This window comes from Shewanella xiamenensis, assembly GCF_024971755.1.
Lineage (GTDB): Bacteria > Pseudomonadota > Gammaproteobacteria > Enterobacterales > Shewanellaceae > Shewanella > Shewanella xiamenensis.
Genome location: NZ_CP079718.1, coordinates 4,382,328 through 4,439,998, shown reverse-complemented (window position 1 = coordinate 4,439,998; position 57,671 = coordinate 4,382,328). Strand labels below are relative to the sequence as shown.

At 45.3% G+C, this 57,671-nt stretch carries 50 protein-coding genes (2 of these 50 cut by a window edge); 27 read left to right on the top strand and 23 right to left on the bottom strand.

The window, feature by feature from the left end; genetic code table 11:
- The 3 genes from KXJ80_RS20570 to KXJ80_RS20560 form a co-directional block, all read left to right on the top strand.
- Positions 1-164: the 3' portion of a peptidylprolyl isomerase gene (locus KXJ80_RS20570; RefSeq protein ID WP_011070961.1), read on the top strand. Its footprint begins 115 nt before the window's first position; 164 of the gene's 279 nt are visible here — the last part of the coding sequence; its start codon lies beyond the left edge, outside the window; the stop codon is at positions 162-164.
- Between the two features lie 170 nt (positions 165-334).
- On the top strand, positions 335-772 hold the full coding sequence (locus tag KXJ80_RS20565; RefSeq protein ID WP_037414133.1) for a hypothetical protein: 438 nt from the start codon (positions 335-337) through the stop codon (positions 770-772).
- Between the two features lie 529 nt (positions 773-1,301).
- Entirely contained in the window at positions 1,302-1,583 is a 282-nt protein-coding gene (locus KXJ80_RS20560) for a hypothetical protein (RefSeq protein ID WP_037427031.1), read from the top strand.
- Positions 1,584-1,940: 357 nt separating this feature from the next.
- Here the strand turns inward: KXJ80_RS20560 and KXJ80_RS20555 are convergent, their stop codons facing one another.
- Positions 1,941-5,033 (bottom strand): M9 family metallopeptidase, encoded by a 3,093-nt coding sequence (locus KXJ80_RS20555; protein WP_069453611.1) that lies wholly within the window; start codon positions 5,031-5,033, stop codon positions 1,941-1,943.
- A 448-nt stretch (positions 5,034-5,481) separates the two neighbouring features.
- Here KXJ80_RS20555 and KXJ80_RS20550 point away from each other — a divergent pair, with 448 nt between their 5' ends.
- Together KXJ80_RS20550 and KXJ80_RS20545 are read left to right on the top strand one after the other, a co-directional pair.
- Entirely contained in the window at positions 5,482-6,480 is a 999-nt protein-coding gene (locus KXJ80_RS20550) for an NAD(P)H-quinone oxidoreductase (RefSeq protein ID WP_218737479.1), read from the top strand.
- A 321-nt stretch (positions 6,481-6,801) separates the two neighbouring features.
- Positions 6,802-7,206 (top strand): hypothetical protein, encoded by a 405-nt coding sequence (locus tag KXJ80_RS20545; RefSeq protein WP_037414254.1) that lies wholly within the window; start codon positions 6,802-6,804, stop codon positions 7,204-7,206.
- Positions 7,207-7,307: 101 nt separating this feature from the next.
- On the opposite strand, the gene KXJ80_RS20540 is transcribed toward KXJ80_RS20545, so the two are convergent.
- From KXJ80_RS20540 to cutA, 5 genes are all read right to left on the bottom strand, one after another.
- Positions 7,308-8,339: an aldose epimerase family protein gene (locus KXJ80_RS20540; RefSeq protein ID WP_218677914.1), complete on the bottom strand. Its 1,032-nt coding sequence runs from the start codon at positions 8,337-8,339 to the stop codon at positions 7,308-7,310.
- A gap of 140 nt (positions 8,340-8,479) precedes the next feature.
- Positions 8,480-9,625 (bottom strand): galactokinase, encoded by a 1,146-nt coding sequence (gene galK, locus KXJ80_RS20535; RefSeq protein WP_218737478.1) that lies wholly within the window; start codon positions 9,623-9,625, stop codon positions 8,480-8,482.
- Between the two features lie 298 nt (positions 9,626-9,923).
- On the bottom strand, positions 9,924-11,564 hold the full coding sequence (locus KXJ80_RS20530; RefSeq protein WP_037414248.1) for a cation:proton antiporter domain-containing protein: 1,641 nt from the start codon (positions 11,562-11,564) through the stop codon (positions 9,924-9,926).
- A 151-nt stretch (positions 11,565-11,715) separates the two neighbouring features.
- Positions 11,716-13,557 (bottom strand): protein-disulfide reductase DsbD, encoded by a 1,842-nt coding sequence (locus KXJ80_RS20525; protein ID WP_037414246.1) that lies wholly within the window; start codon positions 13,555-13,557, stop codon positions 11,716-11,718.
- On the bottom strand, positions 13,554-13,877 hold the full coding sequence (gene cutA / locus KXJ80_RS20520; RefSeq protein ID WP_037414243.1) for a divalent-cation tolerance protein CutA: 324 nt from the start codon (positions 13,875-13,877) through the stop codon (positions 13,554-13,556). Before cutA ends, KXJ80_RS20525 begins: the two co-directional genes overlap by 4 nt.
- Before the next feature lie 222 nt (positions 13,878-14,099).
- Here cutA and KXJ80_RS20515 point away from each other — a divergent pair, with 222 nt between their 5' ends.
- Positions 14,100-14,690, top strand: a complete 591-nt coding sequence (locus KXJ80_RS20515; RefSeq protein ID WP_047539805.1) for an FxsA family protein — start codon at positions 14,100-14,102, stop codon at positions 14,688-14,690.
- Between the two features lie 154 nt (positions 14,691-14,844).
- Here KXJ80_RS20515 and KXJ80_RS20510 read toward each other — a convergent pair whose 3' ends face one another.
- Both KXJ80_RS20510 and KXJ80_RS20505 read right to left on the bottom strand, forming a co-directional pair.
- Complete coding sequence (locus KXJ80_RS20510) at positions 14,845-17,928, bottom strand: efflux RND transporter permease subunit (RefSeq protein WP_224021109.1); 3,084 nt, start codon at positions 17,926-17,928, stop codon at positions 14,845-14,847.
- Positions 17,929-17,931: 3 nt separating this feature from the next.
- The gene (locus KXJ80_RS20505) at positions 17,932-19,014 is read right to left on the bottom strand and encodes an efflux RND transporter periplasmic adaptor subunit (protein ID WP_088586155.1); all 1,083 of its coding nucleotides are present in this window, start codon (positions 19,012-19,014) and stop codon (positions 17,932-17,934) included.
- 128 nt (positions 19,015-19,142) lie between these two features.
- On the opposite strand from KXJ80_RS20505, the gene KXJ80_RS20500 reads away from it, so the two are divergent.
- The gene (locus tag KXJ80_RS20500) at positions 19,143-20,132 is read left to right on the top strand and encodes a LysR family transcriptional regulator (protein ID WP_218737476.1); all 990 of its coding nucleotides are present in this window, start codon (positions 19,143-19,145) and stop codon (positions 20,130-20,132) included.
- Here the strand turns inward: KXJ80_RS20500 and KXJ80_RS20495 are convergent.
- Positions 20,129-21,487 carry an MATE family efflux transporter gene (locus KXJ80_RS20495; RefSeq protein WP_037414232.1) on the bottom strand — a complete coding sequence of 453 codons (1,359 nt, stop codon included), beginning with the start codon at positions 21,485-21,487 and terminating at the stop codon, positions 20,129-20,131. The genes KXJ80_RS20500 and KXJ80_RS20495 overlap by 4 nt on opposite strands.
- Before the next feature lie 227 nt (positions 21,488-21,714).
- Between KXJ80_RS20495 and KXJ80_RS20490 the strand changes: the two genes are divergently transcribed.
- From KXJ80_RS20490 to hipA, 4 genes are all read left to right on the top strand, one after another.
- Complete coding sequence (locus KXJ80_RS20490; protein WP_011071021.1) at positions 21,715-22,005, top strand: co-chaperone GroES; 291 nt, start codon at positions 21,715-21,717, stop codon at positions 22,003-22,005.
- Between the two features lie 57 nt (positions 22,006-22,062).
- Positions 22,063-23,700, top strand: coding sequence for a chaperonin GroEL (gene groL / locus KXJ80_RS20485; protein ID WP_037414230.1), 1,638 nt, complete (start codon positions 22,063-22,065; stop codon positions 23,698-23,700).
- 437 nt (positions 23,701-24,137) lie between these two features.
- The gene (hipB, locus tag KXJ80_RS20480) at positions 24,138-24,374 is read left to right on the top strand and encodes a type II toxin-antitoxin system antitoxin HipB (RefSeq protein ID WP_105253052.1); all 237 of its coding nucleotides are present in this window, start codon (positions 24,138-24,140) and stop codon (positions 24,372-24,374) included.
- Positions 24,375-24,377: 3 nt separating this feature from the next.
- Positions 24,378-25,679: a type II toxin-antitoxin system toxin serine/threonine-protein kinase HipA gene (hipA, locus tag KXJ80_RS20475; RefSeq protein WP_218737475.1), complete on the top strand. Its 1,302-nt coding sequence runs from the start codon at positions 24,378-24,380 to the stop codon at positions 25,677-25,679.
- Between the two features lie 224 nt (positions 25,680-25,903).
- Here the strand turns inward: hipA and KXJ80_RS20470 are convergent, their stop codons facing one another.
- The 4 genes from KXJ80_RS20470 to KXJ80_RS20455 form a co-directional block, all read right to left on the bottom strand.
- Positions 25,904-26,203, bottom strand: coding sequence for a type II toxin-antitoxin system HicB family antitoxin (locus KXJ80_RS20470; RefSeq protein ID WP_109287664.1), 300 nt, complete (start codon positions 26,201-26,203; stop codon positions 25,904-25,906).
- A gap of 552 nt (positions 26,204-26,755) precedes the next feature.
- Positions 26,756-28,453 carry a hypothetical protein gene (locus KXJ80_RS20465; protein ID WP_218737474.1) on the bottom strand — a complete coding sequence of 566 codons (1,698 nt, stop codon included), beginning with the start codon at positions 28,451-28,453 and terminating at the stop codon, positions 26,756-26,758.
- A gap of 374 nt (positions 28,454-28,827) precedes the next feature.
- Positions 28,828-29,424, bottom strand: coding sequence for a S1 family peptidase (locus KXJ80_RS20460; RefSeq protein ID WP_218737473.1), 597 nt, complete (start codon positions 29,422-29,424; stop codon positions 28,828-28,830).
- Between the two features lie 4 nt (positions 29,425-29,428).
- Positions 29,429-29,722, bottom strand: coding sequence for a CU044_2847 family protein (locus KXJ80_RS20455; RefSeq protein ID WP_172591712.1), 294 nt, complete (start codon positions 29,720-29,722; stop codon positions 29,429-29,431).
- A 1,197-nt stretch (positions 29,723-30,919) separates the two neighbouring features.
- On the opposite strand from KXJ80_RS20455, the gene KXJ80_RS20450 reads away from it, so the two are divergent.
- The 5 genes from KXJ80_RS20450 to KXJ80_RS20430 all read left to right on the top strand — a co-directional run bounded on the left by KXJ80_RS20450 (position 30,920) and on the right by KXJ80_RS20430 (position 33,769).
- On the top strand, positions 30,920-31,222 hold the full coding sequence (locus KXJ80_RS20450) for a c-type cytochrome (protein ID WP_037429997.1): 303 nt from the start codon (positions 30,920-30,922) through the stop codon (positions 31,220-31,222).
- Position 31,223: 1 nt separating this feature from the next.
- Positions 31,224-32,450 carry a sulfite oxidase gene (locus KXJ80_RS20445; RefSeq protein WP_218737471.1) on the top strand — a complete coding sequence of 409 codons (1,227 nt, stop codon included), beginning with the start codon at positions 31,224-31,226 and terminating at the stop codon, positions 32,448-32,450.
- Positions 32,450-32,833: a cytochrome C gene (locus KXJ80_RS20440; protein WP_218737470.1), complete on the top strand. Its 384-nt coding sequence runs from the start codon at positions 32,450-32,452 to the stop codon at positions 32,831-32,833. The genes KXJ80_RS20445 and KXJ80_RS20440 overlap by 1 nt, the downstream gene beginning before the upstream one ends.
- Positions 32,830-33,165, top strand: coding sequence for a c-type cytochrome (locus tag KXJ80_RS20435; RefSeq protein ID WP_218737469.1), 336 nt, complete (start codon positions 32,830-32,832; stop codon positions 33,163-33,165). Before KXJ80_RS20440 ends, KXJ80_RS20435 begins: the two co-directional genes overlap by 4 nt.
- Before the next feature lie 100 nt (positions 33,166-33,265).
- Positions 33,266-33,769 (top strand): hypothetical protein, encoded by a 504-nt coding sequence (locus KXJ80_RS20430; protein WP_256930963.1) that lies wholly within the window; start codon positions 33,266-33,268, stop codon positions 33,767-33,769.
- A 140-nt stretch (positions 33,770-33,909) separates the two neighbouring features.
- On the opposite strand, the gene KXJ80_RS20425 is transcribed toward KXJ80_RS20430, so the two are convergent.
- A complete protein-coding gene (locus KXJ80_RS20425) occupies positions 33,910-36,153 on the bottom strand; it encodes a TonB-dependent hemoglobin/transferrin/lactoferrin family receptor (RefSeq protein ID WP_218737468.1) in 2,244 nt (747 codons plus the stop codon).
- A gap of 190 nt (positions 36,154-36,343) precedes the next feature.
- On the opposite strand from KXJ80_RS20425, the gene KXJ80_RS20420 reads away from it, so the two are divergent.
- On the top strand, positions 36,344-36,730 hold the full coding sequence (locus KXJ80_RS20420; protein ID WP_069453595.1) for a carboxymuconolactone decarboxylase family protein: 387 nt from the start codon (positions 36,344-36,346) through the stop codon (positions 36,728-36,730).
- Positions 36,731-36,797: 67 nt separating this feature from the next.
- Here the strand turns inward: KXJ80_RS20420 and KXJ80_RS20415 are convergent, their stop codons facing one another.
- Complete coding sequence (locus KXJ80_RS20415) at positions 36,798-37,301, bottom strand: hypothetical protein (protein WP_218737467.1); 504 nt, start codon at positions 37,299-37,301, stop codon at positions 36,798-36,800.
- Between the two features lie 186 nt (positions 37,302-37,487).
- Positions 37,488-37,739 carry a DUF2999 family protein gene (locus tag KXJ80_RS20410; RefSeq protein ID WP_007650566.1) on the bottom strand — a complete coding sequence of 84 codons (252 nt, stop codon included), beginning with the start codon at positions 37,737-37,739 and terminating at the stop codon, positions 37,488-37,490.
- A gap of 393 nt (positions 37,740-38,132) precedes the next feature.
- Here KXJ80_RS20410 and katG point away from each other — a divergent pair, with 393 nt between their 5' ends.
- The 4 genes from katG to KXJ80_RS20390 all read left to right on the top strand — a co-directional run bounded on the left by katG (position 38,133) and on the right by KXJ80_RS20390 (position 43,017).
- A complete protein-coding gene (gene katG / locus KXJ80_RS20405; protein ID WP_218737466.1) occupies positions 38,133-40,355 on the top strand; it encodes a catalase/peroxidase HPI in 2,223 nt (740 codons plus the stop codon).
- Positions 40,356-40,551: 196 nt separating this feature from the next.
- A complete protein-coding gene (locus KXJ80_RS20400; protein WP_218737465.1) occupies positions 40,552-42,045 on the top strand; it encodes an ATP-binding cassette domain-containing protein in 1,494 nt (497 codons plus the stop codon).
- A 175-nt stretch (positions 42,046-42,220) separates the two neighbouring features.
- Positions 42,221-42,517: a DUF134 domain-containing protein gene (locus tag KXJ80_RS20395; RefSeq protein WP_011071038.1), complete on the top strand. Its 297-nt coding sequence runs from the start codon at positions 42,221-42,223 to the stop codon at positions 42,515-42,517.
- On the top strand, positions 42,514-43,017 hold the full coding sequence (locus KXJ80_RS20390; protein ID WP_218737464.1) for a NifB/NifX family molybdenum-iron cluster-binding protein: 504 nt from the start codon (positions 42,514-42,516) through the stop codon (positions 43,015-43,017). The genes KXJ80_RS20395 and KXJ80_RS20390 overlap by 4 nt, the downstream gene beginning before the upstream one ends.
- Positions 43,018-43,524: 507 nt before the next feature.
- Here the strand turns inward: KXJ80_RS20390 and KXJ80_RS20385 are convergent.
- The 6 genes from KXJ80_RS20385 to KXJ80_RS20360 form a co-directional block, all read right to left on the bottom strand.
- The gene (locus tag KXJ80_RS20385; protein ID WP_218737463.1) at positions 43,525-44,559 is read right to left on the bottom strand and encodes a transposase; all 1,035 of its coding nucleotides are present in this window, start codon (positions 44,557-44,559) and stop codon (positions 43,525-43,527) included.
- Between the two features lie 148 nt (positions 44,560-44,707).
- Positions 44,708-45,292, bottom strand: a complete 585-nt coding sequence (locus tag KXJ80_RS20380; protein ID WP_218737462.1) for a hypothetical protein — start codon at positions 45,290-45,292, stop codon at positions 44,708-44,710.
- Positions 45,286-46,629 carry an RHS repeat domain-containing protein gene (locus KXJ80_RS22445; RefSeq protein ID WP_310795077.1) on the bottom strand — a complete coding sequence of 448 codons (1,344 nt, stop codon included), beginning with the start codon at positions 46,627-46,629 and terminating at the stop codon, positions 45,286-45,288. Before KXJ80_RS22445 ends, KXJ80_RS20380 begins: the two co-directional genes overlap by 7 nt.
- 260 nt (positions 46,630-46,889) lie before the next feature.
- Complete coding sequence (locus KXJ80_RS20370; protein WP_088586145.1) at positions 46,890-47,867, bottom strand: transposase; 978 nt, start codon at positions 47,865-47,867, stop codon at positions 46,890-46,892.
- 288 nt (positions 47,868-48,155) lie between these two features.
- Positions 48,156-48,503, bottom strand: a complete 348-nt coding sequence (locus KXJ80_RS20365; RefSeq protein WP_218737460.1) for a thioredoxin family protein — start codon at positions 48,501-48,503, stop codon at positions 48,156-48,158.
- A gap of 207 nt (positions 48,504-48,710) precedes the next feature.
- Positions 48,711-49,322 (bottom strand): excalibur calcium-binding domain-containing protein, encoded by a 612-nt coding sequence (locus KXJ80_RS20360; protein WP_218737459.1) that lies wholly within the window; start codon positions 49,320-49,322, stop codon positions 48,711-48,713.
- Positions 49,323-49,627: 305 nt separating this feature from the next.
- Between KXJ80_RS20360 and KXJ80_RS20355 the strand changes: the two genes are divergently transcribed.
- Together KXJ80_RS20355 and KXJ80_RS20350 are read left to right on the top strand one after the other, a co-directional pair.
- Complete coding sequence (locus KXJ80_RS20355) at positions 49,628-49,984, top strand: PadR family transcriptional regulator (RefSeq protein WP_039978743.1); 357 nt, start codon at positions 49,628-49,630, stop codon at positions 49,982-49,984.
- 1 nt (position 49,985) lies between these two features.
- The gene (locus tag KXJ80_RS20350; RefSeq protein ID WP_218737458.1) at positions 49,986-50,936 is read left to right on the top strand and encodes an HAAS signaling domain-containing protein; all 951 of its coding nucleotides are present in this window, start codon (positions 49,986-49,988) and stop codon (positions 50,934-50,936) included.
- Between the two features lie 34 nt (positions 50,937-50,970).
- On the opposite strand, the gene KXJ80_RS20345 is transcribed toward KXJ80_RS20350, so the two are convergent.
- Entirely contained in the window at positions 50,971-51,771 is an 801-nt protein-coding gene (locus tag KXJ80_RS20345; RefSeq protein ID WP_218737457.1) for a transporter substrate-binding domain-containing protein, read from the bottom strand.
- A gap of 454 nt (positions 51,772-52,225) precedes the next feature.
- Here KXJ80_RS20345 and KXJ80_RS20340 point away from each other — a divergent pair, with 454 nt between their 5' ends.
- The 4 genes from KXJ80_RS20340 to KXJ80_RS20325 all read left to right on the top strand — a co-directional run.
- Positions 52,226-54,307 (top strand): TonB-dependent receptor, encoded by a 2,082-nt coding sequence (locus KXJ80_RS20340; protein WP_218737456.1) that lies wholly within the window; start codon positions 52,226-52,228, stop codon positions 54,305-54,307.
- Positions 54,308-55,190: 883 nt separating this feature from the next.
- Entirely contained in the window at positions 55,191-56,021 is an 831-nt protein-coding gene (locus KXJ80_RS20335) for a helix-turn-helix transcriptional regulator (protein ID WP_218737455.1), read from the top strand.
- Between the two features lie 102 nt (positions 56,022-56,123).
- Complete coding sequence (locus KXJ80_RS20330) at positions 56,124-56,828, top strand: LysE family translocator (RefSeq protein ID WP_218737454.1); 705 nt, start codon at positions 56,124-56,126, stop codon at positions 56,826-56,828.
- 134 nt (positions 56,829-56,962) lie between these two features.
- Positions 56,963-57,671, top strand: the 5' portion of a protein-coding gene (locus KXJ80_RS20325; RefSeq protein WP_218737453.1) for a hypothetical protein. It continues 101 nt past the right edge of the window; only the first 709 of its 810 coding nucleotides appear in the window; its start codon is at positions 56,963-56,965; its stop codon lies beyond the right edge, outside the window.

The window sequence follows — 57,671 nt, the reverse complement described above, 5'->3', positions numbered from 1 at the left end:
CCTCATGTCCCTCAGCGAAAAAGGGCGGCGATCTCGGTGAGTTTAAGCGTGGGCAAATGGTGCCGCAGTTCGATAAAGTCGCTTTTTCCGGTGAGCTACTGGTGCCACATCTCGTTAAAACCAAGTTTGGCTGGCATGTGGTTAAGGTGCTGTATCGCACTTAATCAGGTTGCGTTGATTGAGTAAATAAGCTGACCTATCGACGCATTAAGCTGCATCTCAACACCAATCTAAACGCTTATTTTCAAAAATAGTTCACAGTGCGCGTTTCCTGTGTTCTCACGAGATAAACGCGCATATGCACGAATAAGGCGCTAGCTTCTGGTATGTATAAATGGATTTAAAACAAACAAATTTGCAGAGCATTCTCGACAGGCTCTATAAGACTGCGTTAACACTACTCCTCCCACAATTAGGGTTACTCACCATCGTTGGTTCAGACACAGATCGATATACTTTTTTGCTGATGTTTATTGTTTTTCTGGCTGTGAATATTCTCATTCCCCTATGGTTACTCCTCTTCAACACTGGGAATTCAAAAGTTGATTCATTTTCAATCACAATAGACGACCAGAACATTCTTGTTTCGACCTATGGTGAAGTCCAGAAGATAGATAAAGCCTCATATTGTGGCTATAAAGTTACCTCGCAGTATCCAAAGCAAATACAGCTATTAGAGGCTAACGGCGAACATATAGAGTTTAGTTACTACGCGTTAAATAAAGAGCAAAGGAAGCGCTTGTTTGATTATTTGGGACCAGCGAAAAGCTAATAATCCGATCTAGTCGCTCCCTTCGAACGCAGGGATAAAATATGGGGCGGCTTGGCGATTATGGCCCATATTCTTACCCCAAAGTGTGGGTGTTATCCATAAAAGTCTAAAGCTAAAGTCAACGACTTAGAGTAAATAGCTAACGCGTTTTTGCCCCAAAATCAGCCAATATCTCTGTCAGGATAACCATCCCCTCAAGACGATGCTGCGTAACCGACAGCAAAAAAGTAGCCTGCTTTCTGGGGTTAAACCTATGAAGGGATAAGGTGTGAGTGTCAGGTTGAATGTGGGCCCCAAATGCTGCCAACCAAGGTCAACAATCAGTCGAAATTGAGCGTGACAGAATAAAAAAGCTAAAGCGATATCAAGTGATTACTCATCAAACTGTATAAAAAACGCTACCGCAAAAAAATAAATTCCTATAGCATCATTTATACCAATTGACATGGATGTGGCAGAGGCCAAGTCCAACAAGCGATTTATGCCCCGCAAACAGCGCAGCGCATAAATACTAAGACGTTAGGCCTTCATGTATAGATTCATCTTAGCCTGTTATGGAGTTCCTAAATCTTCCGGCGCTGAGGCAGCTATTGATATCACCACAGAATTCGTGGAGCACCATCCGTGGCACAGCAATGTCACCTGCACTTGGGACGGAGAGCGGCTCATACTTCAAGCCGACAATGACTTTGACTCTGATGGCCTTGCTCTAATAGATGAGTTTTCAGACAGCATTTCAGCATATATTGCAGAGCTATTTGACGGAGATATCAAAATAGAATCAATAACAAATGTGCCAACGGAGGCCTAACAATGCGCTCAACTGTCGCTCACTTCATTTGCTGGACTCGCAAAAGCTACGCTTTTGCTCACCCGTTAGCTTAATCGTTATGAGTTTTGAGTGATCGACAGAGCAAATCTGGTCACCCATCCTTAATCGTGCTGCTGAGACTATTCATCATTCTGTGTCAGATTAATTTCTACTTTTAATCGCGGTTTACAATGGCTGGTTTACTAAGCAATCGACCACGCAGAGTGTGAGTTTGAGGCAAGGCTAAAGCTAGAGCTAAAGCTAAAGCTGCCTTAGTGTGCTAACCGATTGAAATAATAAAAATCCCTGCCTAGCAGGGATTTTTGCTTTTAGCTTATACCGCAATAGCACGGCTGATTAACGTAAATCTACTTGAAGGGCCACACCTGTACTTTGGCCTTCACTTTGGAGCGTAATGTAATACCAGCCAGCACTGGGATTATTGACCTTGATTTGCTCCGTAGTGCTGCCAGCATTTGTTGAAGCGGCTTCATATTGCTGGGCATTGGCCCAGCTGCGACCCGAGTAAAGGCTGACATCTCCAGTTCCGTGGGCCGAGCGTACTTCTAGTTGGCTTGTCCCTTCAGGAATCCAAAGGTAATAGTCATTACGGCCATTGGCGCTGCAGACGGCATCACCCGGCGTGAGTTGGGTATAGCTCACTGGGGATTTAGTCGCACAGGCATTGGCAATTTGATTAGGAACGCTACTGCCACCACCGGCTTTAAGGTTGAAGCTCACGCCACTAAATTCACTCGTGGTATCAACAGTGATATATCGCCAGCCACGGTTTGCCGTAAAGCTAAAGGACTCTTTGTTGCCTTGATTTACACTGCTGGCTTGGGCATTGCTCGCACTTGCCCAAGTATTGGCATTAAAGTAAATATTGGCATCGCCTGTTCCCCCGGTTGTGCTGACACTAAATTGGCTGTTGTCAGCATCGACCCAGAAATAAAAGCTATTACGGCCACCGCTAAGGCATTCATCTTTTCCGAGGGTTAGCTTGCCGTAATTGATGGTTGCGGCGCCGCAATTGCTGGGTACTTCACCACCAGTATCGCCGCCATCACCTAAATCGGGATCGGTATCGGCAACTAACTCAGTGGTACTCACTAGCATATCAACACCACCAAAATCGCCTTCTAGGGTGATATAGTGCCAAAGTTCATTGGGGTTTAGGCTCACTTTGATCACTTGGTAATTACCGTTGCCGATGCCATAGCCCTGATTTTTTTCAGCACTTGCCCATCCCCTTGAATCGTAATAAATATCGGCATCACCCCAACCACCGCCAATTTTGATCCAAATATCCTGAGCCGAGCGGTCAGTGTTGGCAAAGCTAAAGCTGGCTCGGCCTTGTTTGGCGTCAATACACTCCATAGGTACCTCAAGACTGAGGCTGGCTGACTCGCTATAGCGGTATGCTTCGTTACTGACTTGGCAGGGCGAGTAATCCTTGCTGATGGTGCCCGCGGGGCCTGCCCAGTTGCCTTCGCGACCACTGGCATTAGCCTGTTCATCACTTGGGCCTTTATCGACAATACCATTGTTGGTAGTGCTTAAACCGCTGGTGAGCCAGCCGCGCCATTCGTTGTCATAACGGGTGCCAATGGAATCCATAAATGCTTGATATTCAGCATATTGGTTATTGCGTAGGAAGGTTAGGATCTGGCGAACATCATCGCGGTGGTTTTCAAACATAAAGCGTACGGCGAGGTAACCCCAACGGTAGATGCGGTCTTGGCCGGAGTCATAGGTGTTTTTAAAGATGGTTGAGAGCATATACTCGCCCGTTTCCCCCATTGCGATGGCAGCGGGGTTGGCATCTCGGTATGAAATATATTCCGCTAATCCTTCAATCCACCAAATTGTGTTGGCGGATACGCTGCGGCTGAAGTCGCCAAACAGGTTGTAGCGACCATCAAGGTAATGCACGTATTCATGCTGTAAGTTCCACACATGAAAATCTGGGCGACGCCATTCGGCCTCATAGGCTATAAAGCGCGCTTGGTTTTTAAGTCCTGCGGGAGAGCCTTCTAAATACATGCCGCCATTGTTGGTATTGATCCCAAAAATGCTGTTGGCAAGGGATTGATATTCTGACGAGCTGCCAAAAATTACCAGCTCTAAATCATCATTGTTATCCTGTGCGACCGCCTGCATTCCCGTTTCGAGTATCGTGTGGAAATGGCTTTCTTGCTGACTTAATACTCCGCATGCCCATTTGGCTTGATCTTGGTAAAGATCTTGGGCGCGGATCTTGAGGCTGTCGGAGCATTTCCAATTGAACGGTAAGCTATCGGCGGCTAATTGCGCCTTGAAACCACAGATCTGATAAGCATTGCAGTTGCTGCGATCGTAGTAATCTGCCATCTCGGCAGCTGCAAACCACAGCACTTTACTGGGATCATTTTTGCTGGTGCTATTTAAGATATTTTTGACCAATTGGGTGACTTTAGGGCGCATGGCATCAATGTAGTAAAGTCTAGATAACTCTCTAACAGCATTGACTAAAACATATTCAGCATTGGTGCCGAGTAAGTCCCTATGGTTAAGTTGGAACTGGTTGAGCGCATCCAAAATGGCATGATCTCGGGCAAACAGTGCCTGCATGTCAGGATTCCACTGGGCGCGGAATAAGGTGGTAAACACTGTATTGGCGGCCGCATTCAGTGCAAAGCTGGCTTGCCATGTGCTGTTGTAGTCATTAAGCACTTTGAGGGTGACAAAGTTAAAATCTGCCCCCAGTTCAGCCGAATCAATCAGGATCAGTGCTTCTTTGAGCACGCTGGCATTGGCATCGGAGAGTGTCCAAATGGCGTTATTGGTAAAGAGAGCATTAAGCGCTGATTTTAAATTGTTTTTCACCGCACTGCTGTAGGCGGGTACGTCGCTAGGATTGTAAAACTGCACATAAAGCGCGGCGCGCACAAAGTAAATATGTGACTCAATGCCTTGGTTATCCACGCCAGTGTATTGGGGCGCCTTGGCCGCAATCGCATTAGCAACTGTGGATACATTCGCTTCACTAAATACGCTGCTTGCGTCACTTCCCTTGAGATTAAATAGCTTACCGACACACTGTGGCGTGGACTGCGTTAGCTCATCTAACAGGGCTTGGCCCGATTTACCAACAAAGTTACTACAGTCGGCATTGGCGGCAAAGCGGCTGACTTTTGATCTCGGAGAGTTCTCGATCAACGCCTGCTGTTGTGCAGAATGTGCATCGAGGTACTCAGAGTGTGTCGGCTCGTTAGGGGAGGCTATCAAGCTGTTACTGGGTAATAACGGCCGATGGCTGGCATCAAAATTGAGTGGCGCTGACGGCGAAGCTATTGGTGCTAACTTACTGGGGATTGCAGCGTGTTGGTCTGATACTAAATGGTTATGGGCGAACGAAGGTGTTGTAATGGCTAAGCTAATAGCCGCGAAAAGTAGCGTCTGTTTCATGGTGTTTCCATCGTTATTTTATCTGCAAAGCAGATCTTCCTTGGGCGTTATCCGATGTATTACAGCAATTAACCTCGGACCTCATTGGTCCAACTGAATTTAATGCTTGTCTAATTCAGTTAGCGCCGAAATATCATGAAATAAATTGCATAAAATATCCAATATAAATCGATAAAAATTTACAAGTTTTTCACATTGTTTTTATCGTTATGTTTTTATTGTGTTTTTTATTGAATTATCGTGCGGTTAATAAAGATTGGTAATGTAGACGGCAATTGTTTTAATGTGGCATCGTTTCATTCAAGTTGCTGGGGTCCTTTTGTTACCTCGCTAACGGTCAACAAGGTTCATTCCAACATTGTTTGGGTTAATATGTTTTAACCTGAGTATGATGCCGCTATGTTTGCAGCGATAAGCCGAAATCCCAAAGTTGTACAAGGAGTTAGCTATGTCAGATTTACCAAAAGATTATGTCCATATACATATTGAACAGCCCGGTGCACCTGAGGTAATGCAACTTTCCCGTTCACCCTTACCGGTTGTCGGGGCCGGACAAGTTCTTATTCGAGTAAGTGCGGCTGGGGTGAATGGGCCGGATCTCAAGCAAAGGGCTGGAGCCTATCCGCCGCCACCCGGAGCATCGTTAATTTTAGGGCTTGAAGTGGCTGGTGAAATTTGCGCCATAGGTGAAGGCGTGACTCAATGGCAACTGGGGGATAAGGTTTGTGCTTTAGTCCCTGGTGGCGGTTATGGCGAATACACCTTGACCTATGCAGCTCATTGTTTGCCGATTCCAAAGGGATTTTCGATGGTGCAAGCGGCCGCGTTACCTGAAACCTTTTTTACCGTTTGGGGTAACTTGTTTATGCGCGCCGGACTAAAGGCTGGCGAAACCGTTTTGATACACGGTGGCTCTGGTGGCATTGGCAGTACGGCGATTGCGCTGGCGAATCGTCTTGGTGCGCAAGTGATTGCGACTACAGGGCAGGATGAAAAGCGCGACTATTGCTCAGGATTAGGTGCCCATCTTGTCGTCAATTACAACACTCAGAATTTTGTCGAAGAAATCATGAGCTTTACGCAGGGTAAAGGCGTTAATGTGGTATTTGATATCGCGGGTGGCGATTTTATTAACCTCAATTTGCAAGCACTCGCGTTGGATGGACGTATGGTGTCGGTTTCAACTCAACGTAGTCCTAAAGCTGAGGTTAATATTCTCCAGCTGATGGCTAAGCGAATTGTCTGGACAGGTTCAACCCTAAGACCACAAACGGTTGAAGCCAAAGCTGAAATCGCAAGGCAATTACACGAACGTGTTTGGCCATTACTTGATAGCCAGCAAATCGTGCCACATATTTTTGCAACGTACCCATTGAACGATGCGCCAAAGGCCCATAGATTAATGCAGTCGGGCGAACATAGGGGCAAAGTGGTATTAACATTTTGAATTAACTCAGCTACAAGCTGTAACCTCTTATCGCTTCAATAATTTAATGGTTATAGGTGCATAATTAAAACTTGATGTGATGTTTTTTTAGACTAAAGTCGTTAGTGACAAATTTTTTTAGAGACTTTGGCCGAAATTAATGCGTAATAAGTGAAAATTTCATGGTTTGAGGCATTGATTATCGAAAATATTCTGTAAAAATACCCAGTTGAAAACGTCAGAGACTTTCCGGCGCTATTCGTGGATCAAAGCAAGCGTCGCTTCGCTTATTCAGACTAAAAAACTCATAGTGTATGTGTTGATTTAAGGGTATTGGCATATATGTATAACACAGCAAAGAAACAGGTTTGGTATGGTGAGCTGAGAACATCGAAGGGCAATGCGATTGTCGTCCACGACAACCAGCTGCCAGAGGCTTCCCCTGGACGAATTTACCTCTACAATACCGACCGTGATGCCATTGTTGAGTATGTAGAAGACATAGTAAAAGTGAACCTATACGACTTAGATGAGGCCGCATTAAAAGCTGCTGAGGCTAAGTTTAGTGGTGCATGGAAAGCGGCTCGCGCTCAATTTATGAGCAAGCATCAAGCTCGTATTGATCTGAACAACGTTAAGGATTCTGGCCCAGTACGTAAGGCTAAACCTGAGGTTGAGCCTGAAATCGAAACCGATGCAATTGGTGCTGATTTCGATGAAGATTGGGGCGATGATTTCGACGATTAATATCCAATTTGCTTCGGCAACATTGGATAAAGGTAAGGAATGAAACGACTTTATTCCTTACCAGCCTTTCTTTTTAATTCCTACAGATGCTCATTTCAACTTTAGTCAACAATATCAAATTGATATCGACTAATATGATGATAGATTTTCCCTGGTACTAACCAGGCATCATCACCCAATTGCGGTTGATTGGGCGAGTCAGGCAGCTTTTGCGGTTCAATACACACGCCCTGATATTGGTGCAAACTTTGTTGGTTTCGTCCCACGGTTCCCGCTAAAAAGTTAGCGCAGTAGAGTTGTACGCCAGGCTGATTGGTAAATACCGTCATGGCGCGGCCGCTGACAGGACTGCTTAAACAACCAAAGCGGCGTAGTGAACCATCGGGGTTATCCATCAGATAGCAATGATCATAACCTTGGGTGCTTGTTAGTTCGGGAGCGTGAAGTTTTTCGCCAAGGGTAACACTTTGAGTTAAATCGAAAATACTATCTTTAACCTCAGCAATTCCTGTCGGGATGCCGACTTCATTCATCGTCAAATAGCGTGTCGCATCGATTTGCATCTGGTGCTGATAATTATTGCTCGTACCATCCAGATTAAAATAGCTGTGCTGCGTCAGGCTCACCGGACAAGATTTATCCACGGAGGCCAGCATTTCTACATAGAGATTATTGGCGGCAAGGCGATAGTCTAATTGCACCGTGCAATTACCGGGGAAGCCCATATCGCCATCTGGACTCACTAAGGTTAATCTTACTCCATCGGGAAGCGGGCCTAAGTGCCAGTTCTTTCTGTTAAAACCTTCGCGGCCACCATGTAAGCAGTTGCTAGCCTGATTGATATCCAGTTGATAGGTTTGCCCCTGATATTGCAGCTTGCCAAGGGCGATACGATTGGCAAAGCGGCCTGCAATGGCGCCAAGGTGGGCATTTTGAGTCAGGTAATCTTCGGCACTGTCGCAGCCTAGAACGATATTGGCGCGCTCGCCCTGTTTATCGGGTGTCCAAAGCGCGCGAATAATGCCGCCTAAACTGAGCACTTCCAAGGCGATGATGCCATTGTCTATCCGCACGCGTTCAATTTCGCCGCCGCGGGGATCGGTCCAAGGATCTAATACACTGAAACGCACCATTTAGTTTCCCTCAATGTCAAAACGCCTACCGTAGATTATTTAACCGTTTGATTTTTCTTCTTAAAAATGACAAATACCACACAATTCATGGTTGAATTCGTATGGTATTAGTGGCGGAGTTAGCTGGTGCGATTAAGTGTTTAGCTGTCTATTCGCCCTGCGCCAGCACTCGCTGAACAGAGATAAACGGTTGCATCTATCCCTGTTTGCTCGAAAAATGTCTGTTCGACCGCAGAAACTACCGCATCGGTAAGCTCATGGTCGACGAGCGCGACCACGCAGCCATCGGTCATGCGTATGCCACCGCGTTCGCCAATCACTTGGCTAACAATATCCACCAAAGTGTCAAATTCAGGCAGTGTTACCTCAAAATCATCTCGCAGTGATTGATGAGACTGAGCCATTAATAGGCTGAATTTAGAAATATTATTTTGCTCTAGTGCCCGAGCAGCACTCTGAGTGCGTTTATTCTCGGTGACTACGTGTTTGGCGCGGCGATAAAGGGTTTCATCCAATTTATCCTTGGCACTTTCAAGCTGACGCAGTTCAAGATGGCGCAGAGCGTCTAAACCAAAAAATTCGGCAGCTTGAGCGCATTCCTCACGTCGCTGCTGGCTAATCGCCGCTAATCGTTGTTTCTCAATATGGGCATCAATGATAATGAGGCTGAGGTTTTCAGGGATTGCAATCGCTTCGCTATCAAGGTCAAGGCAGTCGATGAGCAGGGCATGATCCGGCTCGCCCATCGCGCAAACCATGTGATCCATAATGCTGCAAGCCGATGCGACGTACCGATATTCGCCACGTTGCGCTAATTGTGCCACTGCCATCGGTGAGAGATGCAATTGGCTGCTGTCACTAATCGCTGTACCAAAGGCGACGACCAAGGCGCCAGAGGAAGATAATCCAGCTGCGAGCGGTACATCGCCTACCACGGCTAAATCTAAGCCCTTGGCAATGAGCCCTGTGTTGGCCATCGCCGCGGTGAGCCCTTTTAAATAATTTACCCAACCGTCCTCGGGATGGATTTCGGTTTCTTTGCCGAAGGTCCATTCTTTAATTTGCCCAGGAAAGGCATCAGCAACGGCGCGAAACTTGTTGTCTTCACGGCGTTTAACGGCAATCACCGTATGAAAATTAATGGCGGCAGGCAAAACAAAGCCGTCGTTGTAATCCGTGTATTCGCCGATCAGATTTACTCGACCTGGGGCTTGATATAAATCATCGGCTTTAGTGCCAAAGGTTTGGACAAATAACTTGGTGGCGCGCTGCGCAGGGTTCGACATGCTGAGAAGACTTCCAAAAAAGCTGGGCTAATTTCGTTCTTGTCTTCGATTTATATCACGACTAAGTCGGCGATGTAACTGAGATTTTCTATGGCATTGACGATAAGCTTGTCAGAGAAAACCGATAGTCAAAAACGCCGCAATGTTTGAGCGTGTGTAAGTGAGTTAAGGTGATTGATTTTTAGTGGTTTTGATAGGTTTTATCGGGTGAGGTAATGACTCAGGTTAATCCCTTTCCTGAGTCATTTTTAGCCTAAATAGGATGAGTTTTATTCATGATAACAAACGTAAACACGCCTTAAACTGCGGCAGAATGTTGTTTGGTGTCATCGTCTAGCTCGGCAACTGCCTTCGTTTCAGAGTCTGGTAATAACTCATGAACTACATGGTCGACAAAACCCGCACCCGCCGCTTCGTATAGGTTGTAAACGCTATGCACACCAGAACTTCTGAGTGATGCAGCATCCTCACCATATTGTACGATTGCACTTAGTTTACCTTGATAATTCAGCTTTTTAAGTTGCTCAACGGCGAAGAGATTTCCCGCATGATGCGGCATTGCTAGCAGCACTAATTCAAGATTGGGCGCTTTATCAAGCTTCTCCCAAAAGTCGGTATCGGAAGCGTCCCCTTGCACAACATTACGGCCTTTAGCGCGGTGTAAATCGACCAAGTCTTGCTTATGCTCAATCCCGAGGATCTCACCGTCGAACCGGGCACGCAGTTCATCGTAGGCTCCACTACCAATACGCCCCATCCCTAGGATTAAAAAGCGTGGATTACCAATGGCAATGGGGCGATCTTCTGGGTGCAATGGGCGTTTTTCTAACCTAACGAGTCGCTGTTGGAAGCGTTGATAAATATTTCCGACTGTAGCATTGAGCGGCGCTGCTAATAAAAAGCTAAAGCTTAAGGCCACGGCAATAATCACCAACCATTGTGACGGTAGCCAGCCTTTGCTGGTGGCAACCGCAGCGACGATCAGACCAAACTCGGAGAAGTTACCTAGGTTAAAGGAACCTAACATCGAGGTGCGCGAACGTAATTTAAAGCGAGTAAGAATATAGACAAACAATAGGATTTTTAGCGGTACTAACAGTACTAATAATGTAGCCAGCACGATATCCGAAATCGTGGGTAAGCCATTGAGACCAATGGTTAAGAAGAAGGCGACAAGAAAGAGTTCTTTAAAATAAAACAATGATTTAGCCAGCTCAGAGGCTTTTTTATGTCCCGCGAGCAAAATACCAATAACTAATGCGCCGAGATCCGGTTTTAAGCCAACGGATTCAAATAACCAAGCGCCGACAACCAGTGCCATTACTAATCCAAAAAGCACTAATAATTCACCGTGGCCAACACGGTCAAAGGCTTTATAAATCAGTGGTTTTGCCAGAGGTAATAACAATAACGCAAATGCCCACACCGAAGGCACATCGCCCTTAGAAATGGTTAAAAAGAGTACGGCAAAAATATCCTGCATAATCAGAATACCAATAGCAACACGGCCATACAGGGATTGCATATCCCCTTTATCTTCTAAGACCTTTACCGCAAAAACAGTACTGGAGAAGCTTAACGCAAATGCCAGTAAGGTTAACTGCTCAATCCCTAAACTGGTAAGTTGAGATAATCCTAATAACCCTAATATTTTGAGAATAGGGACGAATACTAGGATCGATAGCATCAAATGCACACTCGACCCCGCCCACACTTCAGCCTTAAATAGGCTACGAATATCGAGTTTTAAACCAATCGCAAACAGCAGTAGCGTAACCCCTAAATTGGCGAGTTCTTGCAGCAGTGGCAGGCTTTCTTTTTCAATACCTAATACAAAGAGTACAAAGCCCGCCACTAAGTAGCCGATGAGTGGGGGCAGTCCTATACGGCTAACGAGCATGCCGCAAATAAGGGTGATAATGAGGATAGCTGGTTCCATAATGCTCCAATCTAAAAAGTCCACGATAAACAAGGATTGTATAAGAAATCGATGACAGCGCGATAAAAAAGCGGACTTTTAATGAAAAAAGTCCGCTTTTTGTTGATTTTACGCTAAAACGCCGCAGAGGAGTGTTAGCGTTTAGTCGAGATTATTTCACCAAGTGATCTAAATGAGCTGCAAACTCCTTGGGACCCATAAAGCCGGTTACCCTTAAATCTTCTCGCTGTTCACCTTGCTCGTTAAACATCAATAATGTCGGTAAACCGAGGACATTGTATTTTTCAAGCAGAGCGACATCCACAGCATCACTCTTAGTCACATCCGCTTGCAGCAGCACGATTTTGTTCATTCGCGCTAATACTTCGGCGTCTTTAAAGGTAATGGCTTCAAACTCTTTACAAGCCACACACCAGTCAGCGTAGAGATCCAGCATCACAGGCTTACCAACTGCCGTGGCAGCGGCAATTTCGCGGTCCAAATCTTCAATGGATTTTATCCGTTTAAAGCCATGGGCTTGCTCAGTCGTTGTCGCAGTCGCAACCGGACTGTGGCTAAAGCCAAAGTGACCCATCACGGCTTGGAAGCCATAGGAGAAGCTTGCCAGCAGGGTTAAGGTGAGTAGCACTGAGCGTACGGTTTGTTTCCAGTTAAAGGCGCTGAGCTTATTTTGGTGCATCAGGTAACCGGTGAAGCTAATGCCCCAAAGCGACCAAAGCACATCGGAAACCACGCCCGTCCAAATACGGCCAAGCATCACAATCGATACCGCAATCAGCAGGAAGCCAAACACGGTTTTAATGATATTCATCCAAGCGCCCGCGCGAGGCAGTAACTTACCACCCGAGGTGCCGATGATAAGTAGTGGTACGCCCATGCCCATACTCAGCACATACAGCGCGAGGAAGCCTTGTAATAAATCCCCGGTTTGCGCCACATAGACTAAGGCGCCAGAAAGTGGAGCCGTGGTGCAAGGTGAGGCGACCAATCCTGAGATTACCCCCATCAAAAACACGCCAATCAGATTGCCGCCCTTTTGATTATTTGAAATGGAGTTCATCTTCTCCTGCCAGCTTGAAGGCAGTTTGAGATCGTACAAGCCAAACATGGATAAACTGAGTACAAAGAACAGGATGGCTAATACCACGAGCACCGCGGGATGTTGCAGCGCCGCTTGGTATTTCATCCCCGCCGACGCGACGACTAAACCTAAAATCGAGTAGGTGATTGCCATACCTTGCACATAGGCCATCGACAGGGTGAAGGCTTTGGCGGTCGACAGTTTTTGCCCTTGACCAACAATAATGCCCGATAAAATCGGATACATGGGGAATACGCAAGGGGTGAGCGCTAAGCCAATCCCTAAGCCGAAGAAGATCACTAAGGTCCAGAGTAAACTGTCGTTAGACAACATCTGGCTTAGGCTATCCTGCTGAGTAATCGGCTTAGCAGGGGCGCTGCTTGCTTTGGCATCTGTGTCAGTGGCGGCAGGCTTGGTATTTTCGCCGCTGTCTGCGCTAGAGGCGATTTGCCCATCATTAGCTGCTACCGCTTTTAAGCTGACATCGCGCTTGGTTGGTGGATAACAGAGTTTACCCTCGGCGCAGCCCATAAAGGTGACGCTTAAGGTGCTGTTTTCATCCGCTTGCTTTAGGCCAACGGGAATGTCGATATAGGTGTAGTAAACCTCTTGTTCACCAAAATACTCATCGTTATGAGGTTTGCCTTTTGGTAGGTCAATGGTGCCTAATTCAGCGCCATTGACACTAAATTTGAGTTTATCGCGGTACATGTAGTAGCCGTCGGCAATCACCCAATTAAGGGTAACCTTATTGCCTTCCTGCTTAAAATCAAAGGCAAAGGCTTGATCAACAGGCATTAACTCAGGTTCGCTTTTTAGAAAACCAAAGTTATTCGCAAAAGCATTGCCACTTAGAGTGAGAGGCGCGAGAAGCAATAATGCAGTAAAGGTAAGGCTAAGTAGTTTTTTCATGGCTGAGTGTTATCTTTTATCCAATCTAAGTAGGCTGGTAGCCCGTGAGTCACGGGTACGGCAATAATTTCAGGCACTTGATAAGGGTGAAGTTTAAGCACAAGCTGTTCTAACTCTGGATAGCGTGTTTGTAAACATTTAATGTGTAAGCTAATTTCTTGCTCTTCACAGATTTTTCCTTCCCACGTATAGACCGAGCGGATGGGTGCTGAAATATGCACACAAGCCGCGATACGCGCTTCCACTAACGCATGGGCGATGCGATTGGCATGAACGTCGTCTGGACAGCTAGTGCTGACCATTAAATACTGAGGTTGCATAGTGTGGGTATCGTCCCCTAACAATCTTAAACTTCGCTTAAGCCTATTAGGCTAAGCTACTTTACGTGTTTTTATGGTCTCATACATTAACGGCTTAACGAAAGAGTGAGCTAACTATCAGAAGTTTCACCGCTTTAGCGCAGTCTGCGCCCTAATGACTTGAATTAAGACCGGATTGCCCCCATTTAGTTTTCAAACGAGCAAGATAAATCTGAGGTCGGTATGTTTTTAATCCTATTTTTATTATTTGTGCTGATCCCAGTTGTTGAGCTATCAGTGTTAATCCGTGTGGGTGAAGTGCTGGGTACTTGGACCACTATTGGCCTTGTATTATTTACCGCTGTATTGGGCGTATCTTTAGTACGCAGTCAAGGATTAAGTACTCTAATGCAAGTGCAGCAAAAACTCGCGCGAGGTGAGGCGCCAGGGCAAGAAATTGTCGAAGGTATGATGCTAGCCATGGCAGGGGTATTGTTGGTTATTCCTGGATTTGTGACTGATTTTATTGGTTTATTGTTGCTCACTCCTTTAACCCGTCGTCCGATAGCAGCCTTAGTGTTTAAACGTATGCAACTGCGAGTGGTGTCGGGTTTACAAGGCGGTATGCACGGCGGTTTTGGTGCGGGTCCCTTTGGCTCTCATTCTGGCTCACAAACAAATCCTTTCGAGCAACCTCCCTTTGAGCAAAATAAACATGCCGATGGCAATGTGTACGAAGGCGACTTTGAACATAAGGCCGACCCTAGCGATAAACGTCCTGAAAGCCATCAATTGGTGGATAAAGACGAGCAACCCAAAGATCCAAAGGCGTAATCCGCTTTTCAGCTCGACTTTCTTTCCTCTGTGTAAAGCCTCAAGTTATCGGGGTTAGCCGCTATTCTTCGACATCCCAATATGAAAAGGCCAATCGATGCTGATAAGCAGCATCGATCGGCCACGCCGGGAAGCGTTTAGGGGGAGTGGCGGGCTAGTGTTTCTCGCTCGCCACTGCATTCGGTTTGATGTTAAAGGCCAAGCTGTACATCACTGGCAGCACGATAAGGGTCAGCAGCGACGCAAAACCTAAACCAAAGATGATAGTGATCGCCATGGAGCCGAAAAAGGCGTCGGGGATCAGAGGTATCATCCCGAGCATGGTCGTGATCGCCGCCATCATCACAGGGCGAACGCGGCTGACACAGGAATCGATTAAAGCTAAATAGGCGGCTTTGCCTTCACTGAGTTCGAGGTTTATCTGGTCAACCAATACAATACCGTTTTTAATCACCATGCCCGATAGACTCAGTAGTCCCAGCAGCGCCATAAAGCTAAAGGGCGCGTCGAAAATCAATAATCCCGCCGATACCCCAATCAAGGCCAATGGCACGGTAAACCAAATCACTAACGGCTGGCGTACCGAGTTAAACAGGAACACTGTGATTAAAAACATCGCTAAGTAACCCAGTGGAATTGAACTAAATACCGCAGTTTGGGCTTCGCCCGCCGTTTCATACTCGCCACCCCATTCTAAGTGGTAACCCGCAGGCAAGCTGATAGCTTCGACCTTAGCTTTGACTTTACGTAATACTGAGTCGGCGGTTTCATCGCTACCCAGTTTAGGGTCGGCTAAAACGGCTAACATCCGCATCCGATCGCGACGTTTTACTAAGGGGTTTTCCCATTGAGTATCGAAGCTGCTTACAACTTGCGTTGCTGGCACAAAGGTGCTGTGCTCGCTACTCCAAATTTGCAGTTTCCACAGGCTGTCCGCCTGTAAACGCTCCTCGGCGGGTGCGCGAGCAACGATGGGGAGTAAATGGCTGGTTTCACGGTACAGGCCAATCTGTTTGCCGCTAAAGTTAACTAACAGTGCGTTATCCAGATCCTGTTTACTGATCCCCGTTTCCCTTGCTTGAGCATTTTCTAATTGCGGACGAATTAAAGTCACTTGGTTGCGCCAGTCATGGCGAATACCGTCCATACTCGGCTCCGCATGGAAGATGGCTTCGGCTTGAGCGCCTAGAGCACGCAGTACTTCGGGATCATCACCGTAGAAGCGAGCCTCAATCTTCGCGGCGGGAGAAGGGCCGTTTTCCATATTTTTTAATCTGAACTGTGCCTGAGGGAATCTCTGATTTAAAAAGGTTTCTAGCTCTGGCATATAGACTTTTAAGGAGGCTAAATCTGCCATTTCAATAATGAGCTGCGCATAGGCGGGATAGCCCTTTTCGGGTTGATAGGGCAACACAAACCGCTGCGCACCTTGGCCAATGACCGTTGTTAAGTGTTTTAAGCCACTATGTTGTTCCTCGGCTTGCTTGAGTAACTGCTGCTCAATATCGGCGGTAAAGCGTTCAGTGCCTTTAATATCTGTACCTTCTGGCATCCAAATATCGACAAAAAAGATAGGCGTATTAGATGCTGGGAAGAACACATTCTTGATATGACCAAAGCCAATCACTGCGCTAACGAGCATGGCACCGACTAATAAAATGCTGGCGATTCTAAAACGTAGGGCAAAGGTTAAGCTCGCGCGGTATATGCTAAAAAACCAGCCTTTGTATGGGTCCTGCTCTTCCTCATCTGCGGGGGCATCTTTAAACAGCAAATGGCAGAAGAAAGGCGTCAGGGTGATCGCGGTAATCCAACTGATAAATAAGGAAATCATCAACACTTGGAACAGTGAGCGACAAAACTCCCCCGCGGCATTTTGCGATAAGCCAATCGGTGCAAACGCGATAATCGCAATAACGGTGGCGCCAAGCAGTGGCCACTGAGTTTGCGACACAATTTGTTTGGCGGCTTCAAGGCGAGTCTTGCCACGACGCAGACCAATCAAAATGCCTTCGGTAACGACAATGGCGTTATCGACCAACATGCCCAAAGCAATAATCAGCGCGCCGAGGGAGATCAGTTGCAGCTCAATGCCCAGCACTTTCATCACGATAAAAGTACCGAGAATGGTCAACAGTAAGATGACCCCCATCAATAAGCCTGAGCGTAAACCCATAAACAGCAAGAGTACGGCAATAACGATGGCAATCGATTCTAATAGATTGATCAAAAAGCCATTTACTGTGTCATCCACCGCCAAACTTTGGTTATAAACCGTGTCTAAGCTCATCCCTATTGGGCGCTGTGACTCCAGTTCGGCAAGGCGCTCGCTAACGCTTTTACCCACTTCAACCACGTTAACGCCACTTGAAAAGGAAATCCCAAGGGAGAGGGCGGCTTCGCCACGGTTGTGATAGAGCACGTCAGGGGTTTCATCATAATCTTTTTCTATATGGGCAATATCGCCAAGATAGATAAGCTCAGTGCTGCCGGGCGGGCTGACGATCAGACGCGCGAGATCCTGCACACTGCTAAATTCTCCGGTGGGATGGATGCGAATACGATTATCGCCCACCACTAAACTGCCCGCGTTGGAGACCACGTTTTGATTGTTAATCAGGCCGTGGATATAGCTTTGATCTAACCCCAGTGCCGAGAGTTTTTGTTGTGATATTTCAATCACAACCTGCTCAGTTACGCTGCCCGCAACTGAAACCTTTTTGACCCCAGGCACCAGTACCAGTTCGCGGCGCAAATAATCGGCATAATTGCTTAATTCGCGGTTGCTATAGTCAGGCCCTGAGAGATTAAACAAAATGCCGTACACATCGCCAAAGTCGTCATAGACTTTGGGCGTGCTAGTACCGGGAGGCAGTTGTCCTGCGGTGTCGTTGACCTTACGACGTACTTCATCCCACACCTGCGGCAGGCTCGTTTTGTCATAGGTTTCTTTGACCTCAATTTGGATCTGCGACAAACCCGCACTGTTAATGGAGGTTACGTGCTTAACCGCATCGAGCTGCTGTAAGGCATCTTCGAGGGGAAGGGTGACTTCTTCTTCCACTTGCTCTGGCGATGCACCCGGATAGGCGGTGATCACTAGGGCTTCTTTAATGGTAAATTCGGGAAACTCTAACTGCCCAAGACCGGTAAAGCTCACACTACCGCCCACGAGTAGCAGTAATACAAACATCCAACTGATGACTTTGTGGCGGATTGAATACTCAGCAATATTCATGGATTAAACTCCGCGCTGCCAGCGTAGTGGTTTGACTTTCATCCCGTCGGATAATTGGGATACACCTGCACTGACAATTAAATCGCCATTATTAATACCGCCAAGCACTTCAACCCCTTCACTGGTGACTCGGCCTAAGGTGACAGCAGCGGGTTTCACTTCGCCCGATTGCGTTTGATAGACCCACACTTGGACTCGGCCATCCTGATCGCGTTTATCGATAGCGGTGACTGGCACTATGGCCGATGCTGCTTGGTCTGGGCTTTTCATTAAGGCCAGGGTTAATTCAGCACTCATCCCTGGAAGTAATTGAATATCCTTGGGTTGTGGTAGGGAAAACACCACTTCATAGGCCTGAGTGCCGGGCGTGACTTGGGTGGAGTACTCCTTGAATTTCGCATCAAACTCCATGCCTGCTAATGCACTAAAACGCACTTTAGCGACAAACTTTTGCTGCTGGATATAAGTGTTTAAACCCGCGGCCATCGACTCGGGTACTTGGATACTTACATCGAGCAAATGGTTGTTTTGTAGGGTTAATATTCCTTGATTAGCCTGCACAATTTGGTGGTTATCCACTAAACGTTTGGCCACAGTGCCACTAAAAGGGGCGATAAGCTTGGTATAACTTAACTGGTCACGGGCGGCAGCTAAGGCGGCTTTGGCCGATTTAAGCTGTGCTTGGGCGCTATCAAACTCGGCTTGGGAGATTAATTTACGCTTTAGGAGTTCAGTTTTACGCTGAAAATCCGCCGCTAACAGTTCATGGTCTGCTTCGCGGGTCATTAAATTGTTATAGGCATCCCTGTCGTCCAGTTTAGCCAATAGGCTACCTTGGTTAACACTTTGCCCCTCTACCAGCGCCAACTCTGTAAGTTGCCCAGAAATGCGAAAGGACAATTCTGCACGACTATTGGCGCTCACCCGCGCGGGGAAGGTTCTAAAATCTCCGCCCTCGAGTTTGGCAACCTCAAACAGTTTTACGGGTCTGATGACACTCGCCTGTACCGAGCTTTCCGCTGGCGTGCAGGCTGTAAGCAGGGCTGGCAATAACGCCGCCAAGGGAATAAGTCGATAAGCTTTCATGGTGGAGAGTCCTCAATAACAATTTATCAGCATTTCAGGGGCGCGAAGATATCAGCTAAAGTTGTTGCAATAAACGGGATACTTTGGGATTATCAATCCCACATAATGAGATTGATATTAAGTTAAAAATGAAGACAGAGGACCTCGCGTTATTTCACCGAATCGCTGAAACCGGCAGTTTGATTGAAGCGGCGGATTTGCTTAACTTACCAAAATCGACCGTGAGTCGGCGTTTACAGGCATTGGAAGATGAGCTGAATATCAAGCTATTCCACCGACAGAGCCGCTCGATGACGCTGACCTCGGCTGGAAGCCATTTTTACCAACGTTCACAGAATATCTTGGCGCAGCTCGATGAAACTCTGTTTGAGATGATTAACGAAGATGCTGAGATCAGTGGCCATCTCCGCATTCAAATGTTTCCTATCCACAGTATGAATGTGTTGATGCAAGCCATTTTTCGTTTTATGGATCTGCATCCCAAGCTCACGGTTGAAGTGATTAGTAGCGCAGAATCTGTTGATATGGTGAAGAATAATCTCGATGTAGCCTTTGTGGTCGAACCCGCATTAGATACCTTAGATTTAGTGGTGCGGCCGATATTCACCACGGATTTGCGTTTTTATGCCAGTCCCCAATACCTAGTGCAACATGGTATGCCGCAGACTCCACAGGAGATTGAGTCCCATAATGTGGCTTTATTTAGGCTCTCAAATGGCAAGATCTTTAATGAGTTATGGATTGGTGCAGAACAGGAAGTTCGGGTTCGGGGGAATTTCTGCTCCAACAGTGTCGAGGTCGCGGTAGAGTTTGCTCTGCAAGGGCGCGGCATTGTGTATGCGCCTGCGGAAGTTGTGGCTGATTTTGTGGCTTCAGGGCAGCTAATTACCCTGTTACCTGAGATAGAGTCCCATCCTGGCGAATACTATTTGGCCTACCCATCAAGGCGTTATGTAAGCTTGGCCAGCAGACGCTTTATCGACTTTATTATTAAAGAACTGGCGCCGAAAGGTGTACCAACTAATCTCAGCACGCAAAGTGTGCGCCGAGTTTGTAAGGCATCGGAGGAGCCCTTCCCACCCAATGATGTGCGTTTTAGCCTAAAAAGCACAGCCTAAATAGCGTCGGCGGTCGTGACCTTGGTCGGCTCGCAAATCCGCTGCGCTAAGTAATAACAGGCAATCCCCATCAAGAGGTTGGTGATGGGGAGCGCGAGTAATAAGCCTTTTACGCCATCAATATAAGATCCCAGCGCCGCCAGTGGCAGCATCAATAGCACTAAGCGGCACAGGTTAATCACTAACGAACTCATCGGCCTATGGTACGCATTAAGCGCCGTGGCAAAGATAATCACAATTCCCAGCGGGCCGTAGGCGCAGGGTAGCACCAGAATATAAAAACTTAACCACTCTAGCACCTGCGGATCGGTACTAAATAAATTCGCGAGTGGCTGGGCCAAAAACGCCAGCGGAATATAAAGTAAGGTTTGGAATACAAAGATAAATTTAAGCGATAGCAGCAAAGCCTGCTTCGCCCTTTGGGGTTGGCCAGCACCGAGATTTTGCGCAATAAACGGCATGAGACTCGATGATAATGCCATCACCACAATCAACAGCACCGATTCTAAGCGTGTGCCCGCACCAAACGCTGCCACCGCGCTGTGATCGATATGGGCCAGCATCGCCATAATCACCGCATTGGCGAGCGGATTGATTAAATTCATCAAGGCCGCAGGCTGGGCAATATGGGCAAGTTTACTCCAGTTGGCACGCATTCTATCGATATCAAATACCGCCCGCTCAAGCATTCGCCGCTTGATGATCAGCAAATACCCCGAGAGCGACAACGCGACAAGCCATGAGAACAGGGTTGCAATCGCTGCGCCTTGGATCTCTAAACGGGGAAAAGGCCCAATACCGAAGATAAGCAAAGGATCGAGGATTAAGTTAATCAGCGCCGCCAGCATCATAATCATCGCTGGTGAGCGAGTGTCGCCCGTGGAGCGTAAGCCTTGGTTGCCCACCATCAATAACACCAACAGCGGCGCGCCCACATACCAATACATCATATAGTCATGAATGAGTGGCAAGCTGGTTTCATTGGCGCCAAGTAAACTAAACAGTGGCTCGATAAAAATACTGCCAAGGGCGGATAAACTGGCGATAAGGATAAAGGTCAGCAGCAGCGCATCGTGCAAAAACACCTTGGCACGTGGCGCATTACCCGAGCCAATCAGCCTGCCAAGGTTAGTAGAAACGCCTGCACCAATCCCAATAGCAATGCTGGAAATAATTAACGTTACCGGAAAGGTAAAACTGATTGCAGCTAAAGGCTCTGTCCCTAATTGGCTGATAAAAAAAGTGTCAGCGAGGCTAAAACCTAGAATGGTCATAATGCCAATCAAGTTAGGGAGGCTCATGTTGAGCAGTACACGACCAATTGGCGCGCTAAGCAGCCCGTGTCTGTCTTTCATGGGGAAAATAGTGCCTTGTTTGCGAGCGGAGGCGAGATTCTAGCAGGATTGTGCCCGCTTGAAAAAACCGACATCAAAAATTTGAATTTTTTTTTGTAAAGGCACTTGGATCTGGCAGGGGTTAACCCCATATCACACACATCAAAGGGGAAGGCGGAAATGCCTCCTCTTTTTCATCACAAAATCGCCTCGATTGTTGGGCATTAAATCATTAGGAGAGTTCATAGATGAATATTCGTCCATTACATGACCGCGTAATCGTTAAGCGTTTAGAAGTTGAATCAACTTCTGCGGGTGGCATTGTATTAACAGGCAGCGCCGCCGAAAAATCGACTCGCGGGGAAGTCCTTGCAGTAGGTAATGGCCGTATTTTAGAAAACGGCACTGTAAGACCTCTGGATGTGAAAGTGGGTGATGTAGTGATCTTCAATGAAGGTTACGGTGTTAAGAAAGAAAAAATCGACGGTCAAGAAGTCTTGATCCTGTCGGAAGCTGACCTGATGGCCATCGTAGGTTAATCCACGACATCAATTCGACATTCCAATTAATCATTAAAAATGTAAAGGATATTCAATATGGCAGCTAAAGAAGTTGTATTTGGTAACGACGCACGCGTAAAAATGCTGGCTGGTGTAAACATTCTCGCGAACGCAGTTAAAGTGACCTTAGGCCCTAAAGGCCGTAACGTGGTATTAGACAAGAGCTTTGGCTCACCACTGATCACTAAAGACGGTGTGTCTGTTGCAAAAGAAATCGAATTAGAAGACAAATTCGAAAACATGGGCGCGCAAATGGTGAAAGAAGTTGCTTCTAAAGCCAACGACGCCGCCGGTGATGGTACCACTACTGCAACTGTTCTGGCACAAGCCATTGTCACTGAAGGCTTAAAAGCCGTTGCAGCGGGTATGAACCCAATGGACTTAAAGCGCGGTATCGATAAAGCCGTGATTGCCGCCGTTGCTGAACTGAAAAACCTTTCTCAAGATTGCGCTGACTCAAAAGCGATCGCTCAAGTTGGTACTATCTCTGCAAACTCTGACGAGTCAATCGGCCAAATCATTGCCACAGCAATGGAAAAAGTCGGTAAAGAAGGCGTGATCACCGTTGAAGAAGGTCAAGCACTGGAAAACGAACTGGACGTAGTAGAAGGTATGCAGTTCGACCGTGGTTACCTGTCTCCATACTTCATCAACAAGCCAGAAACCGGCAGCGTTGAATTAGATCACCCATTCGTACTGTTAGTAGACAAGAAAATCTCTAACATCCGCGAACTGTTACCTATCCTTGAAGGTCTGGCAAAAACCGGTAAGCCATTACTGATCGTTGCCGAAGACGTTGAAGGTGAAGCCTTAGCTACGCTAGTTGTCAACAACATGCGCGGTATCGTGAAAGTGGCAGCGGTTAAAGCCCCAGGCTTTGGTGACCGTCGTAAAGCCATGCTGCAAGACGTAGCGATTTTAACTGGCGGTACTGTTATCGCTGAAGAAATCGGCCTAGAGCTTGAAAAAGCAACCCTAGAAGATTTAGGTACTGCTAAGCGTGTTGTGATCACTAAAGACAACACCACCATCATCGATGGTAACGGTGAACAAGCGCAAATCGAAGCGCGCGTAAGCCAAATCAAGCAACAAATCGAAGAATCAACTTCAGACTACGACAAAGAAAAACTGCAAGAGCGTATGGCTAAATTAGCTGGCGGTGTTGCGGTAATTAAAGTCGGTGCAGCGACCGAAGTTGAAATGAAAGAGAAAAAAGCTCGCGTAGAAGACGCACTGCACGCAACTCGTGCTGCGGTTGAAGAAGGTGTGGTACCTGGCGGCGGTGTTGCTCTGGTACGTGTAGCTTCTAAGATTGCTGACGTTGAAGTAGCTAACGAAGACCAAAAACACGGTGTGGTTATTGCCCTACGTGCAATGGAAGCGCCACTACGTCAAATCGCGACCAACGCAGGTGAAGAAGCCTCAGTTGTGGCGAACAACGTTAAAAACGGCAGCGGTAACTACGGTTACAACGCGGGCAACGACACCTACGGTGACATGTTAGAAATGGGTATTCTTGACCCAACTAAAGTAACCCGTAGCGCACTGCAATTCGCAGCGTCTATCGCAGGCCTAATGATCACCACCGAAGCAATGGTAGCTGAACTGCCAAAAGCTGATGCGCCAGATATGGGCGGCATGGGTGGTATGGGCGGTATGGGCGGCATGATGTGATCCTAGCTGGTTAAAATCGTTTATAGCTGCGTTACTTTGTTACTCGTGTAGAAAAACACTACACGTCGCAACAAAAAGCCTTGCTCTAAAACGATTTTTCCTGCGCTAGATTAGCAAAAGCATCTGCGGTCTTTAGCTTAATCGCTTAAAACCCAACTTCTCGTAAGAGAAAAATGAAAACCCCGACTCGAGTAACTGAGTCGGGGTTTTGTTTTTTTGCTCTGGTAACTTGGGGAAGCGGCGTTTTTCAAGCTAGGTGTACTTACCTACACTTTTTGGGGTTTAAGCACTAAAAATTGCTTTTAAAGTGTAACATTGTACACTTTTGGTTGGCTTGTCATTATCAACAATCAAAAAGTGTACTTATATACACTTTTTGATTGAATGAGACTGTTATTAAGGCTAAGGTGTATGAAGTTACACTTTTGGAGACGATAATGGCATCACCGCTAAATCAACAATCCCTCGGCTTGTTAATTAAAGAACGAAGGAAAAGTGCTGCTCTTACCCAAGATGTGGCGGCCATGCTGTGCGGCGTAACCAAAAAAACGCTGATCCGAGTTGAAAAGGGTGAGGATGTTTATATCTCAACCGTATTCAAAATCCTTGATGGTCTGGGGATTGATATCGTTTCGGTTCAAACCAGCGACACCGAAACTAACGGCTGGTATTAACCCATGAGTACAGCTAAAACGCTTACGCTAGAGATGCACCTCGGTGATTCAATTATCGGGGAATTATCCTTTGATGCGACGACCGACACCTTTGCCGTGCATTACACCAAAGACTGGCAGCAAAGTGGATTTCCACTATCCCCAACGATTCCTTTAGATGGCACAGGAACGAGCAATCAAATATCAATGTTTTTGGTCAACTTATTGCCAGAAAACAAAGGATTAGATTATCTGATTGAATCGCTTGGCGTCTCTAAGGGGAATACCTTTGCCTTGATCCGCGCCATTGGTCTCGATACCGCAGGTGCCATCGCTTTCGTTCCTAAAGGGGCTTTACTGCCTGAAACACAATTGCGGCCAATTAAGGCTGAAGAAGTTATTCAACGCATTGAAGATCCCACAATGTGGCCGATGGAAATTTGGGACGGCAAACCTCGACTATCGGTAGCGGGTGTTCAACCTAAATTAAACCTGTTTTATAACGGGAAAGAATTTGCCTTTGCCGAAGGTACGCTGTCATCGACCCACATAGTTAAATTCGAAAAATATCATCATTTAGTGATCAATGAATTTATAACGATGCGTTTAGCCAAAGTGATTGGAATGAATGTGGCGAATGTCGATATTGTTCATTTTGGCAGTTACAAAGCCCTTTGTGTTGAACGCTTTGACAGACGTTATATACCAAGCGAGCAAAGAGTGTTAAGAAGGCATATTGTCGATAGCTGCCAAGCACTTGGTTTTAGTGTAAGCAAAAAATATGAACGTAATTTCGGTACGGGGCGCGATGTTAAAGATATTCGTGAAGGGGTAAGTTTTAACAGGCTATTTAGTCTTGCTGAAAAATGCGGTAATCCCGTGGCTGCTAAGCAAGACATGTTGCAATGGACGCTATTCAATTTACTGACCGGCAATGCCGATGCACACGGTAAAAACTACTCATTTTTTATGACGCCAAGCGGAATGGAGCCAACGCCTTGGTACGATTTGGTCAACGTGGCTATGTATGAGGATTTTGAACAACAGCTTGCGATGGCTATTGATGACGAATTTGAGCCAAATAGCATTTACGCCTATCAATTAGCCGCGTTTATGGATGGCTTGGGTTTACCAAGAAACTTATTAATCAGTAACTTAACGAGAATGGCGCGAAGAATACCGCAGGCAATAGCGGAGGTGATTTTAATGCTCCCGCCCCTTGATGAAGATGAAGCATCATTTGTGGCGCATTACAAAACCCAGTTACTAGCGAGATGTGAACGTTACCTTGGTTTTGTTGACGAGGTCAGGGATGTGGAAGTGTAGCTCTAGCTACAGCTTATGACACAGCGGTAATTTCGTTGGAGGGAGAACTTCTTTAGCCTTGGCGTCGGCTGTTAAACTCAAAAGAGTTATGGATGTCCTATCTTTGGCAACTCCGAGGGGAGGGTGAACTTCTGTAGCCTTGGCGTTGGCTGTTAAACCCAAAAGAGTTATGGATGTCCCATCTTTCGGTTAGACTGTCCCATCTTTCGTTAAACCCAAAAGAGTTATGCCTGTCCTTTTTTTCTGACGGCCTTGCCTAAGTAGGGCTCCAAGTCAACGTCGATGATCGCCCAAGCCCAGCCTTGGTATTCTTTATTCTTTTGCAAGGTAGCCAGATCACTAGCCTTTGGTGGTAACTCCTCACGCTCGGCCAATTCTTCTAAGTACATTTCAACGGCTTCCTTTGCGTTTGATAACGCCTCTTCTAAAGTATCGCCTGCCGAAAAACAGTTAGGTATATCTGGAAACACCACTCCGTAAGCGTGTTTACTGTCGCCAGTCTCAATTGCAATTGGATATAACATTCTTATCACCTTCATTGTGGGTAAGTGATTGTAAAAAGAGTTATAGATGTCCCATCTTTTCTTTGATGTCCCATCTTTTCTTTTTGAATTTTGTGCTGCGCTTTAGATTGGTTAATCCAAGCAGAAATAAAAGTTAAATCAAAGTCGTGGGGCTTCACCCCACACCCGACCAAAAGGGGAAAAGCGCCTGTTCCCCTTTTGGAAATCCCTCGGCGTCCCTAGCGGAGTTGAAAACCCCTTGGGTATTAAGCGTTCTTATGCTATCGCGTCAGACGCTCGTCCCTGATTCGACTGACGCTATCTCGGCATCCATGCCTTGCTCACGCAACGAACACAAATGCCCTGCGGCAACTCCGAGGGGAGGGTGAACTCCTGTAGCCTTGGCGTTGGCTGTTAAACCCAAAAGAGTTATGGATGTCCCATCTTTCGGTTAGACTGTCCCATCTTTCGTTAAACTCAAAAGAGTTATGCCTGTCCTTTTTTTCGAATTTGAACAAAATAGGACATTGACCTTGCTAACCCCGAGGTGACCATATATGTCCCATCTTTGCGCTATATATGCCTCTCAGGTAATATATTGTCTGGGATCTGATTAAGTCTTTTTACTGTTGGTTTTTTAATTCCTAGTTGATGTTTTGCTATTGCCATTTTTATGAATGTTGCTAATAAATTAACATTTTTTTGAGAGGTAAAGCCATATTTATATTCTGACTTTAAACATCTAAGTATATTCAGTAAGTAGTATGAATTCTTATCTTCACTGATTATGCTTTGTTCTATTATTGTTTCCCAGTCTTTTGGTCTTTTTGATATTAAAATTAGATTTAAATAGTGTCTAACTAGATTGTTTGTTTCTATTTCTAATCTATTTTTAATTAATGGCCCCATCTTTTGAGAAAATAACTTATCAACATACCATCCATGTACGTTTGATGGTAATGCATGAACAATTTGATTAAGTTTTTTTTCTGGCTCACCTTTAAAATCATCACTTAAAGTAAAAAATGCTCCTTCAACATCAGCATATCCATGCTGAGCTAATATAGGTGCTAAAGCAACAAGAACATTCGTGAGTAATTTCCAGCTGTTTAAAACTTCATCTAGAAGTTTTTGTCGTAATTCTAAACAAGAATAATCGCTATTTCTTAATGCGACAGCAGCAGCTGATGCGCCTTGCATCAAACGCAGTAACGAATACTCTTCTAGAATAGTATGAAAACTTTGCTTCAAAGGTTTAGATCTATCATAAGTTCTGTCGGCATATTCATCTTTTACTGTGTCAGGCAGGTTTGATCCTACAACATTGTTTGAAACTTCATCCTGCATTAACTTTAATTGTTCATTAGTCGGTTGCCATTTTGCAAAGTCATAAATATTGAAGCCTTCAGGTAAATTGCATTTGTTTTCTACAATTATTCTAATTTTGTGAATGTCATTAATAATTACTTTAAGTGCATCATCTCTTCTTCTATCGATTCCTGTGTAAAACTCAATCAGTTCTGGATAGTGAACATAATTAAAGTTTTCCAATATATACTCTGAAAACTCAGGGTTTTGAAGCATTCGATGTGATGCAAAATAAAATATCCAGTAAGTAAACTTGAAACAAAATTCATTCCCTCTCATTACAATAATGTTATTGGCATACAATACGTCGAAAATTATATGAACATCTAACTCTATTTGATTTTTTTCGCAAAAACTATTTAGATCACGGATAAATCCATCTCTAGTAAAGTAAACTTGTTTGTTTCTAATTATTTGTTCGCAAAAGTAACCTAGTGTAAATTCGGTGTCTTTTAAGTCTGGTCTAGTTTTGTAGTGAGGTATATCGTCAATATTAAATAAAAGATAAAGAACACGTCGGATCATTTCAGTCCGATTAACAGGGCTATCATCAAAACCAATTTCAGAAATTTTCAAAATAGTTAAACAGTTTTGTGGTGTTCTTGGGATGTTTAAAGCATCTAAGTCAGAGACAACTTTGTTGAGAACTCTATTTTCTTCATCAAAGTATATTTCTTTATTGTAGCTATTTACTAGCTGTCTTATTCCTTTACGATCTAGAGCCCAAAGATGAAATTCTTCAAATGATCTAGGTAGATTTATTGATTCAGATAAAAGAGGATTATCAATTTCTGAATACATAACTAGAAGTGCTTTATCATAAAATAAAGAACTAATCTCATCAAGAATACTACTTGCGCATTTTAGTGAAGTAGAAAATTCATCTAATACAATACATTCCACATCATCAATATTTAATCCATATAGTGTTAGTGATTTCTCTACAATTCTATGAATTTCTTTTCGATGAGGTTTTAATTTGCTTGAATCAAGATAAAGCCAATATGACGGGGTTTCTTGATCCCATGCAGATTTAATTAGATAGTGAGCTAGAGATGTTGCTCCATATTGCTGTCTGGCCTTAATAATAACTGATCTAGGTCTTTTTATAATATCTAGAATATCAACTCTAGTGCTACATTGACCTGCAGTATTATCCTCCGGTTCAGTATGTAAGATTGGTGTTACCCAAATATTTTTTAATGTAGTAAAAGAGCTTAATGCATTTTCAAGGTTATTTTTTAATTGTTGATTAATTAAAGCTTTTTGTAAATCAGTTAGATTTGATTTAATGCTGATTTTTTTTGAATATTTTTTTCATCATTAATAACAATAGGGGTGTCAAACAATTCTTGTAAATGGCTAGAGCTTATAGCATAGTTTTCATCTTCGCCAACCTGTAAGTTAATTATTCCTACAACACCATTACTTTCTTCGCAAATAACTGGAGAACCACTGTATCCTTCGCATATACTTTCATTTGGGTACAGTTTAATTGATCTTATAATTTTTGATTCTTGTGTGGTAATTTCAATATCATGTTTAGTTATTATATTGTTTATAGTTTCTTTTTTGCAATCGTCTAGTAGCCTTGAATAACCGATAACTTTAACAAGCTTTGGTTTTTTTAATGAAATTTCAAATGCTTTTCTATTTAACCCTTCTACGAATAGAATCGCTAAATCTAATCCTTCTGAATATGTGTTTGATATTATTCTTGGTTTTAAACCATCAACTAAGATTGATTCTCCACAGTTTTTTATGACATGCCCGCAAGTGGCAATGTAAGAGCCAGAGTCATTTGTTTTTATGACAAATCCAGTGCCTAATGTATTTTCACTCTGATTTGAAATTCTTAATACGGAATTCTGCATCTGACTACCTCAACGTTATTTCTATTTGTAAATGCGCTTCAGTTGAGCTTTTTGCAATAAAGAAATTACCTTCAATACCCAACTTTACACCTAAAGTAACTTTTGTCTCGCTTATATTGACTTCTTTGTTCAATTCCTTATATGTGTTGGATATAGGTTTTATTACTCTTGACAAAATTTCTTGGATCTCTTGAATAGAACTGTCAACTATTTTAGTTGAGGATATTTCTCTTGCTTGTTTTTCATTTATCTCAATTTCCACTTCCAAACCGTCATTCAACTTTACTATTTTTAACATGGTATATTCCATCAAGTTATTTGTTATATAATTTAATAAGTGTTTTGAGAAAAAAATATTTAATTTTTGTAGAAGTCGTCATATCTAATATCCGTGCGAGATTTATTGAATTTTTTTCCTAAAGTAGAGTAGGTATATTTATAATGTTAAAAAGGTCTAATTAGCGACCCGTTATTAAATTTTCTCATCTTGGTAGGCGCATTATCGGCATCAATAAACACCGCAATTTTTTCTTTATTCTGCATGTGGGTTCCAACGAATGTGGTTGTTTTACTCATTCATAAGCACGCTACCGCCCATGGCACTTGCTACCAGAAAGCACATAGATGATAAATTTTAATAAAAACAATAATAAAGCTATCAGCTTGTGGTTGGTGAAACCTTAAACTGAATCACAATTGGTACTGAGGGGGAGCATCTTTAAGGAGAGGTGTAGAATGCTTGTCCTTGCCTTGTTCGCTTTGTCGCGCGGATCTTCCCTGACTCATTTTATCGCCATTTTAGTCAACGAATTTATCGTTAACACTAAATAGGCATTGATTAAGTAACATCTTAAGCATTGTTTATTAATCAAAATTTAACTTAGCGTACAGCATATGATGAACAGCGGCAATAGTGACCTGTTGCCAAGGAAAAGTTATCTCTTGGATTTTAAACGAACCCCGATTGTTAATTTTCTAAAGATATAGAAGGAATCACTCTGCTAGTTTTGCATTAGCCCAAAATGGAACATTCATTTGTTTTTCAGTAAATCGCAGACAACACCAAAGTGACAGAAGTTCACGAGTGTCTGACGCGATAGCATAAGAACGCTTACTCCGTTAGGGGCGTTTTGGAGCATCCAAGGGCGAAGGCCAACGGCCGTTTTGAGCGCGAGATAGGGATATCGAGCTGGTAGTTTAACATGGACGTTTTTGATAGGACGAGCAGTCCTCCTTGGTCGACTCTTTATTAAAAAATCAGGGGTTGAAGCCCCACGACGTTAACTCCCCTTGGCCATAAGGCCACAAACCATCTCCCTTTTCTAATCAATGGCTTGAAATTTTACTGCTTGCTAATACAAGTCACTTCTCTTGAGCTTTTGACTCAATTGTATTGAATGTAAACCTCGATAAGCATTGATGTAACTTAATGTTATCTGAATGGCTAAGTTCAATGACAGTCGTCGTGATGAACACTAACTGAAGAGAATAACGGATGTTGCTGCGAGTGATTTATTCGGCGGGTGTGCTGATGCTTTTGTTGCCGGCGGTCACCCACGCCGATGAGAGCAATAAATTATTGAATATGTGCAAGGCCTGCCATGGCGAGTCTGGCATGAGCCGTTTTGAACATATTCCGAATATCGGATGGCAAAACTCGGATTATCTGTTGAAGCAGCTTCGAGCCTTTAAGGCTGGCACGCGCCAAGATCCCACTATGACTAAAGTCGCTCAGTTATTGAGTGAGGCGGATATGCAGCAGATGGCGGAATACTTTTACCTCGGAAAGGATAAATAACATGGATCTTAATCGTCGAGTTTTTATAAAAGGTGCGGTAGCGACGTCGGTGTTATCCGCGCTGCCGGTTAAGTGGGTATTTGCCGATAAGCTGCCTGCTGGGGTGAGTGCTTTGGATATTTCGGCATTAACCTGGACTAAGGCTGAGGACTTACCGAGTTATTTCAAAGTATTAAACACTAATCCGCTAAATGCGTATCCGCCAGAGCATATGCTTGCGCCTGCGGTGACGCCTGCCGATGTTTCGTTTATCCGCTGGAATGGCATAGTGCCTGACTTTAAAACGCTGGATGCTAAAACCTGGACTTTTAACGTGGATGGCGAGTCGGTCATCACCCCTAAAAGCTACACCATTGATGAGTTAAAGCGCCGCTTTAAACATCACACCTTACAGCTATTGATTGAATGTGGCGGTAATAGTCGCGCTGGCTTTTTCCCGAGCACTAAGGGCAATCAGTGGAATAACTCGGCGGTATTTTGTTCTGAGTGGACAGGGGTGTTGGTGAGCGATGTGCTTAAGGATTGTGGTGTTAAAGCCGATGCGGTTTACACCGGCCACCACGGGGCTGATTTGCATTTGAGCGGAAAAGGTGAGGCGATTTCCCGCGGTGTTCCTATCAAGGCGGCGCTCGAAGAGCTTGGGCTAATCGCATGGTCGATGAATGGTGAGGATATTCCTTACCTGCATGGTTATCCCCTACGTATCGTATTTGGTGGCCGGCCAGGCTCGGTTTCGCAAAAAGCGGCAACGGGGATCAGTGTGCGTAATAAAGTCCACGACGGACATAAAATGGAAGCGCCAGCGTATCAAGTGCCAAAATATCCCATTGCACCCGGCGAGACGGTTGCTGAAAAAGACTATCGAATTATTGAAGAAATGATCGTGAAGTCTTTGATCACTCAACCGCAATCCGGCACTGAACTCGCTCAAGGGCAAAAACTGACGGTTGCGGGCCATGCGTGGGCGGGCGTGCGCGAAGTGGTGAAGGTGGAAGTGAGTTACGATTATGGCACCCGTTGGTTTGTCGCGGAGCTACAAAAACCGAAAAACGCCACCGCATGGCAGCAATGGAGCATTGAGTTGCAGCTGCCAACACAGGGCTATTACGAAATCTGGGCCAAAGCGACCGATAGCGAAGGTGATAGCCAACCGGTTGTACAGCCACAATGGAACCCAAAGGGATATATGTTTAATGGTTGCCACCGTATTGCCGTCAGGGTGGTGTGATGAGAGCGCATGTCAATAAGCTGATCATGTGTGGGCTGCTTTTCACTGGGGCGTCGTTTGCCACCGAGTATCCCGTGGACCCTCAATCGGGCCTTATTATGGCGCCCGGTTGGGAGTTGGTTAATTATCAATGTAATGCCTGTCACACCAGTATGATTGTTACCCAAAATCGCGGTGATAAAGCCTTTTGGAAAGAAACCTTGCAGTGGATGGTGGATACTCAAGGCTTATGGGATTTGTCGGATACGTGGGAGCCGACGTTGAGCTACCTCAGTAGCTATTATGGTCAGGCTGAAATGGATATGACCCTCTTTAGGCGTTTGCCCCTTGACGCAAGCCAGTTACCACCGCCAGCTAAACCTGCCGCTAAGGGATCTCAATGAAAACGTTTATCGTCAGTTTGCTTGTCCTGTGCGGCTTATCCACAGCGGTTTATGCCGAAGGTTATCAAGCCGATATCGAGCGAGGTAAGGCACTGGCCACGGCTCAATGTGAGTCATGCCATGGGCTGGCGATGATCGCCATGGCTAAGCAATTCCCCAATTTAAGGTGGCAAAAACCGGCTTACCTGAATAAGCAGTTAGTCGATTTCAAAGCGGGCTTACGCCTCGATCCGTTAATGCAATCACAGGTCAGTGCGTTGACTGCCGAGCAATTACAGGATGTGGCGCTGTTTTATAGTCAGCAAGAGATCCCCAACCTCAGTGCAAAATAGTGCGGCTAGCCGTTTGCTTGCTGACAAGAGTAAGTTAAGCGGTTAGCATCATGGTCATCGGCTTATAGCGACTACATTGCTGGGAATAGCGTTGATAGTAATGGCTTTGATTGGAGTGGCGTTGATGGTAATGGCATTGATAAATCGCAGAAAAATAGCATCTCTTATTGGCGTTCTGGTGTTATTGCCAGCATGGGGATATGCCCAGCAAGCGCCAGAGGTGAGCGAAGCTAATCACTGTCAGCCTGTCAGCGGCTCTGAACAACATTCAGGACAGTGTGAGCACCGCGCGAATAATACCGTCTACGATAAATTTGATGGCGTGGTATACCGTGGCGTCATCGATGCTAAGCCCGTCACGCTGGAAATAATTGGTCAAGGCAACCGCTATCGTATGACCGTTGATGGCCTTGTAACATTTGGTGAATTGAATACCGAGCGCGGCTTTGAGCAGGATGAAAACGCTTCGCTCTTTATCCTTAACTGGCAACAACCGGAAGCAGAACAGATAAAGTTTGTTAAATTATCCAAAGACCATTCAGTACTGGTGCGGGTTGATGCCAATGGCCAGCTCGATAACACCGCAATCCTGCATACGCGATAAAATGAGTCATTGTTGTTGCGAGCGCTTGATTACAAATCAGGGGATGAAGCAGCGATTTTGATTGAGTGTATGGCTCAGAGAGATTGCTAAACATTCCCCGGTAAACACCGGGGAATGTTTAGCAAGTACAACAGCTTGAATTAAAACTGATAATTCACACTCAGGTTGAAATAACGCCCAGGTTGGGTGAAATCGTCCTTTTGTAAGTTCATGGTGCTATTGAGTAAGAACACGGATTGGCCAGCCACATCGGCGTAGTCAACATATTCCTTATCAAACAGGTTATACACCCCAGCACGCAGATGCAGATTGTCGGTAACGTGCAGGCCCATGGTTAAGTCAAACACGGCGTAACCGGCGGTGTTGTAGACTTCGTTAAAGCTTTCTTTAGGAATACATTGGCCCATCACGCAAATATCATCGATGGTCAGGTTGATATCGTGGGTGCGATCCATCTTATCTGCCCAGCGGATCACTGCGCCAATATCGGTTTCCATTCCACCAATATCGCTATACCAATTCACCCCTAGGTTGCCTTTTAGCGGGCTAACGCTGTTAAGGTATTGACCGTTTTCATCGGTTCCATGGGTATAAGCGATATTGCCCCATAGCTCGATAGAATCTGTCAGCCAATGGTTGGCTTGGGCCTCTGCGCCGTAGAGGGTCACTTGATCGCGGTTGAAGTACTGGTATTTGAACTCCATGGGCTGCATCACCGGACCAAACACTGGCGGTTTAAAGCTGACATATTGCCAGTCAATAAAGTCGACCGCGTGGGTGTAGAAGGTGGTGAGTTCATATTGAGTATCTGCATGATTGCCGCGGATACCCAGTTCCCAGGTGTGGGATTGCTCAGACTTTAAGTCATAGTTGGCTTGAATGATCACATCGGTCATCGAGCCACCATCGACTTCTAACTCACCCCATTTTTGATCGGGCGTAGGCATTTTATAGCCATAGGCATATTGGGCGTAGGCACTCACTTTGTCGGTAAGTTTATAAACGAGGCCTAGTTTAGGCGACCAAAAGGTGTCGCTCATTACCGCAAAGTCGGCGGGATCTTTACCAGCTTCCATCGCTTGTTGTTGGTCGGGGCTGTTACGGAAATAGTCATAACGTAGGCCGCCAATCAGGTTTAAATCACCATTTAACAGGGTGATATCGTCCTGCAAAAATAGCCCTAAACGGTTGCTATCGGTATCGGCAAAGGTAAAGGGGGTTTCGGTTTGCCAATCACCGCCGCTGCTAGCGATATTGTTGTTGCGATGGCGCATCATTTTGGACCATTCATAGTCCATACCGTAGGTGAGCTGATGGCCGTATCCCTCTGCGCCTAGGTATTTACTAAAGGTACTGGTTAATCCAAGCCGTTGATCTTTAAATTTATAGTCGCGATATTCGGTAAGTGGGCGATCTAGTTTGAGTAAATCAAAGTAATCGCGATGTTCGAGTTGCTCCGTTTGGCCAAAATAGGCGGTAACGGTCAAATCATCGTGTAAATACGTGGCTTTATCGGAGCGCAATTGCAGGGCGCCGTTGATCACTTGGGTATCGCGATCGGTATCAATCCGTTGCTGCGGCACTTGGGCACGATTAAGTTTATCTTCCCAGCGTTCTAGCGTTTGCTCTAGATAGTCGAGGGTGAGCTGCACCGTGGTGTGCTCATTAAAGCGGTATTTGCTCTTGAAGAGCAGGCTGTCCTGTAACAGATCGCTTTCAGGCTGAGTATCAAAGTAGTTAGGTAACTCTTCGCCTTTGCGATGCTGATAGGTGAGCAAATTCTCAAAATCGCTATAGGCCGCTGCGCTGGTAAAACCGCCGGAGTATTCGTTATTGATACCTGTGTAACCCGCATTGAGCGACACATAATAATCTTCGCCCCGCAGGTAGTCGCTGGCATCTTTGGTGCGCATCACGACTACGCCACCGAGGGCGTCTGAGCCGTACATAGTGGATGCTGCGGCTTTAACTACTTCAATTTGCTTAAGACTTTGCACTTCGGTTAAACCACGGCCTGTGCCTTCAGCACCAGGGCCTAACGGCGAAGCATACTGGTTATTTACCCGTACGCCATCTTTTACCATCATGACTCGGTTGCCGCCGATGCCGCGAATGGTCACTGAGGTCGGTTTGCCCGCGCCGCCCTTGATATCGACAGCCGATTCGTTACGGAACAGGCTACCAAAATCATTGCTCATATTACGTTCGATGGCTTGTTCATCTATCACCAAAATAGATCCTGCCACCTGTTCAATTTTTTGTTCCATACGGGAACCTGATACCACAATTACTTCTTGAATAAGTGGTTTAGATTGTTCGTCTGCCCAAGCGGGCAATGCACTTGCGACGGCAAGGGCACATAGACTGAGCGGCAATGGTTTCATCAATCACCTTTTTATAAATGAGAATTGTTCTTACCTTGAATATGCGCGATAGCTTATATGGAATTTACCTTGAGGTCAGGTTTTAATTGTCATAATGTGATCGATGCAAAGCCTGTGAATGATGTTTTTAAAGGGAATTATCTATTGAGCCAGTTAACCTTGTCAGAGTGTAGAGTAAAAGGATTGTCAGATGAACGATGAGAAATATGAAAAAGGGCTTAAGGTGCGACGCGCTGTGATGGGGGACAGTTTTGTCGATAAGGCCCTTAGCAGCGCAACGGATTTTACCCAGCCATTACAGGCGTTAGTGACTGCCAATTGTTGGGGGGAAGTGTGGTCCCGCGAGGGATTACCGCTGCAAACCCGCAGTTTAATCACAATCGCAATTTTAGCAGCACTAAAAGCGCCGACTGAGTTAAAAGGTCATGTTCGCGGTGCCTTGCGTAATGGTTGCACAGTTGCAGAAATACAAGAAGTACTCTTACATTCAACCGTTTATTGCGGTATGCCATCGGGCATTGAAGCCTTTAGAGCGGCAAAGGAAGTGATTGAAGAATGGCAAGCTGAGCAGGCTTAAGTTGCTGACAAACTTGGATATCACGCCCTAGTGATCTGAGTCTTATCCTAAGACCTTGATGCCGCGGTTATAGCCGCGGATCGGCCGATTGACTCTCAACTTGGCCGATGACAGTGATATCACTCAAGTTTGATAGTTTGCCCCACTGCTGAATCGTCATCATGCCGGTGATTTCTTGGGCGCTGAAACTTAAGCGTATACCGTCTTTGCGGTATTCCTGCGGCAGATTTTTAGGCAATATTTTTTGGCCGTTGTCGGCGATAACTCCCCAAAAACCCCCTTCTAAATTGAGATATCTTACAGTGCCTTGCAGCATCATACCTTCTCCTTTAGGTGAAATACTTGGCTTGTTAACAACTTTGTCGTCAGTCGCCTGAAGTCGCTCATCCTCGCGCTTATCCATATCGACCGGATTAACCTCTGCTGTACTTGCTTGAGCCGTGCTTGTTTGTGAGGGGCTTTGCGTGGCGGGTTTGTCCATACCCTGCGCATGTTGCGCTTGAGTTTGCTTTTGACAACCCAACAACAGTACGGGCAGAAGTAGTGCAAATAGGCGAATAGGTTGGCGCATCTTGATTCCTTTCAATCACTTTGAGCTATTGATGGCGTGTTACCACACTCTAGCAAATATTGTCCGCGAGGGGCGATAAGGTTTTTATATCTTTGTGTAGCAGTGTCAAAGGGTAGAGATAACGATTTGAAGATAAAGGCAAAGCCAATGCTGCTTTGCCTTTATAAACCGATTGGCTGGGATAAATTACTTTTGTAGCTGCGCTTTAGCGGCTTCAACCTTAGCAAAATCTAAGCCCAGCTCGAGTACCGCTTCTTTAATCAGGGCGGGATTTTGCATTACCAGTGCCATCAGTTGTTGCAGTTTTTCTGGTGGAATGCCGAGCTGACCAATAATGCCCATCGCCATCAGGGGATTATCGGTTAACGCTTGAAAAAGCTCGTTAATTTTTGCATCTGTGACATTGTGTTCTTTTAAGATGGCAATAATCGGATTCATTGCAATACCTTATCAAGGTTAACGGAAAACGGCTGCTATGCTAGCACAGATAGCTAAACCTGTTGGATGAACAATTTTATACCATAGTCATTACCTATAAGTTTAGTACTAGGGGTAATACAGTATGAATTTCGGTAAGCGGCAACTTTCTTAATGCTTTCATAAATTAACCATTGTTAATCTATTTTCGCGATTCCAACCATCGATATTAATCGTTTCAAATAGTTAGAAACCTGTTATTAGACTGCAATCTCGGTTGTGTTAACGGCATATGACAATTTTGCCTTGGAGTAACACAACGATAAGGATTGCTGTATGCCGTTAAACAGCAAGCGGATGGCCCATTGTTAATACAAATCAATGGGCCGAACAGGACGAAACTAGGTAACTATCATGAAAATAAACACCCTTCCTACGCTATCGGCGTTAACTTTGGCTATGTCTCTCGCATTGGGGGCGGGAACGGTCACTGCGCAAGAGCAAGTCACAGGTAATCAATTTTGGTGGCCTGAAAAATTAAATCTCAGTCCATTACGTCAAAATGCGATTGAATCCAATCCCTATGGCAGTGATTATCACTATGCCGAAGCCTTTAAAACCTTAGATCTCGATGCGGTAAAAAAAGATATCAAAGCCTTGATGACCGAGTCTCAAGACTGGTGGCCCGCTGATTATGGTCACTATGGACCTTTCTTTATTCGTATGGCGTGGCATAGCGCGGGCGTATACCGGATTTTTGATGGCCGCGGTGGTGCTGCGGGTGGCCAACAACGCTTTGAACCCTTAAATAGCTGGCCAGATAACGTGAGTTTAGATAAGGCGCGCCGCCTGTTGTGGCCTATCAAGCAAAAATACGGCAGCAAGCTGTCTTGGGGCGACTTGATGGTGCTAACGGGTAACGTGGCATTAGAGTCGATGGGCTTTAAAACCTTTGGTTTTGCGGGTGGTCGTGAAGACGACTGGGAAGCCGAAATGGTCAATTGGGGTTCGGAAAAAGCTTGGCTCGATAGCAAAAGACGCAACGAAAAGGGCGAGTTAGCTAAACCCATGGGCGCGACCCAAATGGGCTTAATTTACGTTAACCCAGAAGGCCCGAACGGAGTGCCAGATCCCTTAGCTTCGGCAAAAGAAATCCGCGATACCTTTGGTCGTATGGCGATGAATGATGAAGAAACCGTTGCCTTAATCGCCGGTGGTCACACCTTTGGTAAGGCGCATGGCGCGCACGATCCCGCAAAATGCGTGGGGGCCGATCCGGCCGCAGCAGGGATTGAAGAGCAAGGTCTCGGTTGGAAAAACAAATGTGGTAAAGGGCACTCTGAAGACACTGTTACCAGTGGTCTGGAAGGGGCTTGGTCATCCAACCCAACTAAATGGACCATGGAATATTTAACTTGGCTGTATACCTTCGATTGGGTACAAACCAAGAGTCCAGCGGGCCATATCCAATGGACGCCAGCCGATGATAAGGCGGCAAATCTGGTGCCTGATGCCCATTTACCGGATAAGCGCCACGCGCCGATTATGTTCACCAGTGATATCGCGTTGAAGGAAGATCCTATTTATCGCGAGATCACCACGCGTTTCCTTAAAAATCCTAAGGAGTTTGAACTAGCCTTCGCTAAGGCGTGGTTTAAGTTAACTCACCGCGATATGGGACCAAAAGCAAGATATTTAGGCGCCGATGTGCCAGCAGAAACGCTGATTTGGCAAGATCCTATTCCAGCCCTTGACCATCCGCTTATTGATAACGCTGATATTAAAGCCTTAGGCAATAAGATATTAGCTTCAGGGTTAACGGTGCCAGAATTGGTGAGAACAGCTTGGGCATCTGCCAGTAGCTTCCGTGGCACCGATATGCGTGGCGGGGCAAATGGCGCGCGCATTCGTTTAGAGCCTATGATGAACTGGCAGGCCAACAATCCAAAAGAGTTAGCTAAAGTATTGGCTAAGCTTGAGAAAGTCCAAAAAGACTTTAATGGTTCGCTCAAGGGCGGCAAAAAAGTCTCCTTAGCGGATGTGATTGTGCTGGGTGGTAGCGTCGCGGTTGAGAAAGCCGCGAAAGAGGCGGGAGTGACGGTTTCGGTGCCATTTACCCCAGGGCGAATGGACGCGACACAAGCACAAACCGATGTGAACTCATTTGCTGTGCTTGAACCTGCGGCCGATGGTTTCCGTAACTATTACTCAAAAGACAGCAGTCTTTCTCCCGCTGAGATGCTGATTGAGCGCGCCAATATGCTTAACCTGACCGTGCCCGAAATGACGGTGCTGGTGGGTGGTTTGCGTGCGTTGGATGCCAATAGTGCTGGCGTTAAACACGGTGTATTTACCGATAAGCCAGGTGTGCTGAGCAATGACTTCTTCGTTAACTTACTCGACATGTCGACTAAGTGGAGCAAGTCGGCCAAACAAGAGGGCATTTACGAAGGACAAGACCGTAAGAGCGGTAAGCTTAAGTGGACAGCAACCCCAGTCGATCTTATCTTCGGCTCTCACTCTGAACTGCGCGCCGTGGCTGAAGTGTATGGTGCACAAGATGGCCAAGACAGATTCGTGCAAGACTTTGTGAAAGCGTGGAATAAAGTCATGAACGCTGATCGCTTCGATATCTAAAGTGAGTGGTTAACCTCAAGCCCATCCGCGCGTTTTCGTCGGGTGGGCTTGTTATTTTTGTGGGTAATCAGTGTTTGAGCGATTGCTGGCTGGCATTCCATTCTGCTTATTTACTCAGTAATATCAATGCCATGATAAATTTTACGCATATTCAGTCGAGTCAATGTTAATCGGGTTGAATACCTAAGGAAGTGGGATGGGGAATAGTGCTACGTACTGGGATAAAACGCTTGTTGTAAAAGGGTTGCGCTACGGTCGTGGCAATGAGCTGCTAGTCGTTGAAGATTGGCAGTTAATGCCGATGCAACATTGGGCTATTTTTGCGACCGACAGTTATAGCGGCTCACTCCTTGGGCGAATATTAGCGGGTGATATACAGCCTGATGAAGGCGAGATATCTGGATTACCGTCGCGAATTGGTTGGGTGTCACTCGGTTTACAACAGGCATTACTTGAACGTGAGCTAGCAAAGGATGAACTCGACTATGGTTCAACGGTCGAGGCCTTAGTGCTGGAATCTTGTCTGCATACTGAACGCTTGAGCGCCTTTTTACAAAAAGTGGAACTCGAACACTTAGCGCAAAGAGGATTTAGACAGTTATCGACTGGTGAAACCCGGCGGGTGATGTTAGCGAGGGCACTGGCAACTGAACCTGAGTTATTGATTTTAGATGACCCCTACGCTGGGTTGGATAGCGAGCATCAACTCAGCCTATCACGGCTGTTAGTTGAAATTGCCGAATATACTCAGTTGCTTATTATCACCTCCCGCCAAGAAGAGTTACCACCCTGTATTAGCCATGTGGCACTGTTTAATAGCGATATGCTCAAATCGGGTCAGCATGTGCATCAACTCAGTGCACCTATGTCGATTGAGCAATGGCATAGTCATCCTGTGATGGCACACTTAAATGCACTTTCCGCCAGCCGCAGTGCCGAGTTATTGGCGTTAATGGAACGCCAACGCCACAATGCCGAAGCCTTTGATCCCTTAGTTGAGATTAAAAATGGCAAGGTGGAATATGTTAGCGGCTTGATTTTTAAAGATGTGAATTGGCGGATTAATGCGGGCCAACATTGGCAAGTGCGGGGGCCAAATGGTTGCGGTAAGAGTACCTTACTCGGGCTGATTTTGGGCGATCATCCCCAATGCTACAGTAACGATATCACCCTCTTTGGGCGTCCACGAGGCAGTGGTGAGAGTATTTGGCAAATAAAACAACGGATTGGAATAGTGTCATCGGCCTTGCATTTGCAATACCGAGTGAGTTGCTCGGCGCTCGATGTCTTGTTATCGGGTTTTTACGATTCTATCGGCCTGTACCATAAACCCACTAAACCTCAGGTCGATTTGGCGAAGGAATGGCTAGCGATACTGCATATGAGTGAGTTTGCCAGTACGGGTTTTAAGCAATTGGATTACGGCCAGCAGCGACTATTGCTTATAGGCAGAGCCTTGATTAAACAGCCGTTATTGTTGATTTTGGATGAACCCTACCAAGGGCTCGACTTTATCAATCGCACTTTGGTGATGCGGGCGCTGAATATGATTGCCGAGCACCATCTTAGCCAATTGCTGTATGTCTCCCATCATAGGGAAGATGCCTTGCCAGCCATTAAAAACTTTGTCGATTTTATCAAGCAGGAAGAAGGGTATTCGGTCGAGATTAGTGAGGGGGCCTATGTGTAACTCGACTTAGCTATCGAACCTAACCTTATCATCATGGTGAGTAAAACTGTGATAACAGCCTCGGTTTAAAAGTGGTAAATGACCATAATAGTTTTTGGCGTACGCCAAAAACTATTTAAAGGGAGCGTCAAGACTCGATTGCTTTCTAACATTTGCCCCTGAGGTGCAATCATAGATGCCCAGACCCAAAAAGTGCCGCCAATTATCGAGTTGTGTGCCCTGTAGCCTGTTTAAACCTAATGGCATACCAGCGGCTAACTTATCCCAAATCCTTTTAGCTGCCGACGAGTTTGAAGCCTTGGAGCTTGGTGATGTGCAGCGTTTAAGCCAGCTTGAGGCCGCAGCGCAAATGGGGATCTCGCGGCAAACCTTTGGTTATCTGCTCGCCAGTGCTCGCCAAAAAGTGGCGACCGCCATCACCCAAGGGCTGGTGCTGAAATTACCGACTCCAAATGATAAGGACCCAATATGATTATCGCCCTACCGATTAGCCGTGGACGGCTTGCCAGCCATTTTACAAAGGCGCAGCAAGTCCATTTTTATGATGAAAATCATGAGCTTTTACTTTCTATCCCGAACCCCGCCCTTGGTGGCAATTGCCAAGATAAAAAAGCCTTGTTAGACGCCATTCGCGCCCAGCACACCAGCATTGTGGTGGTGCAACATATTGGTGAGCGTATGCTTGGTAAGCTGCTCGATGCAGGGATCAGTGTGAGCCGAGGGGATAATCAATTATCGATTGCCACGCTGCTCGCCCAGAGTAAAGAGGTGAATTTGCGCTTAACCGAGGCATCACAGGGGCGTGCATCCCTTAAACATTTAGCCAAGGGCGGTTGCTGTGGTGCTAAAGGAAGTTGTGGCTGCGGCGGTAAGGCAAAGACAACTCAAACCTTGTTGAACTTGACTCAAGCGCAGCCAAGCTTAACCTTAGCTAAACCCATCGCATACAGTGGTTTTAGATTATCAAAATAGTCATGGCGTTATTGTCGGAGCGGAATAAAGTTTGATACTAAACAATCAATTACCCCTGCGAGTACCGTTTTAGATTAAACATGACCCAAAATAAAGATTCATACTAATTGCTACTACCAAGTCCAAACCAAGCTACAACTGAGTATTAAAGTATCATACTCGTTGTAGCTCACTTCGGAACAAAAGCGATTAATCTTTTATCTATTTATGGAGTTTATTGTCATTGTTTCCAAAGTGACACGCCGCCTCTTTATTTAAAATGAAGTATCCCTATAGGCTCGACGGCGACATCTGCGGTACAGGATGTACTAATGCAGCGATCACATGGATGTGAATGAGCTGCCATGTCGCCGTCGCCAACGGTCACTGTAGACCCAATGCCAATTTTAACTACCCATTTGCGATATGTACGTAAAAAGCAAAGGGACAAAAAGCGTGCTATGTTTTGCGCGAAATTACCTCCATTTCGGATAAAAAAATAATCCTAAACGCTGAGTCGTGAGCAACTTAAGGATGTAACGCTTGGCTTGAGGCTTTACCTTTACACCATTTTCCGCTGTTATGCTGCTTTTTAAATGCACACATGCTATCCCATCGACCACTTATGCCACTGTATTGACGACGAAACTCTTTGGCTGATGTGAGCCACGCATCGGGCGCAATACCTAATTCATGGAGCAGCTTAGGTCTCTGGTTATCGATATAGCCTTTCTTATCAAGGCGAATGGCGCGGCCTGTCCAATCAATCAGTTCGAGGTAATCGGCAAAGTGAAAGGGAATACCCGTTTGCGCATTCAGGTGTGCTGCGCCATCGAATTGGACGAGAGACTTGTGGGGAATATGAGATTGATTGGTTGCGGAGTCAGTTTGTGGCGTTGGGATAGCTAATGGGCGATTGGGTGAATCTAGCGAGTTAATTCGCTCCTGAATCGATGTAAAATCAGAGGATTGCAAAGAGTCAGCAATACCTGCTCGAATGGGATTTAAATCGACATACATCATACAGGCCAGTAGTGCTTGCTCATCTAACAGCGCTTGCGATTTAAAACGACCTTCCCAAAAGGCGCCTTTACACTCATCTTCTCGATTGGCTTTACGGGCAATTTCTTCGTTTAAACAGCGCATAAACCAGGAAATACTACTCAATCGCTCATGCCATTCGGTAATTAAGCCATCGAGCAACATGCGTTCAGCGTCGATTAACGCATCACCATTCATATACTTAGTAGCAATTGCATGACCTTTAGTAATTTGGCACCAACGGCTGATAATGTCTTTTTGCGTTAAGGATTTGGCCTTATCGACATCTATTTTAAGCACTAAGTGGTAATGGTTACTCATCACCGCATAAGCACAAATATCGATACAAAATATCGCAGATAATGCCTTAATTTTATCAACAATCCAGCCACGCCGATGCTCGTAACTACGCCCAGATAACTTATCCTCACCGCACAAAAAAGCCCTTCTGACACAGCGATTTATCACATGATAGAAGGGCGTTGCATTAGCATCAATTAGCTGTCTTCTGGCCGAAGTCATCGCAAACTCCACACAGACAAAATCAGGATAATTTAAAGCCTAGTTGAAGGTGCTGAAAAACACAAAAAGATATGGCTGTCCCCGATATCCCTCCGATATCCCCCCGATATCCCCGATATTTGCCGATATTTGCCGATATTTTGTTATTTTAATAATGATAGATATTTGTCTCTACTTTGGGATAAATTAAATCATTTGCAACTGTAGAGGAGCAAATAATTTCTCCATTTACATTAACCAATGAGAGCTTTATATTCGTCAACGGTGGTGTATGGGATGGAACCACTACCTCTCCAATAAAATGATCAAATCTAAATGACTTAGATTTCACTCCTTCAATAATCAAAAACATTTCATCATTTATTTCATTTAAGCCCAAAATCATGCCATGAAATGTTTTATTTAAAACTTTTCCATAATTTATGATTTCCAAAGTAGTAACTGCCCAATTTTTAGAGTCACTCTGCACCTTAAAAGATACAGAAAGCCTACCATTACTGAGCATTTTACTTAATGGAGAATACTTTTCTTTCACAGATGCAAGACTAATCCCTGAGTAATCCCACTTATAATTTTCATTGAAACTATTATTATCATAATAATCTATTACATTAAAATTTATCAATTTATTATTAAGATATCCTGCACATTCATGTTGTGTACTAGTTATTGTGGCTGATGAACAACCAGAGATAAAAGCAAAAATAAGCATATAAATGTATATTTTTAGCATCCACATCCTCCTAATTTAAACCAAGCAGAAGACTTTATGTAAGACGCCGTAGCAGCCCGTACAGCATTGGAAGTTGTAATTGAAGCAACGGAATCTTGAACTCCATGAGCCCAAACTGCTGGGTTCAAGTAATTCATTCCATTCCAAGGTTGCATATCTCTATGAGCAGGGGAAAAACTATCTTGCAATGCATGTATTCCTGCCGCCAAGTCATCTTTATTACAACTGGTTAGCCCCTTGCTTATTAATTCGTTATACAGTTCTGTTGCGTCTTGAATAGGTTGATCAACTTTACCGTCTCTCATGTGGTGTGTATAAGAATTTTCAGGCATTTGACTGCCCGGCCTGAAATCAACTCCTGCAACATCACTTCCTAAACTTCCACAACTGCATCCCAACATTCCCATTGCTTCATTTGTCCATCGATTATGAAACCCTGGAACAAATAGCCCTGTAGGGTCAGTTAATGCAATAGAGTTATTTTCTGCATAAGTATAAGTATTAGAGCCCCCCGCCAAACCAATCGGGTCGCTTTGAATATACCTACCCAGTTGAGGATCGTAATACCTAAACATGTTGTAGTATAAACTGGATTCCATATCGAAATATTGTCCAGGGAAGCCTATGTTGAACTCACTAATACTACTGGTTAGTACTGTCCGGTCAAAGGCTTTCAGGTTAGCTTTCCAGACAACAGCTTGACTGGTATTGGTCAGTAACTCTGGCCTACCTAATTGATCATTGTGGACATAATACAGCTGATTGCTTTTGACATAGCCTACAGGCTGACCGCCATAATAAATATACTCTTGGGCACTGTTTGGTTCGGCAAGCAATAATCCTGCTGTAGAATAGACATAACGTTCGGTGCTGCTGCCGTTGGCCTTATAAGCTCGCTGACCAATTGCATTATATCCGTAGCGAGTATCTATCCCATTTTTAGTGAGCTTAATAAGTTGTTCGAATGCATCATAGGTATAAGTATTACCACGGCTACTGTCAGATATAATGTTCCCGTTTGCATCATGGCCAATACTCTTAGCCACACCATTCGGCAGATACTGATTTAGTCGATTACTGATAGATGAGTATTGAGAGCTATGATTGAGGTTATTAACGCTGTGAGTCTTACGATTGCCAACGTCATCGTAGGTCATAAATTGATTGTCAGCCGAGCTCGTTACGCTTTCGAGACGATATGCATCATCATATCCTAGTGTTTGGCTATAGCTGGTATTTTGACCATTGGTGATACTGTCAATGTTATTAGCAACATCATATTCAAAATGGAGGTCTTGTTTACCACTCGTATCAATATCTGTTAACCGATAATCCATATCATGTGTCATAGTTCGTGTCAGAAAATAAATCGAGCCACCCATTTTGAATCAACAACATAATGCACTTCCCGTTTACCTACAACTTGTAAAAGTTAATATTGTTCAAAAAAGAACCATCAAAAGTCACAGGGATAGCATCTGAGGTAATAAATTGAGCTAATTCATTAAAAAATGGTTTATTTCAGACGAGGTAAGTCATCCCATAGTGCTTGGGAAGTTTTAGGCAATGATTGTTGTCGAAGGGATATAAGCAGTTGTCAGTCACTGTAAAAGTGCTGGCAGCTTGCGACAAAGTGCCGTCGTCGCTTTTCTAAGTGTTCGCAGTAATGAGTCAGTTCTTGTAATGTGCCTACTGGACCATGAAATAGCTTACCAAACTCGGTAGTCAATTTGAGCCAATTGTCATGGGGGATATTTAATCTGGTCAGTAACTTACCACTATTTTCACTGATGCTTCCACGTTTATCATTGCGAATGATTCGGCCTGTATCTTCCACCAATTGAAGGTAATCGGTTAAGGAAAACGCAATGCCATTGGGTTGGTTGTCACACTCGTTACCAATAAACGGTAATAGATTACTCGGCTGCTCACCTTTTAATGCGGCCCGAATACGTAGTTGGATACTGGTATGGTCGGATTGTTCTAGTGTATCAGCAAGTTGCGCTCGAATCGGATTCAAATCAACATAGGTCATACAGGCTAATACCGCAGCTTCATCGAGTAGGGCTTGCGATTTAAATCGCCCCTCCCAGAAACGACCTGTACAGTTATCCTCTTGATTTGCTTGCCTTGCTATTGGTTCGTTAAGGCAGCGCATAAACCATGAGATATCACACAAACGACTACGATAAAGGGCGATTGAGTGCTTTAATCGGTTGACCTGATGGGCTTCGACTAACTCACCTTTAGCGAATTTTTGCGTTAACTCATCGCCTTTAAACAACTTATGCCACTGCTCAAGCACTTCGCGGTCAGTCCAACGATTTGCCGTCTCGATATCGACTCGCAACACCAGATGCAGATGATTAGACATCACGGCAAAGGCTGCGATATCAATAGCAAAAACAGCTTCAAGTTCAAACATTAGCGATTCTACCCAACCTCGACGATGGTCATAATTTTTACCCGAGTAACTGTCATCACCACATAAAAATGCCCGCCGCACCACGCGGCTACAGCAATGGTAATAGGGCGTGTCTTCAAGACTTATCTGAGTTCTGCGAGGGCGCGGCATACAAACCTCCTTGTTCAATGCTTAACCAAAGCATAGTCGGAGGTTAGCTACCGCGCTATTAAGGCTGGGTGTCCAACTTTAGGGGTTGGGTGTCCAACTTTAGGGGATCCAACTTTAGGGGAGGCCAAACATAGGCAAATAGATAAGAATTTGTATGGTAGCAAGTGTGGGAATTTTCGGTTGAGCTAACGAACCGAAACACGGAATGGGGCATAAATGTTTTAGAAAAGTCTGTACACAGATATGAGCGCTGCCTTTTCAGTATGATTCTTTATTATTTGGTGACAGTTATTCTGCATTCAGTAATTCATAGGGGCGGGCAATTGCCTCTTTGAGATCGCCAAGGGAGAACACTTTCGAAAAGCGCGCAAAGCTTTTGCCATAAAATATTGTTTCCACTACGGGTAGACTAAAAACCTGGTATCTCGCGGCAAGCTCTAGGTGAGTTTCACAGTCGATATAGACTAGCTGCATTTGGGGAAAATCCTTGGCTAGCATAGCGGCGATTTGCGGTTTTAGTACCTGACACACGCCACAACTTGGCGCACTGAATAAGAGTAATACCGCTGGATTTTGCTTTAGTATGGCATCCAGTTGCTCAGGTGTTTCAAGGGTGTGGATAGCGGCAGTCGGCATGGACAATCCTATCGAATTTGGGGTTTTACAGGCAGAGTATCACGGAATTAATCCCCATTTTACGGCACTGCTGCCGATAAATGAGCCTACGAAAAATAGACCCACCGTCAGTATGATAATGCCGAATACGATTAGTCCTGCTATTTGTGTTCCGCTGAGTTTATCGATCCAATGTGAAAGCTTATTTATCATTTTTGTTTTACCTCGTTACAACATGGATGAGCTGCACCATTGGCTTTCACAGGGAATACCATCGCCATCACCATCCATTTGCGTGTTGGGACAATTTTGAATGTAAAAGGTCGCTTCAGCACAGGAGTGCATATGGCTGCAATGGGTTTTACCTGCTTCACAGTGAAATTGAGGTTCGACTGTTCTTTGTGGCTGTACTTCAGAATAAGTGGCTGGTTTTTCCTCAATAATAGTTTCTTGCCTTTGTTGAAATGCCTTATAGCCAAATCCCGCTAGGGCAACGAACAATAATGTTGAAATCAAACGGTTGAGTGATGACTGGGTTTTCTTAGTATTGGCGCTTTTGTTGCCTCGATTGACCTGCGGCGTTCGGCTTGCGGCTGTTGATGTGGGGGTTGCTGCCAGTACCGCAACGCCCTCTATTGAAGCGATTACAGCTTTAATTTTGCCGTCATTCTGGACTTCTGTTTGGTATAAAATGCTATCGCCGACTTTCGGTTTTCGCGCCATCTTCTTAAGTACTGAGATATGGATAAACACATCGCGATCACCACATTTATCAGGCTGAATAAAACCAAATCCCTTTTCATCGTTCCAGCGTACTACTACGCCTCTCTCCATGAGCATTGATAGTTTCCTTATGAGTTGATTCTGCGCCTAACTGGATTTACTTGCATAAAAGGCTGCCAGCTAAGTTACTCAAGTTACAGCCTTTTGGCAATTTGTATCTGGGTGGCATCGCGATTGATGCTCTTTGCTTTGTGCGGGCGATGGCCTCAGTACCTTGTGGTTTATTTGATTTGAAAAACAAGTCACTAAACCGTTTTGACTAAATTTTGCGCGAAAAACTTGCCATATTACTGTGTGTCACATAGTATTTGCTGTGTGCCACATAGTATGTACGGCACAGTGTTAATCAATAGGAATTGAGTATGACAAGTTCACAGCTAGTCAAAATGCGACTCGAGTTACGCCGTGGCGTATTAGTGTTGGCGGTATTGGGATTGTTAAAACAACCCCATTATGGTTATTCGCTTCGCAAACAGTTGCAGGACGGCGGTATCGATATTGATGAGGGGACGCTTTATCCCCTAGTGCGCCGTTTAGCCGAGCAGGGATTGTTAGACAGTGAGTGGCGACAGGCTGAAGGGCGCGAACGCCGTTACTATCAATTGTCATCATCGGGGGCTGAGCTACTTAGCCAACTAACCGAGGAATGGCAGCAACTTAATGGTGCCTTGGCATTTTTGCTAGGGCAGGTTACCGATGAGAATACAGAGGAAAACTGATATGGAATTAGTTGACCGTTATATTGCCGCTGTGCAACGGGAATTGCCCGAAGATAAACGTCAGGAAATTAGTCGTGAACTCAAAGCCAATATCTGTGATCAATTGGATGCCCTTGCTGAACAAGGTGAGCTGTCGGAATCACAAATCGCCGCAGTGTTAAAGCAAATGGGACATCCGGCACAGGTCGCCTGGCAATTTGTGCCACCAAGCCCCATAGTGGCTAATGAAGATATCTCTTTGCTTAAGTACACCTTGTATATGGTGCTGGGCGTCTTATTTGTATTGCAGGTGATTGGTGGGGCGACCCAATGGCTTGGTGCGAGTGAAGGGAGTTTATTAGGATTTCTGCTGCATATTGTCCACGGCTTTATCGGTGATGCTTGCTTTGCATTTACCGTAATTGTGTTGTCATTTTGGAGTTTTTCAATTCAGGGAAAATCAATTTCCGCTGGCTGTAGTAAAGACTGGCAACCGCAACAACTGCCCAAAGTGGTGCCTTCTTGGCAGCAAATCCGCTTTAGTGATGTGTTTTTCGATCTAGCGACTTATCTTTTTTTACTCTTGGTAATTTGGAATAGTGTCTGGATGAGCGCCGAGCAACTGGCGGCACGTTCAGTTATCTTCAGTGTTAATGTACAGCAATTGCTGCAATGGTTTAGCCCCATTATCTTGCTGTCTATTTTCAATAGTCTTTGGCAACTGCGCCGTCAGGTGTGGACGGCAACATTATTGCTAACGAATATGGGGATGAATCTAGCCTATGCGTTATTGCTTGTTTTTCTGGCGTTTAACTCGCCATTGTTACAGGTTCAAGGATCTGACTTAAATGGTCTTTTTACAGTGGAACAGTTAGATAAATGGTTAAGTCATGTCCTGTTGATTACCGCATTATTCCCCAGTTATGAATGTATCCGTGATCTGTTGAGGTGGCGAAAGTTAACTGCAAGCTAGAGGCTTAAATGGTGGCGTGATTCGTGGTGAGGGATTATTTGTTTTGCTTACTGCTAATACTTGCTTGCGCTTGTTGCTTGTACAGTTCAAATAAACCTTGCTGCTTCATTTTTTTGAGTTGTGCAGCAAGGTTTATAGCCAGTTGGCTATGGCGCTCGTTTAAATACCCATAGCTTGTGATTGCCTCTAATGTCGCTATCGGTTTTATTAGGCCGTCTTTAAACTCAGGAGTTTGCTGAAGGAGTTGTGAACTTATTTCTGAATCGATGTAGATATCTATCCGGCCGTGAAGTAATTTTCGAAATGAGTTAATGGGTGAAGATGATTCGCTAAGCCGCGCTTCTGGTATAAGCGCTGTAAGGATTTGTTCAACCCGCAATATGCCTCGATAATATTCAACCTTATAGTCTGCTGTGGTTAGTGATTGCCAATCAGCAAGCTTGATATTCGGATTATTACTAAAGGCGATTAAATGTGTTTCGATAATGGGTTCTTCAACCCTAATCACATGTTGTACTTTATCGCCATAGTTGAACACTCTACCGGGTTCGCCATCGACTTTACCCGACGCCAGCATTTTGCTGGCTCGAATTGCGGGTACGAGTTCATAACTAAATTGATAACCCAGTTGGTCTAAGGCATGGCTGTAAATGAGTTCGGCCCATTTAAAGTAAAAGCTATGCTCTGGATCCTCATAAAACGCCATAGTAAATATGGGTTTATCCGTTACAGTCGCCGCTGTTGGCGAAGGTGTGGTTTCACTCGCTTGGGCGCTTAAGCAAAAGACGATTCCAATTAATATATTGGATATACCCGCAAGGTTCCTAAACGGCATACTCACTCCCTTTAATATTGACTATATAACCTGAACTCGGGGTAACGAGTGTCGAAAAATCTAAACTCAACAAATTAAATCAATGCTATAAATGATTATTTTGAAAAGAAAATTGTTCTCACTGAATGCGCAGATTTTTGCGCATATCAAGGCACTCTGTCGTACGCATAGTGAGCTCTGGTTATATAGAGTATAGCCATCCTAATTCACTGGCTTAGCTTTATTCTCCCTTGTTCTTCGAACGGTGAAAAACCTCAATATCGGCAATAAAATGTGATCTGGTGGCGGACAAATTGTCCTTTTGTCGATAAAAGCGTGCGACTCAGCACATAAATTTGATAGATAAATGTTGTTGGCGATTTTTCTCTCACTGGAGTTTGAGCTAGATCCGCTTTTGTGCTGTGAAGTCAGTGTTAAATCCGCGTCATCAACTCGTTGACTAGGGAAACACTCAATGAAACTAAAACAACACATTTTAAAAACACGGTCAGCTAAAGCCTATTTAACCGGCGTATGTTTATTGCCACTTTGCGGCTTATCGGCCACAGCACTGGCCGATGATCTGGATAAAATCGAGCGTTTAGAAGTGCGTGGCAGGCAAATTAATACCTTAGGCCATAGTACTTCGGCGTCTGAAGGGATTGTGGGGGCGGCGGAGATCGAGAGTCGCCCGCTGCTGCGCACGGGGGAGATCCTTGAGTTTGTCCCCGGGATGATAGTCACTCAGCACAGTGGTTCGGGTAAGGCGAATCAGTATTTTCTACGCGGTTTTAACTTAGACCATGGCACAGATTTTAATACTCGCGTCGAAGGTATGCCTGTCAATATGCGGACTCACGGGCATGGGCAAGGGTATACGGATCTTAACTTTTTAATCCCCGAGCTGTTAGGGGAAATACGTTATGCCAAAGGAGCTTATTATCCTGAAGTGGCAGACTTTTCTGGCGCGGGTGCGGCGCAAATTCTGCTCGCCGATGAACTCGCTTATCGCCAAGTTGGGGTGACCTTAGGGGAATACGGTTATCAACGGCTGGTGGCGACTCAGGATATGAAGACCGAGGTCGGCCGATTTATTTTAGGAACAGAATTACAGGCTTACGATGGTCCTTGGAGTGATATTAAGGAGGATGTCAGCAAGATCAATGTGGTAGGTCGCTATCTTACTAAGCTTAATGGCGGGGACTTTAGCCTCACTATGATGGCCTACGACAATAGCTGGAATTCGGCGGATCAAATTCCGGCGCGGGCGGTGGAGTCTGGGCTGATTGATTTTTACGGTTCACTCGACACCGATGTGGGCGGTGAGGCCAGTCGTTACAGCATTTCGGCGAATTATGATGCAGGCAATTGGCAGGCCAATGCCTATGCCATTCGCTCGACCATGGATCTGTTTTCAAACTTTACCTACTTCTTAAACGATCCCATCAATGGCGATGAATTTGAGCAGGTCGATGAGCGCACCATTTGGGGCGGCGATATTAAACGCGACTGGCAAATGAGTCTGGCGGGGACACAAATCAATTACAGTCTAGGTGCCGATGTGCGCTACGACGATATTGGTGCCGTGGGTTTATATAACACCAAAGCACGGGAACGCCTCAGCACTGTGAGACTCGATGAAGTGCAGGAACTCTCTACGGGATTGTTTGGCAAGCTGGAGTGGTTGCCTGCTGACCAATGGCGTTTGAATTTAGGCTTGAGATACGACTATTTCGATGTGCAGGTCGATAGTGATAATCCCCTCAACAGCGGCGATGCTTCCGATGGTATGTTGAGCTTAAAGGCGGGCGCTTCCTACCTAGTGAACGATAATCTGGAACTCTATATGAATGCGGGGCAAGGATTGCATTCTAACGATGCCCGCGGCGCAACCATTAAGGTCGACCCAGTCACGGGCGATCCGGTTGAAAAGGTCGATTTGTTAGTGCGATCCAATGGTGGCGAGTTTGGGGTCAAATACTATGATCGCGACTTTATTAACTTCTCTGCCGCGCTTTGGTATTTGGAACTCGACTCTGAACTACTCTTCGTTGGCGATGCGGGCAATACCGAACCAAGCCGCGCCTCTGAGCGTTACGGCGCTGAAATCACGGCCTATTATTGGCTTAACGATGATGTGAGCTTAGATATGGAACTGGCCTGGACTCGTGCCCGTTTTACCGAAAATGAACTCGATGAAGGCAAATATGTCGATGGTGCCGTGCCCTTTGTTGGCAGTGCGGGTATTACCTACCGTCCCGATGGCGATGGTTGGTATACCAGTGTCAGGCTGAGATATTTAGGTGAGCGAATTCTCGATAGTTTTGATGAGCATAAAGCCGATGACACCACCTTAGTTAACCTTGCCCTGGGTTATCAGTTATCGGGCTTCGATACTAAGCTGGAGCTATTGAATATATTTGATAGCAAAGACCACGATATCGATTATTTCTACGAGTCTCGTCTAGCGGGTGAGCCAGCTGAAGGCGTGGAAGACTTGCATTATCATCCTGTTGAGCCGCGTATGGTGCGGGTGAGTGTCAGTTATCGTTTCTAACTTGAGTGACCATTCTTGAGTGACCATTGCTAGCGCCAACCGATACGCTAAGTTTGTTCCGCACCTAGGATAAACTTAGCGTTTCTATTCTGTTTAACATCATCATTTCGACATCTAGCTCAAATAAAATATTTTTAAAATCAAGATAGTTAGCCATGTTTGACATTGAAGCTGTAGGCGCCCTTTAAGGGAATACCCTCAATCACTCAATACTAAAATTGGTGATGAATATTAAACGGATCGCTGCCGTTATCTCCTGAAGTTTAATCACGGCATTAGCCACTCCCTTTACCGCTTCTTCTACCAACGAGGTGAATGCACAATGTGCAACGCTTAAGGCAAGCCACTTAACAGCCCAATACCAAGTGAACAATGCTAATAAGGGGCAACGCTGGCAGATGACACTACTCAGAGTTATTTAAAGGGATAACACCACCTTTGAACAATAGGCTCCCAATGGCGAGTATTTGCGTTATTTCTCCGTTGAAAGTGCTCTGTCACTTAGCGCAAGGGGACTTTAGGGCGTTAAACATCAAACACGATCGTGAGCCGTTATACCATGTGATCTCACTGGCATTACCCGCTGATATAACTAACATTGAACTAAAACAACTACTTTATTGAACTAACACAATTACTTTGCTTTGTGGTTTAAAGCGTTATCGAACACGGTCACATTGGCTTCTATAATAGCGAAGGCCATGCCATTGAGGCACAAAGCGGCCACGGCAGTCATTCGCCATTTGGAACTCACAACACGCCGCATTTGGGCGTTTGGCATTTTTGGGGAGGGCGCTGCAATAATTTACTATTCCGACCAAGGGCTCGGCGGCTAGAATGGGTAGTATCTAAAGTTATGTTTGCCCTGTGAGATTAAGGCCCTATGAGCCGTGTGACTCCCGTTGAAAATATCAATTACTGGCGCCATCCCAGTCTCTCGGGCATTGAACTGAGTCAGGCGGAATTTACCCATTTCAGTTTTGATAAACACGTGCATCTGGATTATCACTTAGGTGTGGTGACTCAAGGGGTACAGCAATTTATCAATAAGGGCTGTCATTATCAGCTAGGACAACATGGGCTATCGACCCTCAATCCCGATGAAACCCATGATGGACAAAGCCGCGACGCCGAAGGTTATCGGGTTAAGGTGATGTCGATCCCCGTGGAATATATGAATGGTATCAGCCTAGAGTTAGGGCTGAAGGCCCATTTTTTTAATGCACCTATGGTGGATGACCCCGCGTTATATCAGTACTTTATCCAGTTGCATGATTTGCTTATCCAAGTTCAATGTTCTGAGCTTGCGGCCGAGTCCCATCTGCTGAATTTTATGCAGCTATTATTAACGCGCCATCCGGCAGGAGTGCTTAAACTTGAGCAGGATAGGGGGCTATCATGGCAGCAGTTAAATCGAATCAAACAGAAAATCCACGATGAACCTTGGCAAAACACTCAGCTTGAAGGTCTAGCCAATGAGGTCAACCTGAGTAAGTTTCAATTTTTAAGGCAGTTTAAACAGGCAACGGGGATGACGCCCCATGCCTACGTTAAGCGGGTGCGATTAGAGTTAGCGAAAAAGTCCTTAACCGATGGCGCACTGGTGGTAGATGTGGCGCAGCAGTTAGGCTTTTTCGATCAGAGTCATCTAAATAAGGCGTTTAAGCAGGCTTTTTTACTCTCTCCCGCCCAATTCCAGCGGCGCATGCTTTAATTTGTCTCGGTAAATTAGCGGCGTGCAATTTATTACAATGCAAGCTCTGGCGATTTAGTCATACTGGACTTTCTGTTTTTCTTGTTTTGCGGAGCCGTATTGATGGATGTATCCCTGTTAGTCACTTTAGCCGTTATTCATTGTGTTGCCTTAGTCAGCCCCGGGCCGGATTTTGCCATTATGGTGAAGATTGCCACCTCACAGCCGCGAAACACCGCAATCGCCACGGCGGTCGGGATATCGGCGGCGATTTTAGCCCATACCATTTTGAGTTTAACCGGCGTTAGTTTAGTGATTAAAAGCTCCCATACCTTGTATCTCTTAGTGCAATTGCTGGGCGCTTCGTATTTGGCGTGGATGGGATTTGGCGCACTAAAGGCCGCGGTGGATTTTTTCAGTAAACCCAAAACCCTATTGAACGGTGAGGGCGCCGATCCTTCTGGATTCACAACGACATCAGAAAACAGCGCTGATATGTCAATGGCGGGTGCGGTCAACGCTTTGTCAGCTAAACAGGGTTTTATGCGGGGGCTTTATACCAATTTATTGAATCCTAAAGCTTTAGTGTTTTTCTTAACCTTATTCTCTGCCCTGATCACTCCCAGCGTGACGCCCGTGACTAAATTCGCCGCAGCGTTGTTGTTATTTGTCTTGTCACTGCTCTGGTTTGGCTTTCTGGCGCTGATGCTCTCTAAGGCCAAGGTGCAGCAAAAGCTGCAACGACTGACGCCTATCATCGATGGGGTGATTGGGGTGATCTTTATGTCGGTCGCAGTGGCGATAGTGTCTAGTTTGCTGTTGGCTTAATGAGAACTGAGCGAGGCTGTGATTCGGCTTTTAACACATAGGCTTGGATGGGATTGTTTATGTTTATCCCACCTTAGCTATGCTATCCTTGCCAAGTCTTAATTTGGATGTTTTTGACTTTAAAGGAATAAGCCATGCCTCATGCTCTGTCTTCTCGAACATATTCAGCTATTCATCGACTTTCGCGCTTAGGGCTTTTTGCAGGCTTGCTGCTGGGGAGTCTAAGCCTCGCACCACAGGCTTTGGCCGCACTAGAAGCGGAATATGTGCCGCAGGTGCAAGCTTTGATTGATGCGGCCAAGGTGGGTGATCGTCAGGCGATTGCCAAGCAGATTGCTTATCCTCTCAAGCGGGAATATCCGCTCCCCGATATACAAAATCCACAGCAAATGCTGACGAGATTCCAGCAAGTCTTTGATAGCAAGTTGCTGAGTCAAATTGCCAATTCGACCACAGAGAACAACTGGGAGACTATGGGCTGGCGCGGCATTATGCTCGATCACGGCAGTGTCTGGTTGGACTTTGATGGCAAAATCTCGGGCATTAATTATCAAAGCCCAGAGGAAGCCAAATTAAGAGACGAGCTAATCGCGCAGCAAAAATCGATGCTACACGAGAGTGTGCGCGAATTTGCTAGCCCAGTACTCGCGTGGGAAACCGCGCGATTTACCATACGTGTCGATGCCATCGATAATAACCAATACCGTTATGCCGCTTGGGCAAAGGGTAAATCCCTGAGCGAGAAACCTGATTTAGTCCTCAAAAAGGGTCAATTGGTGCGCGAGGGTACTGGCGGTAATCATTCCTTCCAGTTTAAAAGTGGTCCCTATCTCTATGTTTGCG

Excerpts from the sequence above, each read along its gene's own strand:
- KXJ80_RS20410 (WP_007650566.1), bottom strand. The coding sequence starts at position 37,739 with ATGAATCCGATTATTGCCATCTTAAAAGAACACAATGTCACAGATGCA.
- KXJ80_RS20425 (WP_218737468.1), bottom strand. The coding sequence starts at position 36,153 with ATGAAACCATTGCCGCTCAGTCTATGTGCCCTTGCCGTCGCAAGTGCA.
- cutA (WP_037414243.1), bottom strand. The coding sequence starts at position 13,877 with ATGCAACCTCAGTATTTAATGGTCAGCACTAGCTGTCCAGACGACGTT.
- KXJ80_RS20435 (WP_218737469.1), top strand. The coding sequence starts at position 32,830 with ATGAAAACGTTTATCGTCAGTTTGCTTGTCCTGTGCGGCTTATCCACA.
- KXJ80_RS20500 (WP_218737476.1), top strand. The coding sequence starts at position 19,143 with ATGAAGACAGAGGACCTCGCGTTATTTCACCGAATCGCTGAAACCGGC.
- KXJ80_RS20495 (WP_037414232.1), bottom strand. The coding sequence starts at position 21,487 with ATGAAAGACAGACACGGGCTGCTTAGCGCGCCAATTGGTCGTGTACTG.
- KXJ80_RS20510 (WP_224021109.1), bottom strand. The coding sequence starts at position 17,928 with ATGAATATTGCTGAGTATTCAATCCGCCACAAAGTCATCAGTTGGATG.
- katG (WP_218737466.1), top strand. The coding sequence starts at position 38,133 with ATGAAAATAAACACCCTTCCTACGCTATCGGCGTTAACTTTGGCTATG.
- KXJ80_RS20330 (WP_218737454.1), top strand. The coding sequence starts at position 56,124 with ATGGATGTATCCCTGTTAGTCACTTTAGCCGTTATTCATTGTGTTGCC.
- KXJ80_RS20420 (WP_069453595.1), top strand. The coding sequence starts at position 36,344 with ATGAACGATGAGAAATATGAAAAAGGGCTTAAGGTGCGACGCGCTGTG.
- KXJ80_RS20525 (WP_037414246.1), bottom strand. The coding sequence starts at position 13,557 with ATGAAAAAACTACTTAGCCTTACCTTTACTGCATTATTGCTTCTCGCG.
- hipA (WP_218737475.1), top strand. The coding sequence starts at position 24,378 with ATGAGTACAGCTAAAACGCTTACGCTAGAGATGCACCTCGGTGATTCA.
- KXJ80_RS20560 (WP_037427031.1), top strand. The coding sequence starts at position 1,302 with ATGTATAGATTCATCTTAGCCTGTTATGGAGTTCCTAAATCTTCCGGC.
- KXJ80_RS22445 (WP_310795077.1), bottom strand. The coding sequence starts at position 46,629 with ATGGATTATCGGTTAACAGATATTGATACGAGTGGTAAACAAGACCTC.
- KXJ80_RS20360 (WP_218737459.1), bottom strand. The coding sequence starts at position 49,322 with ATGCTCATGGAGAGAGGCGTAGTAGTACGCTGGAACGATGAAAAGGGA.
- KXJ80_RS20380 (WP_218737462.1), bottom strand. The coding sequence starts at position 45,292 with ATGCTAAAAATATACATTTATATGCTTATTTTTGCTTTTATCTCTGGT.
- KXJ80_RS20400 (WP_218737465.1), top strand. The coding sequence starts at position 40,552 with ATGGGGAATAGTGCTACGTACTGGGATAAAACGCTTGTTGTAAAAGGG.
- KXJ80_RS20355 (WP_039978743.1), top strand. The coding sequence starts at position 49,628 with ATGACAAGTTCACAGCTAGTCAAAATGCGACTCGAGTTACGCCGTGGC.
- KXJ80_RS20430 (WP_256930963.1), top strand. The coding sequence starts at position 33,266 with ATGGCTTTGATTGGAGTGGCGTTGATGGTAATGGCATTGATAAATCGC.
- KXJ80_RS20545 (WP_037414254.1), top strand. The coding sequence starts at position 6,802 with ATGTATAACACAGCAAAGAAACAGGTTTGGTATGGTGAGCTGAGAACA.
- KXJ80_RS20460 (WP_218737473.1), bottom strand. The coding sequence starts at position 29,424 with ATGCAGAATTCCGTATTAAGAATTTCAAATCAGAGTGAAAATACATTA.
- KXJ80_RS20470 (WP_109287664.1), bottom strand. The coding sequence starts at position 26,203 with ATGTTATATCCAATTGCAATTGAGACTGGCGACAGTAAACACGCTTAC.
- KXJ80_RS20415 (WP_218737467.1), bottom strand. The coding sequence starts at position 37,301 with ATGCGCCAACCTATTCGCCTATTTGCACTACTTCTGCCCGTACTGTTG.
- KXJ80_RS20445 (WP_218737471.1), top strand. The coding sequence starts at position 31,224 with ATGGATCTTAATCGTCGAGTTTTTATAAAAGGTGCGGTAGCGACGTCG.
- hipB (WP_105253052.1), top strand. The coding sequence starts at position 24,138 with ATGGCATCACCGCTAAATCAACAATCCCTCGGCTTGTTAATTAAAGAA.
- KXJ80_RS20540 (WP_218677914.1), bottom strand. The coding sequence starts at position 8,339 with ATGGTGCGTTTCAGTGTATTAGATCCTTGGACCGATCCCCGCGGCGGC.
- KXJ80_RS20530 (WP_037414248.1), bottom strand. The coding sequence starts at position 11,564 with ATGGAACCAGCTATCCTCATTATCACCCTTATTTGCGGCATGCTCGTT.
- KXJ80_RS20395 (WP_011071038.1), top strand. The coding sequence starts at position 42,221 with ATGCCCAGACCCAAAAAGTGCCGCCAATTATCGAGTTGTGTGCCCTGT.
- KXJ80_RS20440 (WP_218737470.1), top strand. The coding sequence starts at position 32,450 with ATGAGAGCGCATGTCAATAAGCTGATCATGTGTGGGCTGCTTTTCACT.
- KXJ80_RS20335 (WP_218737455.1), top strand. The coding sequence starts at position 55,191 with ATGAGCCGTGTGACTCCCGTTGAAAATATCAATTACTGGCGCCATCCC.
- KXJ80_RS20490 (WP_011071021.1), top strand. The coding sequence starts at position 21,715 with ATGAATATTCGTCCATTACATGACCGCGTAATCGTTAAGCGTTTAGAA.
- KXJ80_RS20340 (WP_218737456.1), top strand. The coding sequence starts at position 52,226 with ATGAAACTAAAACAACACATTTTAAAAACACGGTCAGCTAAAGCCTAT.
- KXJ80_RS20505 (WP_088586155.1), bottom strand. The coding sequence starts at position 19,014 with ATGAAAGCTTATCGACTTATTCCCTTGGCGGCGTTATTGCCAGCCCTG.
- KXJ80_RS20550 (WP_218737479.1), top strand. The coding sequence starts at position 5,482 with ATGTCAGATTTACCAAAAGATTATGTCCATATACATATTGAACAGCCC.
- KXJ80_RS20455 (WP_172591712.1), bottom strand. The coding sequence starts at position 29,722 with ATGTTAAAAATAGTAAAGTTGAATGACGGTTTGGAAGTGGAAATTGAG.
- groL (WP_037414230.1), top strand. The coding sequence starts at position 22,063 with ATGGCAGCTAAAGAAGTTGTATTTGGTAACGACGCACGCGTAAAAATG.
- KXJ80_RS20350 (WP_218737458.1), top strand. The coding sequence starts at position 49,986 with ATGGAATTAGTTGACCGTTATATTGCCGCTGTGCAACGGGAATTGCCC.
- KXJ80_RS20555 (WP_069453611.1), bottom strand. The coding sequence starts at position 5,033 with ATGAAACAGACGCTACTTTTCGCGGCTATTAGCTTAGCCATTACAACA.
- KXJ80_RS20515 (WP_047539805.1), top strand. The coding sequence starts at position 14,100 with ATGTTTTTAATCCTATTTTTATTATTTGTGCTGATCCCAGTTGTTGAG.
- KXJ80_RS20390 (WP_218737464.1), top strand. The coding sequence starts at position 42,514 with ATGATTATCGCCCTACCGATTAGCCGTGGACGGCTTGCCAGCCATTTT.
- KXJ80_RS20370 (WP_088586145.1), bottom strand. The coding sequence starts at position 47,867 with ATGCCGCGCCCTCGCAGAACTCAGATAAGTCTTGAAGACACGCCCTAT.
- KXJ80_RS20385 (WP_218737463.1), bottom strand. The coding sequence starts at position 44,559 with ATGACTTCGGCCAGAAGACAGCTAATTGATGCTAATGCAACGCCCTTC.
- KXJ80_RS20365 (WP_218737460.1), bottom strand. The coding sequence starts at position 48,503 with ATGCCGACTGCCGCTATCCACACCCTTGAAACACCTGAGCAACTGGAT.
- KXJ80_RS20345 (WP_218737457.1), bottom strand. The coding sequence starts at position 51,771 with ATGCCGTTTAGGAACCTTGCGGGTATATCCAATATATTAATTGGAATC.
- galK (WP_218737478.1), bottom strand. The coding sequence starts at position 9,625 with ATGTCGAACCCTGCGCAGCGCGCCACCAAGTTATTTGTCCAAACCTTT.
- KXJ80_RS20565 (WP_037414133.1), top strand. The coding sequence starts at position 335 with ATGGATTTAAAACAAACAAATTTGCAGAGCATTCTCGACAGGCTCTAT.
- KXJ80_RS20450 (WP_037429997.1), top strand. The coding sequence starts at position 30,920 with ATGTTGCTGCGAGTGATTTATTCGGCGGGTGTGCTGATGCTTTTGTTG.